This is a genomic window from Streptomyces sp. NPDC093591 (assembly GCF_044764885.1).
In the GTDB taxonomy this organism is placed as follows: domain Bacteria; phylum Actinomycetota; class Actinomycetes; order Streptomycetales; family Streptomycetaceae; genus Streptomyces.
The window spans coordinates 115344-172539 of the sequence record NZ_JBIWIY010000002.1 but is presented as its reverse complement, the minus strand read 5'-3'; the positions used below and the strand labels follow the sequence as shown (position 1 = coordinate 172539).

At 70.5% G+C, this 57196-nt stretch carries 48 protein-coding genes and 1 tRNA gene (2 of these 49 only partly in view); 26 read left to right on the top strand and 23 right to left on the bottom strand.

Going from position 1 to position 57196, the window contains the following annotated elements:
• From trpC to lgt, 6 genes are all read left to right on the top strand, one after another.
• Positions 1-632, top strand: partial view of an indole-3-glycerol phosphate synthase TrpC gene (trpC, locus tag ACIREI_RS04175; RefSeq protein WP_403327162.1) — the 3' portion only. The gene continues 178 nt to the left of window position 1, outside the view; 632 of the gene's 810 nt are visible here — the last part of the coding sequence; its start codon lies beyond the left edge, outside the window; it ends in the stop codon at positions 630-632.
• A gap of 22 nt (positions 633-654) precedes the next feature.
• Complete coding sequence (gene trpM, locus ACIREI_RS04170) at positions 655-903, top strand: tryptophan biosynthesis modulator TrpM (RefSeq protein WP_403327160.1); 249 nt, start codon at positions 655-657, stop codon at positions 901-903.
• Positions 904-962: 59 nt separating this feature from the next.
• Entirely contained in the window at positions 963-2246 is a 1284-nt protein-coding gene (trpB, locus tag ACIREI_RS04165; RefSeq protein WP_403327158.1) for a tryptophan synthase subunit beta, read from the top strand.
• On the top strand, positions 2243-3061 hold the full coding sequence (trpA, locus tag ACIREI_RS04160; protein WP_403327156.1) for a tryptophan synthase subunit alpha: 819 nt from the start codon (positions 2243-2245) through the stop codon (positions 3059-3061). Before trpB ends, trpA begins: the two co-directional genes overlap by 4 nt.
• 120 nt (positions 3062-3181) lie before the next feature.
• Entirely contained in the window at positions 3182-3958 is a 777-nt protein-coding gene (locus ACIREI_RS04155; protein WP_403327154.1) for a DsbA family protein, read from the top strand.
• Between the two features lie 75 nt (positions 3959-4033).
• Positions 4034-5017 carry a prolipoprotein diacylglyceryl transferase gene (gene lgt, locus ACIREI_RS04150; RefSeq protein ID WP_403327152.1) on the top strand — a complete coding sequence of 328 codons (984 nt, stop codon included), beginning with the start codon at positions 4034-4036 and terminating at the stop codon, positions 5015-5017.
• Between the two features lie 65 nt (positions 5018-5082).
• On the opposite strand, the gene ACIREI_RS04145 is transcribed toward lgt, so the two are convergent.
• Genes ACIREI_RS04145 through ACIREI_RS04115 form a run of 7 tightly spaced genes read right to left on the bottom strand, consistent with a single transcriptional unit; the run spans position 5083 to position 12993 of the window.
• Positions 5083-5901 (bottom strand): HpcH/HpaI aldolase/citrate lyase family protein, encoded by an 819-nt coding sequence (locus ACIREI_RS04145; protein ID WP_403327150.1) that lies wholly within the window; start codon positions 5899-5901, stop codon positions 5083-5085.
• A complete protein-coding gene (locus ACIREI_RS04140) occupies positions 5898-7139 on the bottom strand; it encodes a CaiB/BaiF CoA transferase family protein (protein WP_403327148.1) in 1242 nt (413 codons plus the stop codon). The genes ACIREI_RS04145 and ACIREI_RS04140 overlap by 4 nt, the downstream gene beginning before the upstream one ends.
• Positions 7136-8029 (bottom strand): ribokinase, encoded by an 894-nt coding sequence (gene rbsK, locus ACIREI_RS04135; RefSeq protein ID WP_403327146.1) that lies wholly within the window; start codon positions 8027-8029, stop codon positions 7136-7138. Before rbsK ends, ACIREI_RS04140 begins: the two co-directional genes overlap by 4 nt.
• Positions 8026-9408 carry an ADP-ribosylglycohydrolase family protein gene (locus ACIREI_RS04130; RefSeq protein WP_403327144.1) on the bottom strand — a complete coding sequence of 461 codons (1383 nt, stop codon included), beginning with the start codon at positions 9406-9408 and terminating at the stop codon, positions 8026-8028. Before ACIREI_RS04130 ends, rbsK begins: the two co-directional genes overlap by 4 nt.
• On the bottom strand, positions 9396-10571 hold the full coding sequence (locus ACIREI_RS04125) for an ADP-ribosylglycohydrolase family protein (RefSeq protein WP_403327142.1): 1176 nt from the start codon (positions 10569-10571) through the stop codon (positions 9396-9398). The genes ACIREI_RS04130 and ACIREI_RS04125 overlap by 13 nt, the downstream gene beginning before the upstream one ends.
• Positions 10572-10579: 8 nt before the next feature.
• Positions 10580-11929 (bottom strand): ADP-ribosylglycohydrolase family protein, encoded by a 1350-nt coding sequence (locus tag ACIREI_RS04120; RefSeq protein WP_403327140.1) that lies wholly within the window; start codon positions 11927-11929, stop codon positions 10580-10582.
• Positions 11926-12993 carry an ADP-ribosylglycohydrolase family protein gene (locus tag ACIREI_RS04115; RefSeq protein WP_403327138.1) on the bottom strand — a complete coding sequence of 356 codons (1068 nt, stop codon included), beginning with the start codon at positions 12991-12993 and terminating at the stop codon, positions 11926-11928. The genes ACIREI_RS04120 and ACIREI_RS04115 overlap by 4 nt, the downstream gene beginning before the upstream one ends.
• Positions 12994-13264: 271 nt before the next feature.
• Here ACIREI_RS04115 and ACIREI_RS04110 point away from each other — a divergent pair, with 271 nt between their 5' ends.
• The 3 genes from ACIREI_RS04110 (at position 13265) to ACIREI_RS04100 (ending at position 20504) form a co-directional block, all read left to right on the top strand.
• Positions 13265-13996: a VIT1/CCC1 transporter family protein gene (locus ACIREI_RS04110; RefSeq protein ID WP_403327136.1), complete on the top strand. Its 732-nt coding sequence runs from the start codon at positions 13265-13267 to the stop codon at positions 13994-13996.
• 372 nt (positions 13997-14368) lie between these two features.
• The gene (gene gltB / locus ACIREI_RS04105) at positions 14369-19048 is read left to right on the top strand and encodes a glutamate synthase large subunit (protein WP_403328033.1); all 4680 of its coding nucleotides are present in this window, start codon (positions 14369-14371) and stop codon (positions 19046-19048) included.
• Positions 19041-20504, top strand: a complete 1464-nt coding sequence (locus ACIREI_RS04100; RefSeq protein WP_403327134.1) for a glutamate synthase subunit beta — start codon at positions 19041-19043, stop codon at positions 20502-20504. Before gltB ends, ACIREI_RS04100 begins: the two co-directional genes overlap by 8 nt.
• A 121-nt stretch (positions 20505-20625) precedes the next feature.
• On the opposite strand, the gene ACIREI_RS04095 is transcribed toward ACIREI_RS04100, so the two are convergent.
• Both ACIREI_RS04095 and ACIREI_RS04090 read right to left on the bottom strand, forming a co-directional pair.
• Positions 20626-21534 (bottom strand): chitosanase, encoded by a 909-nt coding sequence (locus tag ACIREI_RS04095; RefSeq protein ID WP_403327132.1) that lies wholly within the window; start codon positions 21532-21534, stop codon positions 20626-20628.
• Positions 21531-22496 (bottom strand): rhomboid family intramembrane serine protease, encoded by a 966-nt coding sequence (locus tag ACIREI_RS04090; RefSeq protein WP_403327130.1) that lies wholly within the window; start codon positions 22494-22496, stop codon positions 21531-21533. Before ACIREI_RS04090 ends, ACIREI_RS04095 begins: the two co-directional genes overlap by 4 nt.
• 146 nt (positions 22497-22642) lie before the next feature.
• Here ACIREI_RS04090 and ACIREI_RS04085 point away from each other — a divergent pair, with 146 nt between their 5' ends.
• Positions 22643-23368 (top strand): vWA domain-containing protein, encoded by a 726-nt coding sequence (locus ACIREI_RS04085; protein ID WP_403327128.1) that lies wholly within the window; start codon positions 22643-22645, stop codon positions 23366-23368.
• Between the two features lie 82 nt (positions 23369-23450).
• Positions 23451-25097: a cytochrome bc complex cytochrome b subunit gene (locus ACIREI_RS04080; RefSeq protein ID WP_403327127.1), complete on the top strand. Its 1647-nt coding sequence runs from the start codon at positions 23451-23453 to the stop codon at positions 25095-25097.
• Here ACIREI_RS04080 and ACIREI_RS04075 read toward each other — a convergent pair.
• Both ACIREI_RS04075 and ACIREI_RS04070 read right to left on the bottom strand, forming a co-directional pair.
• Positions 25075-26055, bottom strand: a complete 981-nt coding sequence (locus ACIREI_RS04075) for an acyl-CoA dehydrogenase family protein (RefSeq protein ID WP_403327125.1) — start codon at positions 26053-26055, stop codon at positions 25075-25077. The genes ACIREI_RS04080 and ACIREI_RS04075 overlap by 23 nt on opposite strands.
• Before the next feature lie 142 nt (positions 26056-26197).
• Complete coding sequence (locus ACIREI_RS04070) at positions 26198-27337, bottom strand: acyl-CoA dehydrogenase family protein (RefSeq protein ID WP_403327123.1); 1140 nt, start codon at positions 27335-27337, stop codon at positions 26198-26200.
• Positions 27338-27398: 61 nt separating this feature from the next.
• Here ACIREI_RS04070 and ACIREI_RS04065 point away from each other — a divergent pair, with 61 nt between their 5' ends.
• The 3 genes from ACIREI_RS04065 to ACIREI_RS04055 are packed head-to-tail and all read left to right on the top strand — an operon-like array spanning position 27399 to position 29998.
• A complete protein-coding gene (locus ACIREI_RS04065; RefSeq protein ID WP_403327121.1) occupies positions 27399-28187 on the top strand; it encodes an SDR family oxidoreductase in 789 nt (262 codons plus the stop codon).
• Between the two features lie 15 nt (positions 28188-28202).
• Complete coding sequence (locus tag ACIREI_RS04060; protein WP_403327119.1) at positions 28203-28814, top strand: TetR/AcrR family transcriptional regulator; 612 nt, start codon at positions 28203-28205, stop codon at positions 28812-28814.
• 26 nt (positions 28815-28840) lie between these two features.
• A complete protein-coding gene (locus tag ACIREI_RS04055; RefSeq protein WP_403327117.1) occupies positions 28841-29998 on the top strand; it encodes an acetyl-CoA C-acetyltransferase in 1158 nt (385 codons plus the stop codon).
• Positions 29999-30001: 3 nt separating this feature from the next.
• Here the strand turns inward: ACIREI_RS04055 and ACIREI_RS04050 are convergent, their stop codons facing one another.
• Genes ACIREI_RS04050 through ACIREI_RS04035 form a run of 4 tightly spaced genes read right to left on the bottom strand, consistent with a single transcriptional unit; the run spans position 30002 to position 33392 of the window.
• Entirely contained in the window at positions 30002-31045 is a 1044-nt protein-coding gene (locus ACIREI_RS04050) for an NAD(P)H-dependent flavin oxidoreductase (RefSeq protein ID WP_403327115.1), read from the bottom strand.
• Positions 31045-31794: a CoA-transferase subunit beta gene (locus ACIREI_RS04045; RefSeq protein WP_403327113.1), complete on the bottom strand. Its 750-nt coding sequence runs from the start codon at positions 31792-31794 to the stop codon at positions 31045-31047. Before ACIREI_RS04045 ends, ACIREI_RS04050 begins: the two co-directional genes overlap by 1 nt.
• On the bottom strand, positions 31791-32627 hold the full coding sequence (locus ACIREI_RS04040) for a CoA transferase subunit A (protein WP_403327112.1): 837 nt from the start codon (positions 32625-32627) through the stop codon (positions 31791-31793). Before ACIREI_RS04040 ends, ACIREI_RS04045 begins: the two co-directional genes overlap by 4 nt.
• Positions 32628-33392: an enoyl-CoA hydratase family protein gene (locus ACIREI_RS04035; RefSeq protein WP_403327110.1), complete on the bottom strand. Its 765-nt coding sequence runs from the start codon at positions 33390-33392 to the stop codon at positions 32628-32630.
• A 54-nt stretch (positions 33393-33446) separates the two neighbouring features.
• Between ACIREI_RS04035 and ACIREI_RS04030 the strand changes: the two genes are divergently transcribed.
• Both ACIREI_RS04030 and ACIREI_RS04025 read left to right on the top strand, forming a co-directional pair.
• Positions 33447-34187, top strand: a complete 741-nt coding sequence (locus ACIREI_RS04030; RefSeq protein WP_403327108.1) for an SDR family oxidoreductase — start codon at positions 33447-33449, stop codon at positions 34185-34187.
• Between the two features lie 445 nt (positions 34188-34632).
• Positions 34633-35490 (top strand): SDR family oxidoreductase, encoded by an 858-nt coding sequence (locus ACIREI_RS04025; protein WP_403327106.1) that lies wholly within the window; start codon positions 34633-34635, stop codon positions 35488-35490.
• 538 nt (positions 35491-36028) lie between these two features.
• On the opposite strand, the gene ACIREI_RS04020 is transcribed toward ACIREI_RS04025, so the two are convergent.
• Positions 36029-36925, bottom strand: coding sequence for a hypothetical protein (locus ACIREI_RS04020; RefSeq protein ID WP_403327104.1), 897 nt, complete (start codon positions 36923-36925; stop codon positions 36029-36031).
• Between the two features lie 148 nt (positions 36926-37073).
• Here ACIREI_RS04020 and ACIREI_RS04015 point away from each other — a divergent pair, with 148 nt between their 5' ends.
• Positions 37074-37883 (top strand): S1 family peptidase, encoded by an 810-nt coding sequence (locus ACIREI_RS04015; RefSeq protein WP_403327102.1) that lies wholly within the window; start codon positions 37074-37076, stop codon positions 37881-37883.
• A gap of 33 nt (positions 37884-37916) precedes the next feature.
• Here ACIREI_RS04015 and ACIREI_RS04010 read toward each other — a convergent pair whose 3' ends face one another.
• A complete protein-coding gene (locus tag ACIREI_RS04010) occupies positions 37917-39692 on the bottom strand; it encodes a beta-galactosidase family protein (protein ID WP_403327100.1) in 1776 nt (591 codons plus the stop codon).
• A gap of 95 nt (positions 39693-39787) precedes the next feature.
• On the opposite strand from ACIREI_RS04010, the gene ACIREI_RS04005 reads away from it, so the two are divergent.
• The 6 genes from ACIREI_RS04005 to ACIREI_RS03980 all read left to right on the top strand — a co-directional run bounded on the left by ACIREI_RS04005 (position 39788) and on the right by ACIREI_RS03980 (position 47678).
• Positions 39788-40675, top strand: a complete 888-nt coding sequence (locus tag ACIREI_RS04005) for a helix-turn-helix domain-containing protein (RefSeq protein ID WP_403327098.1) — start codon at positions 39788-39790, stop codon at positions 40673-40675.
• A 23-nt stretch (positions 40676-40698) separates the two neighbouring features.
• The gene (locus ACIREI_RS04000) at positions 40699-41055 is read left to right on the top strand and encodes a chorismate mutase (protein WP_403327096.1); all 357 of its coding nucleotides are present in this window, start codon (positions 40699-40701) and stop codon (positions 41053-41055) included.
• A gap of 200 nt (positions 41056-41255) precedes the next feature.
• On the top strand, positions 41256-41801 hold the full coding sequence (locus tag ACIREI_RS03995) for a two-component system response regulator (RefSeq protein WP_403327094.1): 546 nt from the start codon (positions 41256-41258) through the stop codon (positions 41799-41801).
• 163 nt (positions 41802-41964) lie between these two features.
• Positions 41965-44472: an aminopeptidase N gene (gene pepN, locus ACIREI_RS03990; RefSeq protein WP_403327092.1), complete on the top strand. Its 2508-nt coding sequence runs from the start codon at positions 41965-41967 to the stop codon at positions 44470-44472.
• A 243-nt stretch (positions 44473-44715) separates the two neighbouring features.
• Positions 44716-46098, top strand: coding sequence for a pyridoxal phosphate-dependent decarboxylase family protein (locus ACIREI_RS03985; protein ID WP_403327091.1), 1383 nt, complete (start codon positions 44716-44718; stop codon positions 46096-46098).
• Entirely contained in the window at positions 46095-47678 is a 1584-nt protein-coding gene (locus tag ACIREI_RS03980; RefSeq protein ID WP_403327089.1) for a lysine N(6)-hydroxylase/L-ornithine N(5)-oxygenase family protein, read from the top strand. Before ACIREI_RS03985 ends, ACIREI_RS03980 begins: the two co-directional genes overlap by 4 nt.
• A 79-nt stretch (positions 47679-47757) precedes the next feature.
• Here the strand turns inward: ACIREI_RS03980 and ACIREI_RS03975 are convergent, their stop codons facing one another.
• Positions 47758-49563: a bifunctional metallophosphatase/5'-nucleotidase gene (locus ACIREI_RS03975; protein ID WP_403327087.1), complete on the bottom strand. Its 1806-nt coding sequence runs from the start codon at positions 49561-49563 to the stop codon at positions 47758-47760.
• 151 nt (positions 49564-49714) lie between these two features.
• Between ACIREI_RS03975 and ACIREI_RS03970 the strand changes: the two genes are divergently transcribed.
• Positions 49715-50434 (top strand): SIMPL domain-containing protein, encoded by a 720-nt coding sequence (locus ACIREI_RS03970; protein ID WP_403327085.1) that lies wholly within the window; start codon positions 49715-49717, stop codon positions 50432-50434.
• A 189-nt stretch (positions 50435-50623) separates the two neighbouring features.
• On the top strand, positions 50624-52060 hold the full coding sequence (pyk, locus tag ACIREI_RS03965; RefSeq protein WP_403327083.1) for a pyruvate kinase: 1437 nt from the start codon (positions 50624-50626) through the stop codon (positions 52058-52060).
• Positions 52061-52113: 53 nt separating this feature from the next.
• On the opposite strand, the gene ACIREI_RS03960 is transcribed toward pyk, so the two are convergent.
• Together ACIREI_RS03960 and ACIREI_RS03955 are read right to left on the bottom strand one after the other, a co-directional pair.
• Positions 52114-52860 (bottom strand): helix-turn-helix domain-containing protein, encoded by a 747-nt coding sequence (locus ACIREI_RS03960; RefSeq protein ID WP_403327081.1) that lies wholly within the window; start codon positions 52858-52860, stop codon positions 52114-52116.
• A 106-nt stretch (positions 52861-52966) separates the two neighbouring features.
• Positions 52967-53041: transfer RNA gene (locus tag ACIREI_RS03955), tRNA-Leu, on the bottom strand.
• A gap of 101 nt (positions 53042-53142) precedes the next feature.
• On the opposite strand from ACIREI_RS03955, the gene ACIREI_RS03950 reads away from it, so the two are divergent.
• Positions 53143-53799, top strand: coding sequence for an ANTAR domain-containing response regulator (locus ACIREI_RS03950; protein WP_302001460.1), 657 nt, complete (start codon positions 53143-53145; stop codon positions 53797-53799).
• 73 nt (positions 53800-53872) lie between these two features.
• On the opposite strand, the gene ACIREI_RS03945 is transcribed toward ACIREI_RS03950, so the two are convergent.
• The 3 genes in view from ACIREI_RS03945 to ACIREI_RS03935 are tightly spaced (at most 5 nt apart) and all read right to left on the bottom strand, a layout consistent with a single transcriptional unit that may run on beyond the window.
• Complete coding sequence (locus tag ACIREI_RS03945; RefSeq protein WP_403327079.1) at positions 53873-54589, bottom strand: ABC transporter ATP-binding protein; 717 nt, start codon at positions 54587-54589, stop codon at positions 53873-53875.
• Positions 54586-55464, bottom strand: coding sequence for an ABC transporter ATP-binding protein (locus ACIREI_RS03940; RefSeq protein ID WP_403327077.1), 879 nt, complete (start codon positions 55462-55464; stop codon positions 54586-54588). Before ACIREI_RS03940 ends, ACIREI_RS03945 begins: the two co-directional genes overlap by 4 nt.
• A gap of 5 nt (positions 55465-55469) precedes the next feature.
• On the bottom strand, positions 55470-57196 hold the 3' portion of the coding sequence (locus ACIREI_RS03935; protein ID WP_403328032.1) for a branched-chain amino acid ABC transporter permease. The gene runs 85 nt beyond the window's last position; 1727 of the gene's 1812 nt are visible here — the last part of the coding sequence; its start codon lies beyond the right edge, outside the window; it ends in the stop codon at positions 55470-55472.

Below are 57196 nucleotides of genomic sequence, written 5' to 3'. Positions count from 1 at the left end.
CCTCAAAGGGCGCGCTGGCCGCGATCGCCGACCCGGCCGGACTCGCCGCGGACTACGAGGCGGGCGGCGCGGCCGTCATCTCCGTCCTGACGGAGCAGCGGCGCTTCGGCGGCTCGCTGGCCGACCTGGAGGCGGTCCGCGCGCGCGTGGACATCCCGGTCCTGCGCAAGGACTTCATCGTCACGTCGTACCAGCTGTGGGAGGCCCGGGCATACGGCGCCGACCTCGCCCTGCTGATCGTCGCGGCCCTCGACCAGTCGGCGCTGGAGTCGCTGATCGAGCGTGCCGTGTCCATCGGCCTGACCCCGCTGGTCGAGGTGCACGACGAGGACGAGGTCGAGCGTGCCGTGGACGCGGGCGCGAAGATCATCGGTGTCAACGCGCGGAACCTGAAGACCCTGGAGGTCGACCGCGGGACGTTCGAGCGCGTCGCGCCCGAGATCCCGTCCGGCCTCGTCAAGGTGGCCGAGTCCGGCGTCCGGGGCCCGCACGACCTCATCGCGTACGCCAACGCCGGCGCCGACGCGGTCCTGGTCGGCGAGTCCCTGGTCACGGGCAAGGACCCGAAGACGGCGGTCGCCGACCTGGTGGCGGCGGGCGAACATCCCGCATTGCGGCACGGTCGCGGCTGATCACCCGCTAGGCTTGCCTCCGATGACTCTCCTGACCACCCTGACGTCCCGGGACCCGTACGCCCGCCTCGCGCGCGGCTGCCGGCCCCGAGGCTGCCGTGCACCGGCACGCCGCGTGCACGGCCGCAGGGTCAGGTACGTCATCGGTGACGAACCTGGGCAGGTAAACGGCCGTCGATGGCAGCGCCCCTTCAGGGGCGCGGGGCTCTGTTTGATTTGCGGCTACCGCCGCGCGGGCGCGACCAGCCACACCTGGCCCGCAGTCAACTGACAACCCCCCCGCCCCACGGCGATTAGTGTCCTTTCACACACTCACCGTGAGGTTTCCGCATGCCCAGCGACTTCTTCATCCCCGACCCGGAGGGGCAAGTCCCCAGCGCCGAAGGCTACTTCGGCGCGTTCGGCGGCAAGTTCATCCCGGAGGCCCTCGTCGCCGCCGTGGACGAGGTGGCCGTCGAGTACGACAAGGCCAAGCACGACCCCGAGTTCGCCCGCGAGCTCGACGACCTGCTGGTCAACTACACCGGCCGCCCCAGCTCCCTCACCGAGGTCCCCCGCTTCGCCGAACACGCCGGTGGCGCGCGCGTGTTCCTCAAGCGCGAGGACCTCAACCACACCGGCTCCCACAAGATCAACAACGTGCTCGGCCAGGCCCTGCTCACGAAGCGCATGGGCAAGACCCGGGTCATCGCCGAGACCGGTGCCGGTCAGCACGGCGTCGCGACCGCGACGGCCTGCGCGCTGTTCGGCCTCGACTGCACGATCTACATGGGCGAGATCGACACCCAGCGCCAGGCCCTCAACGTGGCCCGGATGCGCATGCTCGGCGCCGAGGTCATCGCCGTGAAGTCCGGCAGCCGCACGCTCAAGGACGCCATCAACGAGGCGTTCCGCGACTGGGTGGCGAACGTCGACCACACGCACTACCTCTTCGGTACGGTCGCCGGCCCGCACCCCTTCCCCGCCATGGTCCGCGACTTCCACCGCGTGATCGGCGTCGAGGCGCGCCGTCAGCTCCTGGAGCGCGCCGGCCGCCTCCCCGACGCCGCCGTCGCCTGCGTCGGCGGCGGCTCCAACGCCATCGGTCTCTTCCACGCCTTCATCCCCGACACGGACGTACGCCTCATCGGCTGCGAGCCCGCCGGGCACGGCGTCGAGACCGGTGAGCACGCGGCCACGCTGACCGCGGGCGAGCCCGGCATCCTGCACGGCTCCCGCTCCTACGTCCTGCAGGACGAGGAGGGCCAGATCACCGAGCCCTACTCGATCTCGGCCGGTCTGGACTACCCGGGCATCGGCCCCGAGCACTCCTACCTCAAGGACAGTGGACGCGGCGAGTACCGCGCGATCACCGACGACGCGGCCATGCAGGCCCTGCGCCTGCTGTCGCGCACCGAGGGCATCATCCCGGCCATCGAGAGCGCACACGCGCTGGCCGGCGCCCTGGAGGTCGGCCGCGAGCTGGGCAAGGACGGGCTGATCGTGGTCAACCTGTCCGGGCGTGGCGACAAGGACATGGACACCGCCGCGCGCTACTTCGGCCTGTACGACACCGATGCCGAAGTCGCCGCCAACGCAGCCGATGTCGCGGAGATCGAGGGGGACGCCAAGTGAGCGGCAACATCCAGCTGTTGACGGACACCCTCGCCGGTGCCAAGGCCGAGGGCCGCTCCGCCCTCATCGCCTACCTCCCGGCCGGGTTCCCCACCGTGGACGGCGGCATCGAGGCGATCAAGGCCGCCCTCGACGGCGGCGCGGACGTCGTGGAGGTCGGGCTGCCGCACAGCGACCCCGTCCTCGACGGCCCCGTCATCCAGACCGCCGACGACATCGCCCTGCGCGGCGGCGTCAAGATCGCGGACGTCATGCGCACGGTCAAGGAGGCCCACGAGGCCACCGGGAAGCCGATCCTCGTCATGACGTACTGGAACCCCATCGACCGCTACGGCGTCGAGCGCTTCACCGCCGAGCTGGCCGAGGCGGGCGGCGCGGGCTGCATCCTGCCCGACCTGCCCGTGCAGGAGTCGGAGCTGTGGAGGGAGCACGCCGAGAAGCACGGGCTCGCGACGGTCTTCGTCGTGGCGCCCAGCAGCAAGGACGAGCGGCTCGCACGGATCACGGCGGCGGGCAGCGGGTTCGTCTACGCCGCCTCGCTGATGGGCGTCACCGGCACCCGCGAGTCCGTGGGCGCGCAGGCGCAGGACCTGGTCGAGCGCACCCGGGCCACCGGCACCGACCTGCCCGTCTGCGTCGGGCTCGGCGTCTCCAACGCCGACCAGGCTGCCGAGGTCGCCGGCTTCGCCGACGGTGTGATCGTCGGCTCGGCCTTCGTCAAGCGGATGCTGGACGCGCCGGACGACGCGGCCGGCGTCGAGGCCGTGCGCGCGCTCGCCGGCGAGCTGGCGAAGGGCGTGCGCGGGCAGGCGTAGGAAGCGTCCCGCGGCCGTAGGGGACATCTTCAGAAGAAGGTCATTCCGTACGAGTCGCTCGAACGGGTGGACCTGAGGCCGGGGAGGCGCGCTGCGCCTCCCCGGTTCGTTCCTGCGGGTGTGAGCGAAAAGAATCGTGAGGGAAAGCGGACCGCCCGGGAGCGGCTGGCGGTCGAGCGGGAGAAGCAGAAGGCCGCCGACAAGCGGCGCCGTACGCTGATCGTCGGCGCGAGCGTCGTCTGCGTCCTGGGACTCGCGGCGGTGGTCGGGGTCGTCGCGGCGAACGCGGGCAAGGACGACGGCAGTGACTCGGCGGGGCCGGTGGTCGGGCCCTCGGGCGCACAGGGCAAGGACGGGCTCGCGATCCCGGTGGGGGAGACGAGCGCCAAGTCGACGCTCACCGTCTGGGAGGACTTCCGCTGCCCGGCCTGCAAGTCCTTCGAGGACGCGTACAGATCGACGATCCACGAGCTGACGGAGTCCGGCAAGCTCAAGGTCGACTACCACCTGGCGACGATCATCGACGGCAACATGGGCGGCACCGGCTCGCGCAACGCGGCCAATGCCGCGGCCTGCGCCCAGGACGTCGGGAAGTTCACGCCGTACCACGACGTGCTCTACCAGAACCAGCCTCCCGAGGTCGACGACGCCTTCGCCAAGAACAGCAAGCTCCTGGAGCTCGCGGCCAAGGTCAAGGGCCTGGACACGCCCGCCTTCCGCAAGTGCGTCGAGGACGGCACGCACAACAGCTGGGTCAACAAGTCCAACGAGGCGTTCCAGAAGGGCGGCTTCAGTGGCACGCCGACGGTGCTGCTGAACGGCAAGAACATCTACCAGGACCAGACGATGACGCCGGCGAAGCTGAAGCAGATGGTGGAGGAGGCCGCCAAGGGGTGACGCGCCGCCTGTTATGGACCCGTAGCCGGGCTGCCTGCCATCGCTGCCGCCCGGCAGGGTAGCGTCGACCTTGCCATGGAACTTGCCTACATTCCCAGCCCGTCGCGCGGGGTGCTGTACCTCGGCCCCATCCCGCTGCGCGGCTACGCGTTCTGCATCATCATCGGTGTCTTCGTAGCCGTCTGGCTCGGCAACAAACGCTGGGTCGCCCGCGGCGGGCGGGCCGGCACGGTGGCCGACATCGCGGTCTGGGCCGTGCCCTTCGGCCTGGTCGGCGGGCGCCTCTACCACGTGATCACGGACTACGAGCTGTACTTCAGCGAGGGCCGCGACTGGGTGGACGCCTTCAAGATCTGGGAGGGCGGCCTCGGCATCTGGGGCGCGATCGCGCTCGGCGCGCTGGGCGCGTGGATCGGCTGCCGCCGCCGCGGCATCCCGCTGCCCGCGTACGCCGACGCCGTCGCCCCCGGCATCGCCTTCGCGCAGGCGCTCGGACGCTGGGGCAACTGGTTCAACCAGGAGCTGTACGGCCGGGAGACCGACCTTCCCTGGGCGCTGAAGATCACGTCCTCGACGGACGGGCGGGTGCCGGGCTTGTACCACCCGACGTTCCTGTACGAGTCCCTGTGGTGCATCGGCGTCGCGCTGCTGGTGATCTGGGCCGACCGCCGCTTCAAGCTGGGGCACGGGCGGGCGTTCGCCCTGTACGTCGCCGCGTACTGCTCGGGCCGCGCGTGGATCGAGTACATGCGGGTCGACGACGCCCACCACATCCTGGGTGTGCGGCTGAACGTCTGGACCGCGCTGATCGTGTTCCTGCTCGCGGTGACGTACCTCGTGGTGTCGGCGAACAAGCGGCCGGGCAGGGAAGCCGTGGTCGAGCCTGGTGCCGCTGCCTCCGGCGGCGAGGCCGACGGTGAGGGCGAGGGCGGTACCGAGGCCGACGCCGGGAAGGCCGACGAGACGGCCGAGGGCGAGAAGGCCGAGGCGGACGCGTCGGACGCGGAGGACGAGAAGGAACCCGGCGACAAGGCCGAGTCGGCGACGAAGAAGACGTGACGCTTGGCTCTACGTGATGAGGGCGCTCGGGACTGTCCGGGCGCCCTCGTCGTGTGTCGGCCCGGTCAGCGCCTGCGGGCCAGTGACAGGGTCCGCTGGGCCGCTGCCACCACCGCCGCGTCGATGAAGGTTCCGTCCCGCAGTGCCTGGGCGCCGTGTTCCGTCGCCGCTGCCTTGAGGATCGTCTCCGCCTGTTCCAGTTCCGCCTCCGTGGGAAGGTAGGCCCGTTCGATCACCGGGAGTTGGCGGGGGTGGATGGCCGCCCGGCCCAGGAAGCCCAGGGTGCGGCCGTGGGCGCAGGACGCCGCCAGGCCCTCCAGGTCGCGGATGTCCGGGTGGACGGACTGGGGTGGAGGCGGCAGGCCGGCCGCTCTGGCCGCCACGATGACGCGCGAGCGGGACCAGTCGAGGCCCTCGTCCTCGCGTACGCCCAGGTCGGCCCGTAGATCCGCCTCGCCCAGGGAGATACCGCGCAGGGAAGGGTGGGCGGAGGCGATCGCGTAGGCGTGTTCGATGCCGACGGCTGTTTCGAGGAGGGCGTACAGCGGGGGTGTCCTGCCGAGGGTTTCCACGATGCAGGTGATCTGCTCGGCCGACGTCACCTTCGGCAGGCGGAGGCCGGAGACGCCCGGCAGGTGTGCCACCGCCCACAGGTCCGCCGGTGCCAGCGGACCGGCCAGGGCGTTCACCCGGACATGGACGGGTACCGGTTGCGGCTGGGAGAGAAGTTCGGCCGTGGCCTCGCGGGCGTACTCCTTGCGGTCGGGGGCGACCGCGTCCTCCAGGTCGATCACGACGACGTCCGCTCCGGAGACGAGCGCCTTCGCCACCACCCGGGGCCGGTCGCCCGGCGCGTACAGCCAGGTGAGGGGGCAGGCCGTCACAGGGCACCCTCCTCGCGCAGGGCCTCCAGTTCGGTGGGCGTCAGGCCCAGGCCGGTGAGGATCTCGTCCGTGTCCGCGCCATGCGGGCGGCCCGGCCAGCGGATCGTGCCGGGGGTGGCGGAGAGGCGGAAGAGGACGTTCTGCATGCGCAGGGAGCCGAGTTCGGGGTCGTCGACGGTGGTGATCGTGCCGAGGGCCGCGTACTGCGGGTCGGTCATCACATCGCGGACGTCCTGGATCGGGGCCACCGCCGCCTCCGCCTTCTCGAAGGCCGCGAGGACGTCGGCGCGGGTGTGGCGGGCGATCCAGTCGCCGACCGCCTTGTCGAGGACGTCGGCGTGGCGGGCACGGTCCGCGCCCGTCGCGAACCACGGTTCGTCGATCAGGTCCGGGCGCCCCACCAGGTGCATCACGCGCTCGGCGATCGACTGGGCGGAGGTGGAGACGGCGACCCAGGTGCCGTCCGCGGTGCGGTAGGTGTTGCGCGGGGCGTTGTTGGCGGAGCGGTTGCCGGTGCGCTCCTGGACGTAGCCGAGCTGGTCGTACCAGGTCGGCTGGGGGCCGAGGGCCAGCAGCATCGGCTCGATGAGGGCCATGTCGACGACCTGGCCCTCGCCGGTGCGGTCGCGGGCGGCCAGTGCCGTCAGCACCGCGTACGCGGTCGCGAGGCCGGCGATCGAGTCGGCCAGGCCGAAGGGCGGCAGGGTCGGGGGCGCGTCCGGTTCGCCGGTGAGCGCGGCGAAGCCGCTCATCGCCTCGGCGAGGGTGCCGAAGCCGGGGCGGTGGGCGTAGGGGCCGAACTGGCCGAAGCCGGTGACGCGGGTGAGGATCAGGCGGGGGTTGGCGGCGGAGAGCTCCGGCCAGCCGAGGTCCCATTTCTCCAGGGTGCCCGGGCGGAAGTTCTCGATGACGACGTCCGCGGTGGCGGCCAGGCGCAGGAGGGTGGCGCGGCCGCCGGGCTTGGAGAGGTTCAGGGTGATCGTGCGCTTGTTGCGGCCCAGGACCTTCCACCACAGGCCGACGCCGTCCTTCGACGGGCCGTGGCCGCGGGAGGGGTCCGGCTTCGCGGGGTGCTCGACCTTGATGACCTCCGCGCCGAAGTCGCCGAGCATCGTGGCGGCGAGAGGGCCGGCGAAGAGGGTGGCGAGGTCGAGGACGCGCAGGCCGGTCAGGGGAGGGGGAGAAGCGGTACGCGGCGGGGCAGGGGCGGTAGAGGACTCGGGGCCGGGCGCGTTCATGAGGCGTACCGCGCGTCGATCTCGGGGCGGTACGGCATCGACACCGAGGCGCCCTCCCGCTGTACCGACAGCGCCGCGGCCTCTGCCGCCCACGCCAGCGCCTCGGGCATCGGCCGTCCCTCGCCGAGTGCCACCGCGAGGGCGCCTACGAAGGTGTCACCGGCGCCGGTGGAGTCGACCGCGGTGACCTTGGGCGCCGGGACGGCCACGGGGTCGGCGCCGCGGGTGGCGTACAGGCTGCCTGCCGCGCCCAGCGTGACGACCACCTCGGGCACCAGGTCGAGCAGCCCGATGGCCGCCTCACGCGGGTCGGTGCGGCCGGTGAGGGTGGTGGCCTCGTGCTCGTTGGGGACCAACAGGTCGACGGCGGTGAGGAGTTCGTCCGGGAGCGGCTTCGCGGGGGACGGGGTGAGGACCGTACGGACGCCGTGGCGGTGGGCCGCCTGGGCGCCGGCGATGACCGCGGGCAGCGGGATCTCCAACTGGAGCAGCAGGATGTCGGCGGAGGCGATGACGCCCTCGTCGCCGGGGCTCAGGTGGTCCAGCGTGCCGTTCGCGCCGGGGATCACGACGATCGCGTTGCCGCCCTCGTCGTCCACGACGATGTGCGCGGTGCCGGACGGGCCCTCCGCCGTGCGGAGGTCGTCGGTGTCGACGCCGGAGTGTTCGAGATTGGAGCGCAGGCGGGTGCCGAAGGCGTCGTTGCCGACGGCGCCGATCATCGTGACGGTGCCGCCGGCGCGGGCCGCCGCGATCGCCTGGTTGGCGCCCATGCCGCCGGGGATCGTACGGAACTCCCGGCCCGTCACGGTCTCCCCGCGTTGCGGGGCCTTCTCGACGTAGGTGACGAGGTCCATGTTCGTGCTGCCGAGCACGACGATGTCGGTCATGGGCGAGTGGCCTCCAAGGGGGTGAGTTCGTGGGTGAGTTGGGCCAAGGCGTCGAAGCCGGTGCCGTTGAAGTCGGCGACGGAGGTGGCGAGGCGGTTCTTGAGGGGGGCCGTCCAGCGGTCGGGGAGGGCGGCGGGGGTGCCGGTGAGGAGGGCGGCGATGCCGCCGGCCGTCGCGCCGTTGGAGTCCGTGTCCCAACCTCCTGATACGGCACGGCAGATGGAGCCGGTGAAGTCACCGTCGGCGTGGGTGAGGGCGGCGGTGATCAGGGCGGTGTTGGGGATGGCGTGGACCCAGTGGTGGGTGGGGGAGTAGGTGGCGTGGAGTGCGTCGACGATCGTGTCGAAGTCCTCGTGGGTTTGCGCCAGTCGGATGGCGTGGCGGATGGCCTGGGAGAGGCGGGAGTTCGCGGGGATCACCGTGAGGCCGGTGCTCAGGCAGTCGTGGATGGCGTGGGAGCCGGTCGCTGTCGCTGCCTGTGCGATGGCCGCCGCCGTGAACATCGCCGCGTAGACGCCGTTCGCGGTGTGGGTGAGGGTGGCGTCCCGGTGCGCCTGTTCGGCTGCGGCGGCGGGGTCGCCCGGGTTGGTCCAGCCGTGGACGTCCGCGCGGATGAGGGCACCGATCCACTCGCGGAAGGGGTTGCGGTGGCGGGCCGTGTGCGGGGGTTCGATGCCGAGGAGGAGGTTGCGGTGGGCGATGCGTTCGGCCGTGAAGGTACGGCCGGGTGGGAGTTCGTCGAGCCAGAGGCGGGCTACGTCGGTGGTGGTGAAGGCTTTGCCGTGGCGCTGGATGAGGAGGAGGTTGAGGAGGGGGTAGTTGAGGTCGTCGTCCTCGGGCATGCCGTCGATGTTTTCGGCGAGGGAGGTTTTCGCTGAGCGGCGGTTCCAGGGGTATTCCGCGGCCAGTTCCCCGGGGACTCCCTTGGCGGTGAAGTACGTGGTCAGGGGCCAGTTGCCGGTTGCTTCGGCCAGTTGGCGGATGGCTTCGAGGGGGAGTTTCTCGACGGGTTTGCCCAGGAGGCAGCCGACCGCCCTGCCCAGCCAGGCGGCTTCGTAGGGGGCGGCCCCGGCCGCACGACCGCCCTCGGCCTGTGACGGCCAGTTCGGGCAGAGGGACTTGATCTTCTCCAGGTCCGTCGGCTCGTCGTCCTGCAAGCTGCTGGGCAGGTCCGCCAGTTCATCCAGCAAGTCCTTGGCCAGCGTCCGAAGATATTGCGACGCCGGCTCCGGTGACGCACCCGCGCGCAACGGTGCCTCCCCGCCGCCCGCCGCCCTCCACCGCGCCGCGATTGCCGACGGCTCGCGGCCGTCCAGGGCCGCCTGTCGCAGCTCATGGCCGATCAGGTCCTCCGGTTGGACCCACGTCAGTCGGAGCATCCTGAGCCTCCCAGCTCCCTGAACGCCGCTTCGTGCGCGCGGCGTCGGCGTACGTCCCGTTCGTGGATCTCCCTCGTCACCTCGGTCAGCGCGCGCGGCGGTTCCCAGAGGTCCAGGCGGCTGGCTTCCGCGACCGTCTTCGACCAGTTCTCGGGGACCGGTGAGCCGAGGGCGCCGGCCAGGGCGCCGGCCATCGTGGCGATCGAGTCGCAGTCCCGGCCGTAGTTCACCGCGCCCAGCACCGATGCGCGGTAGTCGCCGTTCGCCACGACCAGCATCCCCAGCGCGACGGGGAGTTCCTCGATCGCGTGCAGGCGGGAGGGGCGGCGGGCGCCGAGGGAAGGCTGTCGGTAGTCGGGGCCCACCGTGTCGTACGGGGTCACCGCCTCCCGGATCGGGGCCAGGGCCGACTCGAAGTCCGTGTAGTGGCTCGCCGCTTCGCAGACCCTCTCGATCGCCGCCCTCGTGCCGTCCTTCGCCAGGGACAGGCAGGCCGTGACGATCGAGTCCGGTGTCGCCCCGGGGGCGCATGCCGCCGCCACCGCGGCCGCGAAGACACCCGCCGCCTCGCGGCCGTACGACGACTGGTGGGCGCCCGCGATGTCCAGCGCCTCGGCGTACGCGGCCCTCGGGTCGGCGGCGTTGACCAGGCCGACCGGGGCCATGTACATCGCCGCACCGCAGTTGACGATGTTGCCGACGCCCGCCTCGCGGGGGTCCACGTGGCCGTAGTGGAGGCGGGCCACCAGCCATTTCTCCGCCAGGAAGATCCGCTGGAGGAGGAGGGCCTCCGACTCCAGTTCCGGGATCCAGCGCGGGGCCGTCATCAGGTCCGGGACCAGGTGGTCGGCGATGGCGTACGCGTCGAGGTGGTCGCGGACCGTGGCGTAGACGCGGACCAGTGCGTGCGTCATCAAGGTGTCGTCGGTGACGTGGCCGTCGCCCTTGTGGTACGGCGCGATGGGGCGGGCCGTGCGCCAGGCGTCGCCGTTCCAGGGGCCGACGATGCCGTGGACGCGGCCGCCGTGGCGCTGAATGATCTGGTCGGGGGAGTAGCCCTCCACCGGGCCTCCGAGGGCGTCGCCGACCGCCGCGCCGACCAGGGCGCCGGTGATCCGCTCGTCCAGACGCGGACCACTGCTTTCTTCTGCTTTGGGCGTCATGCCCCGAATCATCCTCCTGGTCGGGCCGGTTGCGTGGCTTCCAGGAGTTCGGCGAGTTCCACCAGGTCGGTGCCGGTGAGCCGGGGGAGTACGCAGCCGGAGAGGGTGCGGCAGGTGTCGCGCCAGGACGCGGGGATCGACGTACCGCCGCCGAGTGCGCCTGTCAGCGCGCCCGCCAGGGCCGGTGCCGAGTCCGCCACCCGGGAGAGGCACGCGGCTGCGGGCACCGCTTCGGCGATACGGCCCTCTGCGGCGACCGCGAGGGCCAGGGCGACCGGGACCGTCTCCGCTGCCGCGATGCCGTAGCTGTAGACGTGGTCGACGATTTGGTGTTCGAGGAGGGGGATCAGGGCGAAGGCGCTGTCGGCGGCCTCGGCGAGCTTCAGGGCGTGGCGGGCGTTGCGGCCGATCTCCGTTTCCTCGGGGAGTTCGGTCAGTGCCGCTGCCACACAGGCCGCGGTGTCCGCGCCGGTCAGGGCGAGGGCGAGGGCCGCCGCCATCGCCCTGGCGCCGTGTACGCCGTCGCCGTCCTGGGTGTAGCGGGCGTCGAACTCGGCCAGGTCGGCGGCGGCGCGGGGGTCGCCGGGGTGGGCCACGGCGAGGACGCACGCCCTTACGCAGGCCGCGTCGTCGAAGTAGTGCGGGTTGTCGTGGCCGGTGGCGGGTGGGCGCAGGCCGGTCGCGAGGTTGCCGAGGCCGGCGCGGACGGAGATGCGGGCGCGCAGGGGGAGGATGGCCGACTCGACCTCGGGGGCGCGGTCCGCCGCGGCGGCGACTTCGTCGGCCACGGCGGTCCAGGTCAGGTCGATCGCGGTTCGGGTGCGGCGTTCTCGGCTCAGGTCGCCCAGGGCGGTGTCGTCGCCGGCTCGTAGAACTGCTTCGGCTGCGAAGGCCGCCCATTCGGCGTCGTCGGAGGGGCCCAGGCGGAGGGGTTCGGGGGGTTGGTTGAGGGCGATGGGGACGGGGAGGGTGGTGGTCGCGTTCTGCTCGGCGAAGGTGTCGAGTTCGCGGGTGAGGCGGCGGGTCCAGTCGGGCATGCGGGCGGCTCTGTGGCGGGCGGCGGGCCAGCCGGCGGCGTCGCCTGCGGCCAGGCCCAGGAGGAGGCCGAGGATGCGTTGACCGGCCTCGGCTTCGCCTTCGGCCGGTTGTTTCCCGCCCGCACCATCCGTGCGACTTTCGTCTTCGGGTGCGGGTGGCCCCAGTGGGGCGTGCTCGCCGTCGGCGGCCGCGGGTTCGTGGGGTTGTGTGAGAGTCGTGCCGTCCACAGCCGTGTGTTCGGGTGGCTGTGTGAGCAGCGTGGGCTCGGCTTCGGGGGTGGTCGTCGGGGTGCCCTCGTCCCATGGGGTGGGCGGGGTCATCGTCGGGCTCCGGTGCGTGGCGTCGGCGCCTCAGCCGTCGTCAGTCCCCCTGTCACCCATTTCCTGTCCTCCCCCGGCACCAGCAACTCCGCCACGTCCAGCACGTGATGCCCGGCCATCGACGGCAGACAGCTCCCCCGCGCCGCCCCGATCGCCGCCGCCCACTCCGTCGGGATCGCCGACGCCCCCTGCGTCGCACCCGCCAACGCCCCGGCCACCGCGGCCGTCGTGTCCGCGTCCCGGCCCATGTTCACGGCCGTGAGGACCGCCTGGACGAAGTCGCCGTCCGCCGCCGCGTACGCCCCGAAGGCCAGTGCGACCGCCTCGGGGGCCAGGTCGGTCCAGGGGTAGCCACCGATCACGATCGCGGAGCGGACCGCGCGCTCGCCGCGGTGGGCCACCGCCACGGCGCGGCGCAGGGAACGGGCCGTCCAGGAGTCGTCCGGGATGACGGCCAGGGCTGAGGCCACCACCGCGATCGTCGGCGCCCCGGCCATCGCCGCCGCCACGCCCGCCGCCACCGCCTGGCCGCCGTAGATGCCCTCGCCGTCGTGGCTCACCGAGCCGTCGATGGCCACCAGGCGGGCCGCCTCGGCCGGGCGGCCCGCCGCGAAGACGCCGAAGGGGGCCGCTCGCATGGCGAGGCCGTCGCTCCAGGCGTGGCGGTGCTGGGCCGAGATGGGGGCCGCGAGGCCTCGGCGGAGGTTCTCCAGCGTCCCGCGTTCACTGAAACCGGCGCCCCGGAAGGGGCCTTCCGAACGGTCCGCGATCCACTCGTGCCAGGCCGTCTCCACATGGGCCGGGGTGAGGGCCGAACCGTGGCGGGCGAGGAGGAGACCCGAGAAGATCGCGTACTCGGTGTCGTCCGTGCCGGCCGGGTTGTCGGTGACGAATCCCGTGATGCGGCCCCAGCGGGCGCGGATCTCGGAGGGCTTCATGTTCTCCGCCGGGGCGCCCAGCGCGTCACCGACCGCCAGGCCCAGCATCGCGCCGCGTGCCCGGTCGCGGAGTTCGGCGGCGTCCCCGGGCTCCGGGACCGAGGGAATGCAGGCGATGGATGGCATGCGCGGCCTCTCCTCCGGGGGCTCCGCCCAGGGCGCGGAGCCCTTTGCGGATGTGTCCCACCGTCGGCGGTTGACCTGAGCCTCGGAGGCCTCAGTGTCACCCGGTCGACATTTGTGCAGGGAACGCTACGAATGAGCGTTCTAGGAAAAACCGCAGGTTAGCCCAGCCTTTCCTTGCTGGCGGGGTGGACTTTCCGGGCGTAGATTTGGGGTTGTCCAAGAGTAGAACTTGTCTAAAGACAGCCTTACCTGAGCTTTCTGGGGGATCCTGATGGCGATCATCGAGACCGAGGCCGCGCTGCACGAGGCGCACCGTGACAACCACACGCACCGGGATGTGAACGGCGGCTGGCTGCGCCCCGCGGTCTTCGGTGCGATGGACGGTCTGGTCTCCAACCTCGCCCTGATGACCGGTGTCGCGGGTGGGGCCGTGGGTCACCAGACCATCGTGCTGAGCGGGCTCGCGGGGCTCGCGGCCGGCGCCTTCTCCATGGCCGCCGGTGAGTACACCTCCGTCGCCTCGCAGCGCGAGCTCGTCGAGGCCGAGCTGGATGTCGAGCGGCGGGAGCTGAGAAAGCACCCGAAGGACGAGGAGGCCGAGCTCGCGGCGCTCTATGAGGCGCGGGGCGTCGAGCCGAAGCTCGCGCGGGCCGTCGCCGAGCAGCTCTCCCGTGATCCCGAGGTGGCTCTGGAGATCCATGCCCGCGAGGAACTCGGTATCGACCCCGGCGATCTGCCCTCACCGCTGGTCGCGGCGGTGTCGTCGTTCGGATCGTTCGCGCTGGGTGCCCTGCTGCCCGTACTGCCGTATCTGCTCGGCGCGACCGCGCTGTGGCCGGCCGTGCTGCTCGCGCTCGTCGGGCTTTTCCTGTGTGGGGCGGTGGTGGCCAAGGTGACCGCGCGGACCTGGTGGTTCAGTGGGCTGCGGCAGCTCGCGCTCGGTGGTGCCGCGGCCGGTGTGACGTACGCCCTGGGCAGCCTGTTCGGAACGGCCGTAGGATAGTTCGGCTGGAACTTATGCGTGGGGCCGCATAAGTAGCCGTTACTCGCTGGTTTCGAATGCTTAACCACCGGGCATGAGCCGTAAGCGCTGTGGGCAATGACGCCCGCGGCGCACTCGCGGGGTGGCGACGCCGCCTCCTCCGCCCCCTTGGACCGACGGGCATAGACCTGTCACGCTCGGTCCCCACATACTTCAAGCCATGTGCGCGGAACCCCCGCTGCAAGCGCGTGGCGTCCGCATGTTGGAACGGATTATCCCGGTTCCCGAGAACCGTTCCATCATGTAACCTGCACGAAATTTTGCGATCACGCAGAGGGCCAACGTCGTCCCTCGGCACCTTGCATATGCCACATGACGACGACGGGAGAGCCGATGCGTACGCCGCGCCAGCCGTCCCAGCACTCCGGGAATGGCCAGAACTGGTCGTTCATGGATGCTCGCCCTGCTGCGCAGGGTATGTACGACCCCCGCAACGAGCGCGACGCCTGTGGCGTCGGCTTCGTGGCCACCCTCACCGGCGAGGCGAGCCATGCGCTGGTCGAGCAGGCGCTGACCGTTCTGCGCAACCTCGAACACCGCGGTGCCACCGGCTCCGAGCCCGACTCGGGTGACGGCGCCGGCATCCTCTCCCAGGTGCCCGACACCTTCTTCCGGGAGGTGGCCGGATTCGAGCTGCCCGAGGCCGGTGCGTATGCCGTCGGTATCGCCTTCCTGCCGGAGGACGGGACCCAGGACGCCGTCTCGCAGATCGAGACGATCGCGTCCGAGGAGGGGCTGACCGTCCTCGGCTGGCGCGAGGTTCCCGTCGCCCCCGAGCTGCTGGGCGCCACCGCCCGGTCGACGATGCCCGTCTTCCGCCAGGTCTTCGTGGCGGACGGTTCCGCGGCGCCCGCCACGGACATCGCCCTCGACCGCAAGGCCTTCGTACTGCGCAAGCGCGCCGAGCGCGAGGTCGGTGTCTACTTCCCGTCGCTGTCGGCCCGCACGATCGTGTACAAGGGCATGCTGACCACGGGTCAGCTGGAGCCGTTCTTCCCGGACCTGTCCGACCGCCGCTTCGGCTCCGCGATCGCGCTCGTGCACTCCCGGTTCTCCACGAACACCTTCCCGTCGTGGCCGCTCGCGCACCCGTACCGCTTCGTCGCGCACAACGGTGAGATCAACACCGTCAAGGGCAACCGCAACTGGATGGTCGCCCGCGAGTCGCAGCTCGTCTCCGACTTGTTCGGCTCTGCCGACCATGGGCACAGCGGCTCTGCCGACCATGGGCACAGCGGCTCTGCCGACCATGGACACAGCGGATCCGACGACAAGGCCCTCGAGCGCATCTTCCCGGTGTGCACGCCGGACGCCTCCGACTCCGCGTCCTTCGACGAGGTCCTGGAGCTGCTCCACCTCGGCGGCCGCTCGCTGCCGCACTCCGTGCTGATGATGATCCCGGAGGCGTGGGAGAACCACGACTCCATGGACCCGGCCCGGCGCGCCTTCTACCAGTACCACTCCACGATGATGGAGCCCTGGGACGGCCCGGCCTGTGTCACCTTCACCGACGGCACCCAGGTCGGCGCCGTGCTCGACCGCAACGGTCTGCGCCCCGGCCGCTACTGGGTCACCGACGACGGCCTCGTCGTCCTCGGCTCCGAGGTCGGCGTCCTCGACATCGACCCCGCCAAGGTCGTCCGCAAGGGCCGCCTGCAGCCCGGCAAGATGTTCCTCGTCGACACCGCCGAGCACCGCATCATCGAGGACGACGAGATCAAGGCGCAGCTCGCCGCCGAGGCCCCCTACGCGGAGTGGCTGGAGGCCGGCGAGATCGAGCTGTCCGACCTTCCCGAGCGTGAGCACATCGTGCACACCCACGCCTCGGTCACCCGTCGCCAGCAGACCTTCGGTTACACCGAGGAGGAGCTGCGCGTCATCCTCGCCCCGATGGCCAAGGCCGGTGCCGAGCCGATCGGTTCGATGGGCACCGACTCGCCGATCGCCGCGCTGAGCGACCGTCCGCGTCTGCTCTTCGACTACTTCACCCAGCTGTTCGCGCAGGTCACCAACCCGCCGCTGGACGCCATCCGCGAGGAGCTCGTCACCTCGCTGCGTTCGTCCCTCGGTCCGCAGGGCAACCTGCTGGAGCCGACGGCCGCGTCCTGCCGTAGCGTCACGCTGCCGTTCCCGGTGATCGACAACGACGAGCTGGCCAAGCTCATCCACATCAACGCCGACGGCGACATGCCCGGCTTCAAGGCCGCGACCCTGTCCGGTCTGTACCGGGTGCACGGTGGCGGTGACGCCCTCGCCGCGCGCATCGAGGAGATCTGCGCCGAGGCCGACGCCGCCATCGACAACGGCGCCCGCCTGATCGTCCTGTCGGACCGTCACTCGGACGCCGAGCACGCGCCGATCCCGTCGCTGCTGCTCACCGCGGCCGTCCACCACCACCTCATCCGCACCAAGCAGCGCACCCACGTGGGCCTGCTGGTCGAGGCCGGCGACGTCCGCGAGGTCCACCACGTCGCCCTGCTCATCGGCTACGGCGCCGCCGCCGTCAACCCGTACCTGGCGATGGAGTCCGTCGAGGACCTGGTCCGCGCCGGCACCTTCCTGTCGGACATCGAGGCCGAGCAGGCCATCCGCAACCTGATCTACGCCCTCGGCAAGGGCGTCCTGAAGGTCATGTCCAAGATGGGCATCTCGACGGTCGCCTCCTACCGCGGCGCCCAGGTCTTCGAGGCGGTCGGTCTGGACGACGCCTTCGTCGAGAAGTACTTCAACGGCACGGCCACCAAGATCGGCGGCGTCGGCATCGACGTCATCGCCAAGGAGGTCGCCGCCCGCCACGCCAAGGCGTACCCGGCCTCCGGCATCGCGCCCGCGCACCGCGCGCTGGAGATAGGCGGCGAGTACCAGTGGCGCCGCGAGGGCGAGCCGCACCTGTTCGACCCGGAGACGGTCTTCCGCCTCCAGCACTCCACGCGCACCGGTCGCTACGACATCTTCAAGAAGTACACGGACCGCGTGAACGAGCAGTCCGAGCGCCTGATGACGCTCCGCGGGCTCTTCGGCTTCAAGTCCGACCGGCAGCCGATCCCCATCGACGAGGTCGAGCCGGCCAGCGAGATCGTCAAGCGCTTCTCCACCGGCGCCATGTCGTACGGCTCCATCTCCAAGGAGGCGCACGAGACCCTCGCCATCGCCATGAACCAGCTGGGCGGCAAGTCCAACACCGGTGAGGGCGGCGAGGACCCGGAGCGTCTGTACGACCCGGCGCGGCGGTCGAGCATCAAGCAGGTCGCGTCCGGCCGCTTCGGTGTGACGTCCGAGTACCTGGTCAACGCCGACGACATCCAGATCAAGATGGCCCAGGGCGCCAAGCCCGGTGAGGGCGGTCAGCTGCCCGGCCACAAGGTCTACCCGTGGGTCGCCAAGACGCGTCACTCGACGCCGGGCGTGGGCCTGATCTCCCCGCCGCCGCACCACGACATCTACTCCATCGAGGACCTGGCCCAGCTGATCCACGACCTGAAGAACGCGAACCCGCAGGCGCGGATTCACGTCAAGCTGGTCTCCGAGGTCGGCGTGGGCACGGTCGCCGCGGGTGTGTCGAAGGCGCACGCGGACGTCGTGCTGATCTCCGGTCACGACGGCGGTACGGGTGCCTCCCCGCTCACCTCGCTGAAGCACGCCGGTGGCCCCTGGGAGCTCGGCCTCGCCGAGACCCAGCAGACGCTGCTGCTCAACGGCCTGCGCGACCGCATCGTCGTACAGACCGACGGCCAGCTGAAGACCGGCCGGGACGTCGTCATCGCCGCGCTGCTCGGCGCCGAGGAGTTCGGTTTCGCGACCGCGCCGCTCGTCGTCTCCGGCTGCGTCATGATGCGCGTCTGCCACCTGGACACCTGCCCGGTCGGCATAGCCACCCAGAACCCGACGCTGCGCGACCGGTTCTCCGGCAAGGCCGAGTACGTCGTGAACTTCTTCCAGTTCATCGCCGAAGAGGTCCGTGAGATCCTCGCCGAGCTGGGCTTCCGCACCATCGAGGAGGCCGTCGGCCACGCCGAGGCGCTCGACGTGACCCGCGCGGTCGACCACTGGAAGGCGCAGGGCCTGGACCTGGCCCCGCTGTTCCACGTGCCGGCGCTGCCCGAGGGCGCGGTGCGCCACCAGCTCATCGAGCAGGACCACGGCCTGGAGAAGGCGCTCGACAACGAGCTGATCAAGCTCGCCGCCGACGCGCTCGCCGCGGACTCCGCGACCGACGCCCAGCCGGTGCGCGCCCAGGTCGCCATCCGCAACATCAACCGCACGGTCGGCACCATGCTCGGCCACGAGGTGACCAAGAAGTTCGGTGGCGCGGGCCTGCCCGACGACACCATCGACATCACCTTCACCGGCTCCGCGGGCCAGTCCTTCGGTGCCTTCCTCCCGCGCGGTGTCACGCTGCGCCTGGAGGGCGACGCGAACGACTACGTCGGCAAGGGCCTCTCCGGCGGCCGGGTGATCGTCCGTCCCGACCGGGGCGCCGACCACCTCGCCGAGTACTCGACGATCGCGGGCAACACCATCGCGTACGGCGCGACCGGCGGAGAGCTGTTCCTGCGCGGTCGTACGGGCGAGCGGTTCTGCGTCCGAAACTCCGGTGCGCTGGTCGTCTCCGAGGGCGTGGGCGACCACGGCTGCGAGTACATGACCGGCGGCCACGCGGTGGTCCTGGGCGAGACGGGCCGCAACTTCGCGGCCGGCATGTCCGGCGGTATCGCCTACGTCATCGACCTCGACCGCGACAACGTCAACGTCGGCAACATCGGTGCCGTGGAGGCTCTCGACGAGGCCGACAAGCAGTGGCTGCACGACGTGGTGCGCCGCCACCAGGAGGAGACCGGCTCGACGGTCGCCGAGAAGCTGCTCGCCGAGTGGGACACCGCCGTGGACCGCTTCAGCAAGATCATCCCCAGCACGTACAAGGCAGTGCTCGCCGCCAAGGACGCCGCCGAGCGAGCCGGTCTCTCCGAGACCGAGATCACCGAGAAGATGATGGAGGCGGCGACCAATGGCTGATCCCAAGGGCTTTCTCAACCACGGCCGCGAGGTCGCCAAGTCCCGTCCCGTCGACGTGCGTCTGAAGGACTGGAACGAGGTCTACGTCCCCGGCTCCCTGCTGCCGATCATCAGCAAGCAGGCCAGCCGCTGCATGGACTGCGGCATCCCCTTCTGCCACAACGGCTGTCCGCTGGGGAACCTGATCCCCGAGTGGAACGACTACGCCTACCGCGAGGACTGGTCGGCCGCGTCGGAGCGCCTGCACGCGACGAACAACTTCCCGGAGTTCACCGGGCGGCTGTGCCCGGCTCCCTGTGAGTCGGCGTGCGTGCTCGGCATCAACCAGCCGGCCGTCACCATCAAGAACGTCGAGGTCTCGATCATCGACAAGGCGTGGGACGAGGGCACCGTCGCCCCGCAGATCCCCGAGCGCCTGTCCGGCAAGACCGTCGCCGTCATCGGTTCGGGCCCGGCGGGCCTGGCCGCCGCCCAGCAGCTGACCCGGGCCGGCCACACCGTCGCCGTCTACGAGCGCGCGGACCGCATCGGAGGCCTTCTCCGGTACGGCATCCCCGAGTTCAAGATGGAGAAGCGGCACATCAACCGCCGTATCGAGCAGATGCGCGCGGAGGGCACCCGCTTCCGTACCGGCATCGAGATCGGCCGCGACCTCAAGGCGACCGACCTGAAGAAGCGGTACGACGCCATCGTCATCGCCGCCGGTGCGACGACCGCCCGTGACCTGCCGGTCCCCGGCCGCGAGCTCAAGGGCATTTACCAGGCCATGGAGTACCTGCCGCTGGCCAACAAGGTCCAGGAGGGCGACTTCGTGACGCCCCCGATCTCGGCCGAGGGCAAGCACGTCGTGGTCATCGGCGGTGGCGACACCGGTGCCGACTGCGTGGGCACCGCCCACCGCCAGGGCGCGGCCTCGGTCACGCAGCTGGAGATCATGCCCCGCCCGAACGACGAGCGGAACCCGGTCGCCCAGCCGTGGCCGACCTTCCCGATGCTCTACAAGGTCACCTCCGCGCACGAGGAGGGCGGCGAGCGGGTCTACTCCGTCTCCACCACCCACTTCGAGGGCGACGAGGACGGCAACGTCCAGTGGCTGCACCTCACCGAGGTCGAGTTCATCGACGGCAAGCTGACCCCGAAGCCGGGCACGGAGCGCAAGATCCCCGCCCAGCTGGTCACCCTCGCCATGGGCTTCACGGGCACCGACCGCGAGAACGGCCTGGTCGAGCAGTTCGGCCTGGAGCTCGACGAGCGCGGCAACATCGCCCGCGACGCCGACTTCCAGACCAACGTGCCGGGCGTCTTCGTCGCCGGTGACGCGGGCCGCGGTCAGTCCCTGATCGTGTGGGCGATCGCGGAGGGCCGCTCGGCCGCCCGCGGCACCGACCGCTTCCTGACCGGCGCCAGCGAACTGCCGGCCCCGATCAAGCCGACGGACCGCGCGCTGATGGTCTGACGGCCGCACGACAGGTGACCTGACGGTCACTCACATACGTCCCGTACAACGGCGTACGGAACACTGACGGCGCCTGCCCCAGTCCCCGACCGGACTACAGGGCAGGCGCTGTCGCATGTCCTCAGGGCACCCGGTACGTCTCCCCGTACACCCGCCACTCCAGCGGCGTGCTCAGCCCGAGGTTGCCCTCGTCGAGGAAGCGGCGCTGGGCCGTGTCGAGGCGGGTGGTGTCGGTGTTCGGGTTCTTCTCCCGCATGGCCGTGCGGCGGACGTCGAGGAAGGCCTTCAGGTACGCCTTCTCGGAGCCGCCCGCGGACGGGGAGTCCGCCTTGTTCAGGGCACGTTCGCGCAGGACGTAGAAGCCGTCGCCGTCGACGGCGGCGCCATGGAAGACCATCGCGTCGTAGTAGACGAACTGGCCCAGCGTGCCGAGGCCGTCCAGCTTGGCGAGGCGGACCGCCGGGTTGAAGTAGGCGCGGTCGCGTTCGGCGTCCTGCGCCTCGCGGAAGGCCGCCACCTCGGCCTCCGCCTTCCAGGCCGCCGTGAAACCGGGGTCGAGGCCCTCGTGGGAGTCGGTGCCGTCGACCTCGCGCAGGGCGGGCAGGTACCGGGCGAGCCCGTTGTCCGGGTGGGCCTCGGTGTAGTTCTCGACCAGGGCGAGCAGGTCGTGGGTGCCGGTGCAGAAGCCGATGATGCCGGCGGTGTAGCCCTGGCCGTCGTCGAGGTCCTCGATGGAGCCGTAGGTGTGGCGCCAGTCGAGGGTCGAGCTCTCGGCGCTGGACACCAACTGCTGGGCCAGCTCCTTCTTCGCGCGGCCGGCCAGGCCCGGTGGCAGGCTCTCGATCAGCTTGTCGTCCGCCGCCCGCTCCTGCTCGGCCCTGCTCTTGGCCTCCTCGCGGGCCGCCTGCCGGGCGGTGGCGACGGTGGAGTCGGCCGGGCTCTCGGCGGGGTCCGAGGGGACCAGGAAGTAGACGACCGCGGCGATGGCGACGGGGACGGCCGCGAAGAGCAGGATGCCGATACGTCTCACTGGGCCGGCCCTCCGCCCGTCAGCTCCGCCTTCGCGACCGCGACCACCGCCAGCAGCACCAGTACGCCCACGCAGGCGGCCGCCTGGATCGGCGCCTGGCGCGGCCCGCGCGGGGCGTAGGCGTAGGCGAGGGTCACCGCGGCTCCCGTCAGCAGTCCGCCGAGGTGGCCCTGCCAGGAGGTGAGGCCCGCGGAGAGCAGCAGCCACAGCAGCAGGAACGCCATGAAGCGATTGACGCCGCGCATGTCCGCGCCGATCCGGCGGGCGAGGACGTAGTACGCGGCGCCGAGGCCGAAGATCGCGCCCGACGCACCGACCGACTCCACGTGCGCGTCGGTGAGCAGCAGCTCGAACACCGAACCGCCCAGCGTCGCCAGCAGGTAGAGCGCGACGTACCGGAGCCGGCCCAGCATGGGTTCCACGACCCGGCCGAGCTGCCACAGCGAGAGCATGTTCATCACGATGTGGAGCAGCCCGAAGGTGCCCTCCGTCGGCGGTGTGTGGAGGAATCCGCTGGTCAGCAGCCGGTCCCACTGCCCGGCGACCACGCCCTCGGCGTGGAAGTCCGACGGGTGGCCGGCCTCGTAGACGTAGTAGCCGCCGTCCGGCCCGACCAGCCGGGCGCCGAGCATCGCGAACCGGTCCAGGATCTCCGGGCGCACCACCTCGGCCAGATAGGCGAGGACGTTGAGCGCGATGAGCACGGAGGTCACGAGGGGCGTCGCGGCGATCCGTCCGCCCACGAGCGTGCGGGCCTGCCGCACCGACCGCGCGGCCTCCCGCACGCACTCCACGCACTGGTGTCCGACGGCCGCCTCCCGCATGCAGTCCGGGCAGATGTACCGGTCGCAGCGGGTACAGCGGACGTGGGACTCCACCTTCGGGTGGCGATAGCAGGTCGTGACAGTGGGCCGGCCGGACTCGGACGGGGTGGACTGCGACGGGGTGGACTCGGGCTCCACAGCCGGCTCCTCGATGGGGACGGGACGAACGGTGAGCCGGTGGGGACGGCGGCGAACAAAATAGCGAACACCTGTGGACGGAGGGAGAGGCGGGGCCAATGGTGCCGTAGCCTCGGCAGCCGCACGATGCACGAGGGGGAGAGCATATGGCCGCGATCAGTCTCAGCAAGGTCGAGGAGACGGCGCCCGCGCTGGTCAGCCTGTACAAGAGCGCCGGGGTGTCGCTGCACAAGCACCGGCTGGACGGGGTGCGGGCCGCGGTCTATCTGGTCGTGGACTACTCCGGGTCGATGAAGCCGTACTACAAGGACGGCAGTGTGCAGGCGCTGGCCGACCGGGTGCTCGGGCTGTCGGCGCACTTCGACGACGACGGGACCGTGCCGGTGGTGTTCTTCTCCACCGACGTCGACGCCGAGACCGAGATCGCCCTGGCGGACCATCAGGGTCGGATCGAGCGGATCGTGGCCGGCCTCGGGCACATGGGCAAGACCAGCTACCACCTTGCCATGGACGCCGTCATCGACCACTACCTGGACAGCGGGTCGAAGGATCCCGCCCTGGTCGTCTTCCAGACGGACGGCGGGCCCATCAACAAGCCGGCCGCGGAACGGTACCTGTGCAAAGCGGCCCCGCTGCCGCTGTTCTGGCAGTTCATCGGCTTCGGTGACCCCACCAGCCGGCAGTTCGACTTCCTGCGCAAGCTCGACGAGCTGGCGGTGCCGGACAAGCGGGTGGTCGACAACGCCGGTTTCTTCCACGCCGGCTCGGATCCGCGGACCGTCGCCGACGCCGAGTTGTACGACCGCCTGGTCGGGGAGTTCCCGAAGTGGCTGGCGGCGGCGCGGGCGCGGGGGATCGTCGGGCCGTCCTGACCGACGGCCGGGGATGTTCGCCCCGTTGGCGGGGCCCGTACGCCCGTGTAACCCTGTGGTTGATCCGACGGGGAGGCGACGTATGGACGGCGCACGATCGGGGCACGAAGGAACGGGCGCTCAGCGGTCCGCGCCGCCCGGCAAGGGCGAGAGGGTCGCCGACTGGGCGGACGGGCGGCTCGGGCTGTACGCGCTGGCCAAGGCCAACATGCGCAAGGTCTTCCCGGACCACTGGTCCTTCATGCTGGGCGAGGTCTGCCTCTACAGCTTCCTCGTGCTGATCCTCACCGGCGTCTACCTCACCCTGTTCTTCGACCCGAGCACCAACGAGGTCGTCTACAACGGCACCTACGAGCCCCTGAACGGCGTCCTGATGACCAGGGCGTACGAGTCCACCCTCGACATCAGCTTCGACGTGCGCGGCGGGCTGCTCATCCGGCAGATCCACCACTGGGCGGCGCTGGTCTTCGTCACCGGCATGCTCGTGCACATGATGCGGGTGTTCTTCACCGGGGCCTTCCGCAAGCCCCGCGAGCTCAACTGGGTGTTCGGCTGGACCCTGCTGATGCTCGGCATCATCACCGGCCTGACCGGCTACTCCCTCCCCGACGACCTGCTGTCCGGCACCGGCCTCAGGTTCGCCCACGGCGCGATCCTGTCCATCCCGATCGTGGGGACGTATGTGGCGTTCTTCCTCTTCGGCGGGGAGTTCCCGGGGGAGGACTTCATCGCCCGGCTGTACCCGATCCACATCCTGCTGCTGCCCGGGATCATGCTCGGCCTGGTGGTCGCCCATCTGATCCTGGTCTTCTACCACAAGCACACCCAGTTCCCGGGCCCCGGCCGCGACCAGAAGACGGTCGTCGGCATGCCCTTCCTGCCGGTGTACATGGCCAAGGCGGGCGGCTTCTTCTTCCTCGTCTTCGGCGTGCTGGCGCTCATGGGCGGCATCGCCAGCATCAACCCGGTGTGGGCGTTCGGGCCCTACCGCCCGGACCTGGTGACCACGGGCGCCCAGCCCGACTGGTACCTGGGCTTCTCCGAGGGACTGATCCGGGTGATGCCGGGATGGGAGCTCAACGCCTGGGGCCACACCCTGGAACTGGGCGTCTTCATCCCCTTCTCGCTCTTCCCGCTGATCCTGCTCGCGATCGGCCTGTATCCCTTCCTGGAAGCGTGGATCACCGGCGACAAACGCGAGCACCACATCCTCGACCGGCCGCGCAACATGCCCGTACGCACCGGCCTCGGCGCGGCATGGCTGAGCCTGTACGCGGTGCTGCTGATCGGTGGCGGCAACGACATCGTGGCCACGCATCTGCATCTGTCCATCAACGCGATCACGTGGTTCGTGCGGGTCTCGGTCTTCGTCGTGCCGGTCGTCACCTTCTTCCTGACCAAGCGCATCTGTCTCGGGCTGCAGCGCCGGGACCGGGCCAAGGTGCTGCACGGCAGGGAGACGGGCACCATCAAACGGCTCCCGAACGGCGAGTACATCGAGATCCACGAACCCCTCTCGCAGGCGCAGCTGTTCACCCTCACCCAACACGAGGAACACCAGCCGTACGAGGTCGGCCCGCTCGTCGACGCGAACGGCGTGCGGCGCCGGGTCAGCCCGACGCAGCGGGTACGGGCCAGGCTGGCGCGGGCGATGTTCGGGCCGCAGACGCGGATCGCCAAGCCGACGGTGGCGGAGTACCGCGAGCTCACCAGCGGCGATCACCACTGACGTCGCGGGCACCGAGCACGTCGGCCCTGCATATGTCCGGGTCGCCCCAGACGCCGCGCAGGGCGCGGGCCTTGGTCAGCCACAGCGACAGGTCGTACTCCGCCGTGTAGCCGATCGCGCCGTGCAACTGCAGCGCGGTACGGGCGGTGGCGTACGCCGCCTCGCAGGCGGTGACCTTGGCGGCGGCGACGTCGGCGGGCGCCATGGTGAGCGCGGCGCCGAACAGGAGCGGTCGGGCGAACTCCAGGGCGATCTTCGCGTCGGCGAGACGATGCTTGACCGCCTGGAACGAGCCTATGGGGGCGCCGAACTGGGTGCGCCGCTTGACGTGGGCGACCGTCTTGTCGAGAAGCGCGAGCCCGACGCCGAGGGCCTGGGCGGCGGTGGTGAGGCGGGCATGGGCGAGGGCGTGGGCGGTGGCCGGGGCGGGACTGAGGAGTTCGCCGCCGGGTTCGAGGGGAGCGAGGCGGCGGGCCGGGTCCAGGGAGTGGCGTACGGGTCCATGGCCGGGGGAGACGTACAGCCCTTGGGGGGTGAGGGCCAGGTGGGTGGTGGCCACGTCGCCGTCCAGGGCGTACGGCGTCCGCCACGCCAGCGTCGCCATGGCCTCGCCGGACGCCCACGCGGGCAGGCGCCGCTTGGCCGGGCCGGGGTCCGGCAGGTCGGCGAGCAGGATCGCTGCCGTGACCGTCTCCACCAGCGGTCCGGGTACGGCATGCCGGCCCAACTCGATGAAGGCGACGGCGAGTTCGAGGGGACGTGGGCCCAGCCCTTCGTACGCCTCGGGAACCGCCAGCGCGAACACCCCCGCCTCGGCGATACGGGACCACAGCGCGCGGCCCCGGGCATGCTCGCCGCGGCTCCAGTCCCGTACGGCCGAGGGCGTGTCCGAGGCGGCCAGCATGGCGTTCAGCGAGTCGGCGAACGCCCGCTGCTCGGCGTCGAGGAGGAACCGCATCAGCGAGGTCCCTTCGGCAGCGGCGGCGTCCCCGCCGGTGTCCCCGTCCCCGTCGGCGCGGGCATCGGCCCAGGCCGACCGCGTCCGGCCCGCACCCCGGCGCCCGTGGCGTTCCCCTTGGCTTCGGCGGAGCCCCCTCGCATCAGCGTCGCCCCTTCGGCAGGCCGAGCAACCGCTCGGCGATGATGTCGCGCTGGATCTCGTTCGTCCCGGCGTAGATCGGGCCGGCGAGGGAGAAGACGTACCGCTCGGACCAGTCGGTGTCGGCCAACTCGCCCTCGGGGCCCAGCAGATCGAGCGCCGTCTCGTGCAGCGCGATGTCGTACTCCGACCAGAAGACCTTGTTCAGGCTGGACTCCGGGCCGATCGACTCGCCGTCGAGGAAGCGGGAGGCGGCGGCGAAGGTGAAGAGCTGGTAGGCACGGGCGCCGATCAGGGCGTCGGCCACGCCGTTCCTGCTGCTCTCCGGGCTGCCCTGTGCCTGCCAGAGCCGGTGGAGCCGGTCGGCGCTCGCGAGGAAACGGCCGGGGGAGCGGAGCATTAGACCGCGCTCGTTGCCCGCCGTCGACATCGCGATGCGCCAGCCCTGGCCCGGCTCGCCGATCACGTCCTCGTCCGGCACGAACACCTCGTCCAGGAACAGTTCGGCGAAGGCGGGCTTGCCGTCGAGGCGGGCGATGGGGCGGACCGTGACACCGGGGGCACGCAGGTCGAACATCAGGTACGTCAGGCCCTGGTGGGGCTTCGGGGTGTCCGGGTCGGTGCGGAACAGGCCGAACGCGCGGTCGGCGAAGGCGGCGCGGGACGACCAGGTCTTCTGGCCGGACAGCAGCCAGCCGCCCTCCGCGCGTGTGGCCCGGGACCTCAGGGACGCCAGGTCGGAACCGGCCTCCGGCTCCGACCACGCCTGCGCCCAGATCACCTCGCCGGTGGCCAGGGGAGGGAGCACACGGGTGCGCTGCTCCTCGGTGCCGTGGTCGATGAGGGTCGGGGCGAGGAGGCTGATGCCGTTCTGGTTGACGCGGCCGGGGCCGCCCGCCGCGTAGTACTCCTCCTCGAACAGCAGCCACTGCACGAGCGTGGCGTCCCGGCCGCCGTACGCCGTCGGCCAGTTCACCACCGACCAGCGGTCCGCCGCCAGTTCGGCCTCCCACGCCCGGTGCGCCGCGAAGCCCTCCCGGGTCTCCAGGGACGGGAGCGGATCGGGCGGCACATGCGCGCGCAGCCAGGCGCGGGCCTCGGCGCGGAACGCCTCGTCGGCGGCGGTGTGGGTGAGGTCCACGGTCGCCCTCCCTCCTCACGAGTTCTTCCCTAACAAGTGTTTGGTAGGTTAGCGTGCTGCTATGACAAACGTCGAGGCGCCGGCGTACGTTCCCGGGCACGGACTGCTGCGCGGGCGCACCGCCGTGATCACCGCGGCGGCGGGCGCGGGCATCGGCGGGGCGACCGCGCGCCGCTTCCTCGAAGAAGGCGCGCGCGTGCTGATCAGCGACGCGCACGCGCGGCGACTGAAGGAGCACGAGGCACAGCTGGCCCAGGAGTTCGAGGGCGCGGTGGCGTCCGCGGTGTGCGATGTCACCGACGAGACGCAGGTGCGGGCACTGTTCGACACCGCCCTACAGGAGCACGGCCGGCTCGACGTGGTCGTCAACAACGCGGGCCTCGGCGGGACTTCACCGCTCGTCGACATGACCGACGAGCAGTGGGCGAGGGTGCTGGACGTGACGTTGAACGGCACATTCCGGTGCGTGCGGGCGGCGCTGAGGCTGTTTCGCGCTCACGGGCACGGCGGCGTGATCGTCAACAACGCCTCCGTCGTCGGCTGGCGCGCCCAGGCCGGGCAGGCGCACTACGCGGCCGCGAAGGCCGGCGTCATGGCGCTGACCAGGTGCGCCGCCGTCGAGGCGGCCGAGTACGGGGTGCGGGTCAACGCGGTGTCGCCGAGCCTCGCCATGCACCCGCACCTGGCGAAGGTGACGACCCCCGAGCTGCTGGAGGAACTGACCGCGCGCGAGGCCTTCGGGCGGTACGCCGAGCCCTGGGAGGTGGCCAACGTGATCGTCTTCCTGGCCTCCGGCTACTCCTCGTACATGACGGGAGAGATCGTCTCCGTCAGCAGCCAGCACGCCTAGGACGACAATGGACCCGTGCCGACCAAGAAGAAGCCCCAGGTGACCGCCGCAGCCGCCAGGCGCCGCGAACTCCTCGACACCGCCGCCGAGGTCTTCGCCGAGCAGGGCTACAACGCCACCACCGTACGCAAGATCGCCGACCACGCGGGCATGCTCGCGGGCAGCCTCTACTACCACTTCGACTCCAAGGAGTCGATGCTGGAGGAGATCCTGCGGTCCTTCCTCGACGAGCTGTGGAGTGGCTACGACGCCGTCCTGGCGGCCGAGCTGGACCCGCGAGAGACGCTTCGGGCGCTGGTCACCGAGTCGTTCCGGGAGATCGACCGGCACCGTGCCGCCGTCGCGATCTACCAGAAGGAGAACAGACAGCTGGTGGCGCAGGAGCGGTTCGCGTTCCTCGCCGAGTCGCAGCGCAAGTTCGAGAAGGCGTGGCTGTCCACGCTGGAGCGCGGGGTCGCGGCCGAGGTGTTCCGGTCCGACCTCGACGTCCGGCTCACCTACCGGTTCGTGCGGGACACGGTGTGGGTCGCCGCGTCCTGGTACCGGCCCGGCGGACAGCACAGCCCGGAGGAGATCGCCCGGCAGTACCTGTCGATGGTGCTGGACGGGATCGCCGTACGCACATAACCCATCGGGGAGTCTGGGGAGTCGCCATGGCCGAGGCCTACATCGTCGAAGCGGTCCGTACGCCCGTCGGGCGGCGTGGAGGAGGGCTCAGCGGGGTCCATCCGGCCGACCTGGGCGCGCATGTGCTGAAGGAACTCGTCTCGCGCGCGGGCATGGACCCGGCCGCCGTCGAGGACGTCGTCTTCGGCTGCCTGGACGCCGTGGGACCGCAGGCCGGCGACATCGCGCGGACCTGCTGGCTGGCGGCCGGGCTGCCGGAGGAGGTGCCGGGGGTGACCGTGGACCGCCAGTGCGGGTCCTCGCAGCAGGCCGTGCACTTCGCGGCGCAGGGCGTGCTGTCCGGCACCCAGGACCTGGTGGTCGCGGGCGGCGTGCAGAACATGTCCATGATCCCCATCGCCTTCGCCACCCGGCAGGCCGCCGAGCCGCTGGGGCTGACGGCGGGGCCCTTCGCGGGCAGCGAGGGCTGGCGGGCGCGGTACGGGGAGAAGCCCGTCAACCAGTTCGTGGGCGCCGAGATGATCGCCGCGAAGTGGGGAATCAGCCGCCAGGACCAGGAGGAGTTCGCACTGCGCTCGCACCGGCGGGCCCTGCGGGCGATCGACGAGGGCCGCTTCGAGCGGGAGGTCGTGCCCTACGGCCGGGTCGCCGTCGACGAGGGGCCGCGCCGCGACACCTCCCTGGAGAAGATGGCCGGACTCAAGCCCGTCATCGACGGCGGCACCATCACGGCCGCCTGTTCCTCGCAGGTCTCCGACGGCGCGGCGGCGATGCTGCTGGCCTCGGAGCGGGCGGTGCGCGAGCATGGGCTCACGCCCCGGGCCCGGGTGCACCACCTCTCGGTGCGCGGTGAGGATCCCATCCGCATGCTCACCGCCCCCATCCCCGCCACCGCCCACGCCCTGAAGAAGACCGGCCTGACCATCGACGACATCGACCTCGTGGAGATCAACGAGGCCTTCGCCCCGGTCGTCCTGGCGTGGCTGAAGGAGACCGGCGCGGATCCGGACAAGGTCAATGTCAACGGCGGGGCGATCGCTCTGGGGCATCCGCTGGGCGCCACGGGCGTGAAGCTCATGACGACGCTGCTGCACGAACTGGAGCGCACGGGCGGCCGGTTCGGGCTGCAGACGATGTGCGAGGGCGGGGGACAGGCGAACGTGACGATCATCGAGAGGCTGTAGTCGTCACCGCGGGAGGCGGTCCCGGACCTCCTCCGCCTCCTTCATGATCCGTTCCACCAGTTCCGCGCACGAAGGCAGGTCGTCGATCACCCCGGCGACCTGCCCGCAGGCCATGACTCCGAGATCCGTACGGCCGTCGACCATCGCCGATCTGAGCAGCATCGGGGTGTTGGCGGCGAGCAGGACCTGGCTCCAGGTGAGGTCCTTGCCGTGCCGCATCGCCAGGCCGTCGTGGATCAGTTGCCGCCAGGTCAGCCCCGACAGTTGCCGGAAGCCGGCCGCCCGACGGACCGCGTGCACCAGTGCCTTCGTACGGCCGGAGTTCTCCAGCGCGGCCACCAGTTCCGTACGTAGCATGCGGTGCGGCAGGCCGTCGACCGCTCGGGTCACGGTCACGTCCTTGACCGTCGCCGCCAGATACCGCGCCTTCACCGCGTCCGGCACCGTCGAGTCCGACGTCAGCAGGAACCGCGTGCCCATCGCCACCCCCGCCGCCCCGTAGGCCAGCGCCGCGACCAGGCCGCGTCCGTCGAAGAAGCCGCCCGCCGCCACGACCGGTATGTCCACGGCGTCGACCACCTGGGGCAGCAGCACCGTCGTCGAGACCTCGCCGGTGTGTCCGCCACCCTCCCCGCCCTGCACGATGACCGCGTCCGCGCCCCAGGCCACGACCTTCTCGGCATGCCGCCGGGCGCCGATCGAGGGGATGACGACCACGCCCGCGTCCTTGAGCTCGGCGATCAGCTCGGGGGACGGCGCCAGAGCGAAGGAGGCGACGCGCACACCCTCGTCGATCATGATGCGGACCCGGTCGCCGGCGTCCGAGGCGTCCGCGCGCAGATTCACCCCGAACGGCGCGTCCGTACGGGACCTGACCTCGCGTATCGCCGCACGCAGCCGGTCGACGGTCATCGTCGCGGAGGCCAGGATGCCGAGCGCACCCGCGTTCGCCGTCGCCGAGACCAGCCGCGGGCCCGCCACCCAGCCCATCCCCGTCTGCAGGATCGGGTGACGGACCCCGACCAGCCGGGTCAGCGGCGTCTCCATCACTCCCCGACCTCCCTGACGCGCGTGTTCGCCGGGTCGATGACCTCGCGGATGAGCCGCAGTTCGCCGGCGGTGGGTTCGCGGGTCGGCGGCACCTCGTCCGGGACGACCAGGTGGAACGCGGTCGCCTCCCTGACCTGCTCCAGCGTGACCCCCGGATGGAGCGAAGCCAGACGCATCGTGTGGTCGGGCGTGGCGAAGTCGAAGACGCCGAGGTCGGAGACGACACGAGGAATGCGGTGGTACGGGGCGCCGCCCGCGTGGTCGTAGCCCACCCCGCACACCATGTCGACCTTCTCGACGAACACCCGCCGCGAATGCCTCGGGATCCAGTAACTCGTCGGATGGTTCAGCGTGTTGACCGGCGCCCCACGCACCCCGAGCAGCTGCCGCTTCGGCCGCTCCCAGTCGCCGATGCACGAGATGTTCTGGTTGCCGAAGCGGTCGATCTGGCTCGCGCCCATCATCACGTGCCGTCGGCCACCGGTGACCAGGGCCAGGTGCTGTCGGTACGGCAGCCACCCCTCAGCGGTTCCGTCCGGGCGGACCAGCATCGCCTCGCCGTCGGTCAGCAGCAGGTCCGGCGAGAACGTGAGCCGGGCCAGCCGGGCCCCCACCGACGGGATCAGTCCCATCGGGCTCGCCAGGATCTCACCCGCCTCGCGCCAGGCCTCGGCGCAGGCGATCACGCAGTACTCGGCGCGGGTGGGCGGCAGAAGAGATGCGCGGGTGGCCTCCGTGGCCGTCATGAGTCCTCCCCGGCCGCCGACTGGTACGCCTGCTCGTCCCCGTCGAGGAACCGCGCCGCGAACTGCGGCCAGGGCGTGGTCGCGTACGTCTTCTGGAAGGCCTCGTCCCGGCCGTAGTCGGGCGCGCAGGACGTGAAGTGCGCCCCGTTCGGGGCCTCGACGACACCGGTCACCGTGTGCCGCTTGATCAGCAGCGACTGCGGGGCCGCGTCCTTCGTCAACTCGGCCGTGTCGACGACCCGTTCACAGGAGACGTACGCCGCGTCGGCCGCCTCGCAGAACAGGTCGTCGAAGTACGGGTCGGGCCCCAGACACTGCCCGTTGCCCAGCCGGTCGGCGCGGTTGACGTGGACCAGGGCCGCGTCGAGCCGCAGCGCGGGCATGGCGACGAACGTCTCCCCGTCGCCGTACGGCGAAGTCACCGTCCGCAGACCCGGGTTGACCCGCATCACATCCGAACCGATCCCGGCCCGCACCGGCAGGAAGGGCAGCCGGTTCGCGGCCGCGTGCAGCCCCCACATGAACATCGCCTCGTCGACCTCCATCAGCTCGAAGGCGCCGCGCTCCCGGGCCGCGCGGAAGTGCGGTTCCAGGGGGATGGAGTCGAGGGTGGCGAAGGGGGCGACCAGCTTGCGGATCCGCCCGGCGGCGGCGAGCATGCCGACGTCCGGGCCGCCGTACGAGACGACGGTGAGGTCGGTGACGTCGGACCGGAGCACCGCCCTGACCAGGGCCATCGGCTTACGGCGCGAGCCCCAGCCGCCGATGCCGAGGGTCATGCCGCTGTGCAGCCGGGCGACGACCTGGTCGGCGCTCATTGTCTTGTCGCTCATCTACGCCCCCTCCTCCGCCTTGCCGAAGGTGTCACGGACCCGGTCGGCGACCCCGCTGAGGCCGGCCTCGAAGGTGAAGCCCTGCTCGAAGCGGTAGCCGCGGCGCACGTCGACCGGATCGATGCCGTTGATGGCGGCCTTGGCCAGGCGCAGTAGCCGCCCGTCCTTGGCGGCGATCTCGCGGGCCAACTCCAGGGCCGAGGCACGCAGTTGCGCACGCGGCACGACCCGCCACACCGAGCCGTGCGCGTGCAACTCGCCCGCGGTCGCCGTGCGTGAGGTGTAGTACAGGGCGCGCATCAGATGCTGGGGGACCAGCCGGGCCAGATGAGTGGCCGCGCCCAGCGCTCCCCGGTCCAGCTCGGGCAGCCCGAAGGTGGCGTCCTCGCTCGCCACGATCGCGTCCGCGTTGCCCACCAGGCCGATACCCCCGCCCAGGCAGAAGCCGTGCACGGCCGCGACGACGGGCACCTCGCAGTCGTACACCGCGCCGAAGGCCTCCGCGCAGGCGTGGTTGACGCCGATCAGCGCGCTGTGCCCGTCCCTCTGCAACTCCTTGATGTCCACGCCCGCGTTGAACCCGCGCCCCTCGGCCGTGAGGACGACACACCGGACCTCCGGGTCGCGTCCCGCCGCCCGCACGGCGTCGGCCAGGGCGAACCAGCCTTTCACCGGCAGGGCGTTCACCGGTGGGAAGTCGACCGTGACGACGGCGATCCCGTCTTTTCCGGGTCCCTTTTCCGGGGACGAGGTGGAGACACCCATGGCCGCATCAGCTACCTTTCCACCAAACGTTTGTTAGGTGAAGGGTAGCCGGGAATGGGGCTGGACGGGAAGGTCGTGGTCGTCACGGGCGGTACCCGGGGCGTCGGTGCCGGCATGGCGAAGGCCTTCGCGGAGGCTGGAGCGGACGTCGTCGTCTGCGCGCGCAGACCGCCCGAAGTCCCTTTGCCCGGGGCCGAGTTCAGGTCGCTGGACCTCCGCGACCCGGCAGCCGTACGGGCCTTCTTCGCGGCCCTGCCCCGCCTCGACGTCCTCGTCAACAACGCGGGTGGCACACCGTACCGACGGTTGACGGACGCGGACGCCGAGCGGCACGCGCGCGTGGTCGAGCTGAACCTTCTCGCCCCGCTGACGGCATCCCTGGCCGCCTATGAGCACCTGAAACGGGTGCGGGGCTCGGTGGTGATGATCGGCAGCGTCAGCGGTGGCCGTCCGTCGCCCGGGTCGGCGGCGTACGGGGCGGCCAAGGCCGGGCTGGAGAGCCTGGCCCGCTCGATGGCGGTGGAGTGGGCGCCGGAGGTCCGGGTCAACACGCTGGTCGTCGGCATGGTCCGCACGGAGCAGTCGTATCTCCACTACGGAGGCGAGGACGGCATCGCGGGCGTCTCCCGCACCGTCCCGCTCGGCCGCCTCGCCGAACCGTCCGACGTGGGCGCGGCCGCCGTCTTCCTCGCCTCCGACGCCGCCGCCTACATCAGTGGGGCGAGCCTTCTCGTGCACGGCGGGGGCGAACGACCCGCGTTCCTGGACGCCGCAACGGTCAACAAGGAGGCATGACATGAGCCGGATGTGTGAGGGGCGGGTCGTGGTCGTCACCGGCGGGGGGCGGGGGCTCGGGCGCGCGCATGCGCTTGCGTTCGCGGCGGCGGGGGCGAAGGTTGTCGTCAATGACCTTGGAGTGGGGCTTGACGGGATGCCGGCTGCCGGGGGTCCTGCGGGGGTTGTCGGCGGTCCTGTGCGGGAGGGGGCGGTTGAGGGCTCTGTGCGGGAGGCGGGAGTCGGCAGGCCCGGGGCGCGAGGGGTCGCCGGGGGCTCTGCGCGCGAGGGGGCGGTCAAGGGCTCTGTGCGGGAGGCGGCCGTCGACAAGCCCGGGGCGCGGGGGGCCGACGAGAGCACTGCGCGCCGCGGGGCTGGCGAGGGCTCCGCGCGGCAGGGGGCTGTCGGCGGTCCTGCACCGGCGGTGGTCGCCGGCCCTGCGCGGCAGGGGGCGGTCGAAAGCTCTGTGCGGCAGGGGACTGTCGACGGTTCTGCGCCGTGGGTGGCCACCGACGGTCCTGCGCGGCAGGTGACGGTCGAGGGCCCCGCCCTACAGGTGGCCGTGGACAACCCGGCCCGGCAGGTGGCCGACGAGATCCGCGCGGCGGGCGGTGAGGCGATCGCGCACGGCGGCGACATCGCGACGAGCGCCGGGGCGGCGTCCCTGGTGGCGGCCGCCCTGGAGACGTACGGCCGTCTCGACACCCTCGTCAACAACGCGGGCTTCCTGCGCGACCGGATGCTGGTCAACCTCGACGAGGACGACTGGGACGCCGTCGTACGGGTCCACCTCAAGGGCCACTTCCTCCCCCTGAAGCACGCGGCCGCGTACTGGCGGGCGGAGGCGAAGGCGGGCCGCACGCCGGTCGCCCGGGTCGTCAACACGAGCAGTGGGGCGGGGTTGCTGGGCTCGCTGGGCCAGGCCAACTACAGCGCGGCGAAGGCCGGGATCGTCGCCCTGACCCTGGTCGCGGCGGCCGAACTGGGCCGGTACGGCGTCCAGGTCAACGCGATCGCCCCGGCGGCGCGTACCCGGATGACGGAACGCACCTTCGCGGAGTCGATGGCGGCTCCTGAGGCCGGCTTCGACGCCATGGCCCCGGCGAACGTCTCCCCGTTGGCCGTGTGGCTGGGCTCGGCGGCGAGCGAGGGTGTGACGGGGCGGGTGTTTGAGGCGGAGGGTGGCCGGATCACGGTCATGGAGGGGTGGCGGGCGGGGCCGAGCGCGGACAAGGGGGCGCGGTGGACGCCGGAGGAGGCGGGGGAGGCGGCGCTGAAGCTGTTGGGGGAGGCGGGGGTGCCGGGGCCGGTGTACGGCGCGTGAGGGTTTTCGCCCCCGCCGCCCCTACCCGTCCCATCCCCAGGGGCGCTGCCCCTTCGACCCCGTCACCCTGGGGGCCTGCGGCCCCCAGACCCCCGCTTCGGCCCTGAACGGGCGTCGTCCTCAAACGCCGGACGGGCTGAAATACCTGGTCCGGCGTTGCGAGGTGAAGCCCCCGGCGGGTGGGTGGGGGTTCGGGATGGCGTGGTCTTGTCCTCAAACGCCGGACGGGCTGAGATGCCTGGGCCGGTGTTGAGGGGTGTAGCCCCCTGTGGGTGGGTGGGGGTTCGGGATGGTGTGGTCTTGTCCTCAAACGCCGGACGGGCTGGGGTGTCTGGGCCGGTGTTGAGGGGTGTAGCCCCCTGTGGGTGGTGGGGGCTAGGGATGGCGTGGCCCCGCTTCTCGAACGGCGGATGCGTCAAATCCAGCCCCTCCGGCGTTTGAGGAGCGGGGGTCCAGGGGGCGGAGCCCCCTGGGAGCGGGGTCGTAGGGGCGGGGCCCCTTGAGGATGGGACGGGTAGGGGCGGCGGGGGCGAAAACCCTACGTGTCGCACTCCAACACCGTCCGGCACAACCCACACCGCGCCCGAACCCGCCCCTGCACCGGCACCCGAATCCGCTGCTGACACGTCGGACACGGAAACGACACCCGCAACGGCCCCCGGCCATCCGGCGTGAACGCATACGGCACCCCCGGCTGCACCCCCACCCCGTCCCGCTCCTGGGCATGCCGCCGATCACGCGCGTACCGCCGCCGCCCCGCCCACCCCGCCGCCGTCAGCGGCGGCTGCTGCTCGTCCCGCCGCGCCTCGGCGAGGCCCTTCACATACGCCGTGTACGCCTGCGGACTGGTGAACCACACCGACGGATCCTCGGCGAAGACCAGCGCCCGCTTGGCGAGGACGTACCCGAACTCCTCCGGCGTCAGATACCCCAGCTTCTGCGAGGACGCCGCGTCCTCCCGGTACGCGTCGAGGAGCAGCCAGCCCGCGCCGAGATACGTCGTCGCCGTGTCGGTGAGGATCTCGTTGTCCCGGGTGCCGGGGAAGGACAGGCCGAGGCGGTGCAGGTACACATGCATCACCTCGTGGGCGAGCGCCGCCCCGATGTCCCGCCGGTGCGTGCGGAAGCGGTCGTTCAGCTCGACGAAGTACTCCGGCCCGGCGGCGAGTTCGACGTTCGCCGCGTGGGTCATCTCCCGGAAGCCGACGACCAGCCGGGCGTCCGGCAGGCGGTAGTGCCGCACCAGTTCGCGGGCCACCCGCTGGGCCCCCAGATACAGATCGTCCGTGTCGCAGAACGCCACATCGGCCGGCAGCACACTCGTCGCGAACGTCTGGACGGTGTCGTACGACAGCCGCTTGTAGAGCGCGGTGATCGAGGCCCGCACCGTCCGAAGGTGTGGGAAGCCGTGCTGGACCGGTCCGCCGTTCGCCACGGCCGTACCCCCAAGACGCCTTGAACCCGATTCCACTCTACGGGGATGTGAGGGGTTTTTCCCCGGCGAGGTTCCATGCCCGGGGCGTGAGATCCGTCCTTGTCAAGCATGCCACCTGATCTTCATACTGCGGGCCGCTCAACACGCCATGAAAGGACGTACGTTGACCCTCAGCTCGCCGAAGAGAAGCGGCATAACCCTGGCCAAAAGAGCCGCGGCGGTCGGTGCCGTGGCCCTCGCGGTCGCCTCCCTTCAGCCCCTCAGCGCGAACGCCGCGTCCACCCGCGTCGTCGGTGGAACGCCCGCCGCGCAGAACGAGTTCCCGTTCATGGTCCATCTCTCGATGGGCTGCGGCGGGGCGCTCTACAAGAAGGACGTCGTGCTGACCGCCGCCCACTGCATGGACGGCTCCGGCAACAACACCAGCATCACCGTCACCGCTGGTGTCAACGACCTCGACTCCTCCGCCGCGATCAAGGTCAAGTCGAAGAAGGTCAAGGTGGCCCCGGGCTACGACGGCAGCGGCAAGGACTGGGCGCTGATCAAGCTCGCCCGGCCCATCGACAAGCCGACGCTGAAGATCGCCACCACGGACCGCTACAACCGCGGCATGTTCACGATCGCCGGATGGGGCGACACCCGGGAGGGCGGTGGCACGGGCACGACCAAGCTCCAGAAGGCCACCGTTCCCTTCGTCGCCGACCGCGTGTGCAAGCGCCACTACGGAAACCGGCTGGTGTCGAAGGAGGAACTGTGCGCCGGCTGGCAGAGCGGCGGCATCGACACCTGCCAGGGCGACTCCGGCGGCCCCATGTTCCGTAAGGACGACGCGGGCAAGTGGATCCAGGTCGGCATCGTCAGCTGGGGCGACGGCTGCGCCCGCACGGGCGTGCCCGGCGTCTACACCGAGGTCAGCACCTTCGCGAAGGACATCGCCCGCGCGGCGGACGCCCTGTAGGCAGCCGCCGTACCAGGGACCTTCACGAGCGCCTCAGACGGCCCGGAGGACCGGGGCACCCGCCTCGCCGGACCCCGGCCGGGCCGTCTCCGCCAGCTCCAGCACCCACACCTCGTTGGCTCCCTCCCGCAGCACGGGCCCCGGGACGTACAGCGAGTGCTGCGGACCCGTGGACCAGTAACGGCCGAGACCGAAGCCGTTGATCCACACGAACCCGCGGGTGAAGCCCGGCAGCTCCAGGCGGGCGTCACCGGCGCCCCGCACCGTGACGGTGCCCCGGTACAGCCCGGGGGCACCGTCCTCGGGCAGCTCCCGCGACGGCACCGCCCGGACCCGCTCGACATCGTCCAGCGCCTCCAGCCGCAGCCCACGCGCGCGTACGTCGTGCAGATACTGCCGCTCGTGCAGCACGCCCTGGGTGATCCCCTTGGGCTCGCCCAGCCGCGGCCCGTAGTTGACCCTCCCCAGTGACTCCACCCACAGCTCCACGCGCGCGTAACCGGCGACGGGCTCCTTCAGGCAGGCGTCGTCCTCGGTGAGCACCCCGGCCCGCTTCCCGTCGACGTACACCACGGCCAGGTCCCGCAGCCCGCGCACCGTCAGCGGATACGGCTGCCGCGGCCCCGGCACGCTCACCTCGTACCGCACCAGGCCCCGCTCGACGCCCAGTTCCTCGAAGGTGGGCGGGACGGGACCGGACACCTCCGGGCCGCCCAGCGTCCGAAGCACGTCGCCCAGGGGCGTCCACCCGGTCAGGACCGCCTCGGCCGTCGCCCCCAACGGGGCGGGCGCGGGCGGGACTTCGGGCAGGGGGCCGGCCGCGTACTCGGCGAGGACCTCGCGGAAGGCCCAGAACTTCGCTGTGGGGCGGCCGTACTCGTCGATCGGGGCGTCGTAGTCGTACGACGTGACGTCGGGCTCCAGGGGGCCGTCGTGCAGCGCGCCGCCGCCGCGGTTGGCGCCCGCCCAGCCCGCGAAGTTCGTGCCGCCGTGCGCCATGTACAGGTTGACCGACGCCCCGCACTCCAGGATCTCCCGCAGGACCGCCGCCGCGTCCCCGGGATCCCGTACGACGTGCTCGCCGCCCCAGTGGTCGAACCAGCCGCACCAGAACTCCATGCACATCAGCGGCCCCTCGGGGCGGTGCCGGCGCAGCGTCTCGAAGGCCACGCGCGCGTGGGAGCCGAAGTTCACCGTCGCCAGGACCCCGGGGACCGAGCCGCCGGAGAGCATGTGGTCCTCGGGGCCGTCCGAGGTGAACAGCGGGACCGTGACGCCGTACTCCCGCAGCAGGCCGGCCAGGCGGCGCAGATACTCCGCGTCCGAGCCGTAGCTGCCGTACTCGTTCTCGACCTGCACCATGATCACCGGCCCGCCGCGGTCGATCTGCCGGGGCACGATCTCGTGCCGCAGCCGTCGCAGCCAGCTCGCCACGTATCCCAGGTAGCGCTCGTCACGCGTACGCGCGCGTGCCCCCACCTCGGCCGTCAGCCAGGAGGGCAGCCCGCCGTTCTCCCACTCGGCGCAGATGTACGGCCCCGGCCGCACGATCGCCCACAGCCCCGCCTCCCGCGCCGCGTCCAGGAAACGGCCCAGCGCCCGCACGTCCCGGCTGTGCCCCGGCCTCGGCTCGTGCAGGTTCCACGGCACATACGTCTCCACGCAGTTGAGGCCCATCGCCCGCAGCATCGCCAGCCGGTGCCCCCACTGCGCCTCGTGCACCCGGAAGTAGTGCAACGCGCCCGACAGCAGCCGCACCGGCCGCCCGTCCAGCAGGAAATCCGTTTCCCCCACCGTGAACTCGCTCATGCGCCCCACCCTCACCTCTGGCGGTGATCAGGTCCATGGACAAAGATCGGCGCTGCTTGGACCGAAACGACGCAGCCGCACAGAGAGGACCGCGGATGTATCACACCTGGATGCGGTTCTTCACGCCCGGCCCCGCCCACCACCGCCTCGGCCTCGTCTGCCTCGGCGTCGGCCTGCAGTACGGCGCCCTGCCCACCGTCGGACCCAGGGTCCTGGACCACCATGTCGCCGTCGTGATCAGTACCGGCGGCGGCTGGTACGCCGACCCCCACGGCCGCCGTACGACCGTCACCGCGCCCGCGCTGCTGTGGCTGACCCCCGGCGTGCCGCACCACTACGCCCCCGACTCCGGCACCGGCTGGGACGAGGGCTTCGTCGACTTCGCCGGGCCCGCCACCGCGACGTACACCGAACTCGGCTACATCGAACCGGACCGCCCCGTGGTGCCCTTGTCGGACGCCTCGGGCCCACGTGCCGTCATCGGACGCATGGCGCGCGCCGCCCGCCGCGACAACCCCCTTCTGGAGGTCGAGACCGGCGCCGCCGTCCACGAGCTCCTCGTCGCCCTGCGCCGCGCCCGCGCCGACCTCGCCCCCGACGGGGAGGCGGTCCTCAAGGCACTGGCACGCGACGCGTGCCTGCCGCTCACGGTCGCCGAACACGCCGCCCGGCACGGCATGACCCTCGCCGAACTGCGCACCGCCGTGCGACGCGGCGCCGGCTGCAGCCCCAAGGACTATCTGCTCGGCATCCGCCTGGGCCGCGCCAAGGAACTCCTCGCCGCCACCGAGCTGCCCGTCGCCGCCGTCGCCCGCCGCGTCGGCTACGACGACCCCGCCTACTTCTCCCGCCTGTTCACCCGCCGCGTCGGCATGGCCCCCGTCCGCTTCCGCGCCCAGCAGGGCCGCACCGTCCCCGGCGGCTGGAGCAACCAGGTCCCCGACCCCGACGATCCACCCGTGATCGAACGAACGCCCCTGTGAGCGGCCCCGTAGGCTGGGCCCTCATGACCACCAGCAACACGTCCCCCGGCGAAGTCGACCCCGCGGTGCGCGAGGAGCTCGCCCGGCTGCGCGACAGCATCGACAACATCGACGCGGCCGTCGTCCACATGCTCGCCGAACGCTTCAAGTGCACCCAGCAGGTCGGCCACCTCAAAGCCCAGCACCAGCTCCCGCCCGCCGACCCCGCACGGGAGGCCAGCCAGATCGCCCGCCTGCGCACCCTCGCCGAAAACGCCAAGCTCGACCCGGCTTTCGCCGAAAAGTTCCTCAACTTCATCATCGCCGAAGTGATCAGGCACCACGAGAGCATCGCCGAGGACACGATCAACGGCACCGCACCCACGGCGAACCGGCCGTAGCCTCGCTCGCCGCATTCCCGCCCGCCCTGCCGGCGGACGACGCGAATATGCCGACAGGACCTGGACGGACCCTCCCGAGGGAGTGACACGGCGGCCCGTGCGGGGCATGCTGCGCTGTGCACTCCATGCCAGCTGACACGTACTCCCCGTCAGCGCCCCCGGACATACCCTGGATGTCCACGCGGGAGGGACGTCGGGCCATGCCGTCGGATGCCAAGATCCTCATCGTCGACGACCACGAGGACACGCTGTACGCGCTGGAGAGCGCCCTGGCGCCGCTGGGATACCGCCTCGCCCGTGCCACCAGCGGCGACGAGGCGCTCAAGCAGGTGCTCCGCGGGCAGGTCGGCCTGCTGCTCCTGGACGTCCGCATGCCCGGCGTCAGCGGCCTGGAGGTGGTGCGCTACCTGCGGCGCCTGGAGCAGACCCAGCACATACCGGTCATCCTGCTCACCGGTTTCGGCGCGGACCACGAACTGACCGCGACCGCCTTCGGACTCGGCGTCGCCGACCTGGTCATGAAGCCCATCGAACCCTGGGCGCTGCGCACCAAGGTCCGCTACCTGTACGACTCCTACCAGCGCCAGCGCACCCTGGAGCGGGAGATCCACGAGTTACGCGCCCTCATCAAGGACGACCCCGGCGGCCGGGCACCCGGCCCACGCCCCGCCCTGCCCCACCCCGACGCCCGCGTCCCGCTCCAGCGGGACAGCCCGGCGGCGACATCGGCCAAGGACCGGCCCTGAGGCAGCCGGCCGAAGCCCGGTCCTGGGACAGCCGGCCGAAGCCCAGTCCCGGGGCAGCCGACCGAAGCCCGGCCGCTGCACGGCCCCGGACCAAAGGCCGGACATAACGCACTTATTGATCAGCCCCTGTGCCTTGTCAGCGCCATCAGGCAGCATGTCCTGCATGTCCGTACTGACGCGCGACGAAGCGCAGACCCGTGCCCAGCTCCTCGACGTCCACCGCTACACCATCGAACTCGATCTGACCACCGGGGACGAGACCTTCGACTCCCGCACCGTCATCCGGTTCACCACGCGCGCGGACCAGACGGACACGGACACCTTCGTCGAGATCAAGCCGGCCGAACTGCGCTCCGTCACCCTGGACGGACAACCCCTCGACCCGCAGACCCTGGACGGAAACCGGCTGCCCCTGAAGAACCTCACCGCCGGCGAGCACGAACTGCGCGTCGACGCCGCCATGCGCTACTCCCGCACCGGCGAGGGCATGCACCGCTTCACCGACCCCGTCGACGGCGAGACGTACCTGTACACCCAGGCGTGCATGGACGACGCCCAGCGCATGTTCGCCGCCTTCGACCAGCCGGACCTCAAGGCCGTCTTCGAGCTGTCCGTCAAGGCTCCCGAGGGCTGGACCGTCCTCGCCAACGGCATCACCGAACACCTCGGCGACGGCCGCTGGCAGGCCGCCCCCACCCCGCTGATCTCCACCTACCTCGTCGCCGTCGCCGCCGGCCCCTGGCACTCCGTACGCACCGAACACCGCGGCCTGCCCTTCGGCCTGCACTGCCGCCGCTCACTCGCCCCCCACCTCGACACCGACACCGACGAACTCTTCGAGGTCACGCGCGCGTGCTTCGACCGCTACCACGAGAAGTTCGACGAGCCCTACCCCTTCGACTCCTACGACCAGGCGTTCGTCCCCGAGTTCAACGCAGGCGCCATGGAGAACCCCGGACTGGTCACCTTCCGCGACGAGTTCGTCTACCGCTCCGCCGTCACCGACACCGAGCGCCAGACTCGCGCCATGGTCATCGCCCACGAAATGGCCCACATGTGGTTCGGCGACCTCGTCACCCTGCGCTGGTGGGACGACATCTGGCTGAACGAGTCCTTCGCCGAGTACATGGGCTACCAGACCTGCGCCGAGGCCACCCGCTTCACCGACACCTGGACCGACTTCGGCGTCGCCCGCAAGCCCTGGGGCTACGACGCCGACCAGCGCCCCTCCACCCACCCCGTCGCCCCCGAAGGCGTCAACGACACCGCCACCGCCCAGCTCAACTTCGACGGCATCTCCTACGCCAAGGGCGCCTCCGCACTGCGCCAACTCGTGGCCTGGCTCGGCGAGAAGGACTTCCTCACCGGCATCAACACCCACTTCGCCCGCCACAAGTTCGCCAACGCCACCCTCGCCGACTTCGTCGACTCCCTCGCCGCCGCCACCGAACGCGACGTCCACGCCTGGGCCGACAGCTGGCTGCGCACCACCGGCGTCGACACCCTCACCCCGGCCGTCACCCCCGGCGAGAACGGCACCTACAGCCTCACCGTCGACCACGCCGGCAGCCGCCCCCACCGCATCGCCGTCGGCCTGTACGACCTGGACCTCGGCGACAACGACGGCCACCTCGTCCTGCGCGAACGCCTCGACATCGACATCCCGCACACCGCCCCGCAGCCCATCGGCAAGCGGCCCGCACTGCTCCTCCTCAACGACGGCGACCTCACCTACGCCAAGATCCGCTTCGAACCCGAATCCTTCGAGACCATCCGCACGAGCCTCGCCGGGCTGCCCGACCCGCTCACCCGCGCCCTCGTCTGGAACGCCCTGCGCGACGCCGTCCGCGACGGCGAACTGGCCGCCGGCGCCTACCTGGAGGCCGCCCGCACCCACCTCCCGCACGAGACCGACCTCGCCATCGTCCAGGGCGTCCTCGCCTTCGCCACCGCCCAGGTCGCCGACCGCTACCTCACCCCCGAGGAACGACCGGCAGCCCTGACCACCCTCTCCTCCCTCTGCCGCGACCTCATCCGCCGCACCGAGGACGGCGACAACCCCGGCCTGCGCCTGATCGCCGTACGCCACTTCATCGACGTCGCCGCCCACCCCGACACCATCGCCGCCTGGCTCGCCGACGGCACCGTGCCCGGCGGCCCCGAACTCGACCCCGAGCTGCGCTGGCGCGTCCTCGCCCGCCTCGCCGTCCTCGGCGCCGTCGACGAGACCGCCATCGCCGACGAACTCTCACGCGACCCCAGCGCCACCGGCCAGGAGGGCGCCGCCCGCTGCCGGGCCGCCCTGCCCGACGCCGAGGCCAAGGCAACGGCCTGGGACGCCATGTTCCCCACCGACGACGGAACCGACCTCTCCAACTACCTCTTCATCGCCACCGCCCAGGGCTTCTGGCAGCCCGAACAGGCCGACCTCGTACGGCAGTACGTGCCCCGCTACTACGACGACGCGGTCGCCGTCGCCGCCCGCCGCGGCCCCGCCATCGCCGACGCCGCCGGCCGCTACGCCTTCCCCGTCTACGCCGTCGACGCCGACAGCCTGCGACTGGGCGAGCAATGCCTGCGCGACGGCGAGCCGATCCCGGCGCTGCGACGCAGGCTCGCCGACCAACTCGACGACCTGGCACGGGCGCTGCGCGTGCGCGAGGGGGAGTGAGACCGGTGCCGGTGACGTAGGCGCCGCCCACGGCACCCAGAAGCGATGCGGTGGGCTGATCCTCCTGCCCTCACTCCTGGGTGCCGCCGCCCCTTACTCCGCCACCCTCCGCAAACCACCCCCGACACGCATTCCGCGCGCGTAACTACCCCTTTCGGGTTCCTGTCGTTGGGCTTTTCGGGCGCGATCACGCATCCGGGTACAAGCTGGAAGTCCCTCTTGCCCTGTGCCCGGGAGGACACCATGAGCGCGTCACCGTCGCTCGCTTCAGGCCCTGAAGGTCCCCACGCCCTGCGGCCGTTGCTCGACACCGTGCTCGAAGCACTGAGCGAAGGCGCCCGAACGCGCGGAGGACCACTGCCCGCCGGCGGCCCCGACGCGGTCGCGTCGCGCATGCGCGACGCGGTCGGAGACGTACTCCCGCACAAGGGCGACCCGGACGCCCTCCGCACCCTCGTCCGAGCCCTCGCAGCAGGCGCCACCGATCCCTCGGACCCCCTCTGCGCCGCCCACCTCCACTGCCCGCCCCTCGCCCTCGCCACCGCCGCCGACCTCGCCGCCTCCGCCCTCAACCCCTCGCTGGACTCCTGGGACCAGGCGCCCGGGGCATCGGAGCTGGAGACACTGGTGACGGAGGCCCTCGCGACAGAAGTGTTCGGCGACGCCGCAGAGGACAGGGGCAGCACCACCCTCCTCACCACCGGCGGCACCGAATCCAACCAACTGGCCCTCCTCCTCGCCCGAGAAGCCCAAGGCCCCGGCATCCGCCTGATCCACGGAACCAACGCCCACCACTCCCTGCCCCGCGCCGCCTGGCTGCTCGGCCTACCCGAACCCGTCGCCGTACCCGCCCCCGCCGGCACCCTCGACCCCGCCGCCCTCGACGAGGCCCTCACCCAACTCCCCGGCCCCCACCTGGTCGCCGCCACCGCAGGCACCACCGACGCCGGACTCATCGACCCACTCCCCGAGATCGCCGCCCTGTGCGCCGCCCACGGCACCCGACTCCACATCGACGCCGCCTACGGCGCAGGCCTCCTCTTCAGCGACCGGTACCGCGACCGGCTCACCGGCCTCGACGCCGCCGACACCGTCACCCTCGACCTGCACAAGCTCGGCTGGCAGCCCGTCGCCGCCGGCCTCCTCGCCGTCAGCGACCCGGACGACCTCACCGCGCTCCACCACCACGCCGACTACCTCAACGCCCACGACGACACCGAAGCGGGCCTGCCGGATCTGCTCGGGCGCTCCCTGCGCACCAGCCGCCGACCCGACGTCCTCAAAATCGCCGTCACCCTCAAGGCCCTCGGCCGCAGCGGCCTCGGCCGACTCGTCGAACAAGTCTGCGACCACGCCCGCGAGTTCGCCGCCCTCGTCCACGACCACCCCGGCTTCGAACTCTACGACCCGCCCACCATCAGCACGGTCCTGTTCCGGCCCGCACACACCACCGACGCCGCCGTCGCAGCCGTACGCCGAAGGCTCCTCACCGACGGCCGCGCCGTCCTCGGACGGGCCCGGATAGACGGGCGCCTGTGGCTCAAAGCCACACTCCTCAACCCCCACACACGCCCGGACGACCTGGCCGCTCTCCTGAAACTGGTGGAAGGAAACACCCCCGGATGATCCCCCAGCCGAACCCCCACACCGGCCCCCAGCCCACCCCCCACACGCGCCCCCAGACAAGCGCCTTCACCCGCCCCCAGACAAACCCCGGCACCGGCCCCCACGCCGTCCCCGACACCGGCCCCCAGCCCACCCTCAGGGCAACCCCACGCCGCGACCCCGACACCCCCGACGACCCCGACACCCCCCGCGACCTCGTCGGCATCGGCATCGGCCCCTTCAACCTCTCCCTCGCCGCCCTCGCCCACCCCCTCACCGCACTCGACGCCGTCTTCTACGAACAACGCCCCGCCTTCACCTGGCACCCCGGCCTCCTCATCGAAGGCGCCCGCATCCAAGTCCCCTTCCTCGCCGACCTGGTGACCCTCGCCGACCCCGCCAACCCCTGGTCCTTCCTCAACTACCTCAAAACCCGCGACCGGCTCTTCCCCTTCTACTTCGCCGAGCGCTTCCACATCCAACGCGCCGAATACGACGCCTACTGCCGCTGGGTCAGCGAAAACCTCCCAGCACTGAACTTCGGCCACCAGGTCGACGCCGTCCGCTTCAACCCCGAACGCGACGTCTTCGAGGTCGACTTCACCAAGCTCGGTCCCGACGGAGAGGCCGAAGCCCTCGGCCGCACCCACGCCAAGAACATCGTCCTCGGCATCGGCACCGAGCCCGACGTCCCCGACCCCCTCAAACCCCTCGTCGAAGCACCCGGCGTCCCCGTCATCCACGCCGCCGACTACCTCGACCACCGCGAAACGCTCCTCGCCGCCGACCACATCACCGTCATCGGGTCAGGACAGTCCGGCGCCGAAGTCTTCCTCGACCTGCTCCGCCGCCGCCCCCTCGGACGCGAGGGACTGCACTGGCTCGGCCGCACCGACGCCTTCGCCCCCATGGAGTACTCCAAACTCGGCCTGGAACACTTCACACCCGACTACACCCGCTACTTCCACGCCCTCGCCGAACCCGTCCGCGACCAACTCGTCACCTCCCAGTGGCAGCTCCACAAGGGCATCGACGCCGGCACCCTCTCCGCCATCCACGACGAGCTCTACCGCCGCTCCCTGCACGGCGGCTGGCCCGACACCGTCCTCACCCCCGGCGTCCGCGTCCGCACCGCCGGCCGCATCGCCACCACCAAGGTGGAACTCCACCTCGAACACCTCCACCAGAACACCCGCTCACGCCTCACCACCGACGCAGTCGTCCTGGCCACCGGCTACCGCGAACGCCCCCTCAGCCGCCTCCTCGCCGGCCTCGACCCCTACATGCGCCTCGACAGCAAAGAACGCCCCCGCATCGACGACCAGTACCGCCTCGTCATGGACCCCTCCGTCACCGGCGCCGGCTGCAACATCTACGTCCAGAACGCCGAACGCCACACCCACGGCATCGGCACCCCCGACCTCGGCCTCGCCGCCTGGCGCAGCGCCGCCATCCTCAACTCCGTCACCGGCAAAGAGGCCTACCCCCTGCCCACCCGGACGGCCTTCACCACCTTCGGCCTCGACCCGGCCCCACCCCGCCACGTCCGCTCCCGCCAGATCGGCGCCCAGCGCGCGACGGTCGTCCCACTCAAGGGCTGACAGGGAGTGCCAGGAAACAAGAAAGACGCCTGAACTCCCCACCCAGCCAAGGGAGTTCAGGCGCCTCACGCACCACCGCTCAGAACACCGGCGTACCGTTCCGCGTCAACTTCCAGCCCACCGACGCGAAGTCCTTCGGATCCAGCACACCCTTCGCGGTCACCCACTCCGCGATCCGCGTACGGATCTCCGTCGACTCCGACCACAACTCCTGAGCCGACGCCACATGCGGGAACGCACCGCCACCATTGGCCCGGTAGTTGTTCACCGCGAACACGAACCGCTGGGCATCGTCCAGCGCGGCACCGTTGTACGACAGATTCCTGATCCGCGAACCAGCCGCCTGAGCGATGTCGATCTCGTACGACAGCCCCGACACATAGTCGTAGTTGTAGTCCGGGCGCCCACCCGCGTTCGTCAGCTTCTCCACATCGACCGCCACGTCCGGCGCCGTCTGCACGAAGTACTCCGCCGAATACTCCAGATACGCCTTGATCTGCGCACCCGTCATCAGCTTCGCGACCAGCGTGTTGTCGTACACATACAGACTCGACAGATCCCGGATCGTCACCTCACCGGCCGGGATCTCCGAAGTGCGGGAGAACGGCGACCCCTGGGATATGACCGGCAGCGAGGCATACTCCGTGCCCGCCAACGCCGCCTTCGCCACATCCTCCTGAACCTTCGTGATCAGGTCGATGATCGGAGCGTCCTTGTAACGGGCCTCCACCGTCGTCAGCTTCTCGGTCGCCGTGCCCACGACCTGGTTGACGTACTCCACCACGATGTCGTGGTCGTCCTTCAGCAACTTGGTGATCTTCGGGTCGTCGGCGACCGTCTTCGAGTCACGCACCGTCGCCTTCACCGACTCCACCGTCCAGCGGCCCTTGGCGAAGACCAGCTCGAAGTCGAACAGGGTCAGCCGCTGCGCGTAGCACAGCGGCTCCGACAGCACGACCGTCTTACCCGTCTTCTCGTTCGTGACCAGCAGCTCCGCGATCTCCGTGTGCGCGTGCCCGACCAGAATCGCGTCGATCCCCGGCACCTGCTGAGCCACCAGCGCAGCCGAGTTCTCGATGTACGGCAACTGGTCACCGTACGACGACGTGCCGGACGAACCGGAGTGCGCCGACACGACGACGACGTCCGCGCCCATCGACCGCAGCTTCGGCACCCACTTCGCGGCCTGCTCCTCAAGGCCCGGGAACACCATCTTGCCCTCGACGTACGCCTTGTCCCAGATCGCGATACCCGGGTTGGTCAGACCGAGCACCGCGACCTTGACCGGCGGCAGGCCCGGCGGGCAGAACTTCTTGATGAAGTAGGGCGGAAAGGCCGGCTTGAGAGTCTTCGCGTCCAGCGCGTTCGCGCCCAGCAGCGGAAAATCGCACTGGTCCTCGAACTTACGCAGCGTCTCGATGCCGTAGTTGAACTCGTGGTTGCCGAGCGCCACCGCGTCATATCCGATCGCGTTCATCGCCGCCGCCATCGGGTGCACCGGACCACCCGGCGCGGTGATCGGATCCACCTTCGCGTAGTAGTACGTCAGCGGCGTGCCCTGGATCGTGTCACCCGCGTCGATGAGCAGCGTGTTCCGGCGGCCCTTCTCCTCACGAACCTGGCTCACCAACGTCGAGACACGCGCCAGACCCTTCGCATTGCCCTTCGCGTCCGAATACTCCGCGTCCTTGAAGTAGTCCCAGTTGAAGATGTTCCCGTGCAGATCGGTCGTGCCCATCACGGTCAGCGAGTACCGCTTCGCCGGGCGAGAGCCCTTCACCGTCTCGGCGGCCTGCGCGGCGGGGGCGGCCGCCGCACCGGCGATCGCCACACCCGCTCCGGTCACGGCGGACTTCTTCAGGAACTTCCGGCGGTTCAACGGCATGAGCACTTCTCCTGGGGCGAATGGTCAACAACGCGCGTAGATTCTGACCTGGGCATGGCGAGCTGCAACAGACCCCGCAGGTTTCGATCTGATGACCGAAGCTGTGAACTCCCGCACCCCTAACCCGCCAAGGGGTGACAGAGTGGGACGTATGACCAGCCCCACACCGGACGACCCACAGCCCGCCGTCCCCTACGGAACCCCCGACGCCCCCCGCATCGCCGTCCGCGGCGAAGCCCACCTCGAAGTCGACCCCGAAATCGCCCGCATCGGCATCACCGTCGCCTCCCGCGGCAAAGACCGCCGCGCCGCCCTCGACGACCTCACCCGCCGCAACACCACCGTCCTCGACCTCGTCAAAACCTACGGCGACGCAGTCGAACGACTCGAAACCGGCGCCCTCTCCATCAGCCCCGAACTCAAGGACAAAGGCCGCGGCGAACGCGTCCACGCCTACCACGGCCGCGTCCACATCACCGCCGAACTCACCGACTTCACCGCCCTCGGCGAACTCACCACACGCCTCGCCGACCTCGACCTCACCCGCGTGGACGGCCCCTACTGGGCCCTGCGCCCCGACTCACCGGCCCACCGCGAAGCACGGCAACAAGCGGTACGGGAAGCGGTCCAGCGGGCACGGGAGTACGCCGAGGCGCTGGGAACCTCCCTGGCCGCACTCGTGGAACTCGCCGACATCGGCGCGGAGAACGCCCCACCGGCCTACCCGCAGGCCCCCGGCAGCCGAATGCGCTCACTGGCCTACGGCGCCGCAGAAGACACCACCGCCGCCCCCCTCGACCTCGAACCCCAACGCCAGCACGTCTACGCCCAGGTCAACGCCCGCTTCACAATGACGCCGCCGCAGCTGTGAATGCACGGAATTTCGAATTGGCTTGCGGTCACCGATGAACGGCCATGACCTTCACCGGGGGTGCTTCGAACGCTCATCGGAGCACCCCGCCGCACAATTCAACACTTGTCAATAGCCCTTCACGCAAAGGTTGTTGAGTAGTCATACGCGGCCAATTCACTACCCGCCGGTAAGTCATAGAGTCGAAACATGCGCCGAGCGAAAATCGTCTGCACCCTGGGCCCCGCCACCGACTCCTACGACCAGATAAAGGCACTGGTCGACGCCGGAATGGACGTCGCCCGATTCAACCTCAGCCACGGCAGCTACGCCGACCACGAAGAGCGCTACCAGCACGTACGAAAGGCCTCCGACGAAACCGGCCGCAGCGTCGGCATCCTCGCCGACCTTCAAGGCCCGAAGATCCGCCTCGGCCGCTTCACCGAAGGACCCGTACTCCTTGAACGCGGAGACACCTTCACCATCACCGTGGAGGAGGGCGCGGAAGGCGACCGCCAGCAGTGCGGCACCACCTACCCCGGCCTCGCCACCGACGTCACCCCCGGCGAACGCATCCTCGTCGACGACGGCAAGGTCTGCCTGGAGGTCACGTCGGTCGACGGACCGCGCGTCAACACCGCCGTCGTCGAAGGCGGCATGGTCTCCGACAACAAAGGCCTGAACCTCCCCGGCGTCGCCGTCTCAGTCCCCGCCCTCTCGGACAAGGACGAGGCCGACCTCCGCTGGGCGCTGCGCACCGGCTTCGACGTCATCGCGCTGTCCTTCGTGCGCAGCGGCCGCGACATCGAGGACGTCCACAGGATCATGGACGAGGAAGGCCGCCGCCTCCCCGTCATCGCCAAAGTGGAAAAGCCCCAGGCGGTCGACGCGATCGAGGACATCGTCGCCGCCTTCGACGGCATCATGGTCGCGCGCGGGGACCTGGGCGTGGAGATGCCGCTGGAACAGGTGCCCCTCGTGCAGAAGCGGGCCATCAAGCTGGCCAAGCGCAATGCCAAGCCGGTGATCGTGGCGACGCAGATGCTCGACTCGATGATCGACAACTCGCGTCCGACGAGGGCGGAGGCATCGGACGTGGCCAACGCCGTCATCGACGGCACGGACGCCGTGATGCTGTCCGGCGAGACCAGCATCGGCAAGTACCCGATCGAGACGGTCCGCACGATGGCCAAGATCGTCGAGGCGGCCGAGGAGGACATCCTCGCCAAGGGTCTCCCGCCCCTGACCGAACGCAACAAGCCCCGCACCCAGGCCGGCGCGGTCGCCCGCGCGGCAGCCGAGATCGGCGACTTCCTCGGCGCCCGCTTCCTGGTCGCCTTCACCCAGTCCGGCGACACCGTCCGCCGCCTGTCCCGCTACCGCTCACCGATCCCGCTCCTGGCGTTCACACCGGAGCCGGCCACGCGGTCGCAGCTGAATCTGACGTGGGGGGTGGAGACGTTCCTGGGCCCGCATGTGGAGTCGACGGACGCGATGGTCGACCAGGTGGACGAACTGCTGCTGAAGTACGGCCGCTGCAAGAAGGGCGACACGGTGGTCATCACGGCCGGTTCGCCTCCGGGGGTCTCGGGCTCGACGAACATGGTGCGGGTGCATCACATCGGGGAGGACGACAGTCCCAAGTAGCAGGCGGAGGGCCCCCCTTCAGTGCTTGAGGAGGGGCCCTTTGCTGTGTGGGGTCAGTGTTTGGGGCCTACGTGGGCGTCCATGAGGGCTACAGAGGCTTTGCGGGCGATGGAGATGTTCCTCGGGTTCGCCTGACGCCATTCGACACCTACGTGGTCCAGTGCCGCGGTGAAGAGGCGGATGATGTCGCTCGACAGGTTGGTGAAGAAGTACCGGGGATATTCGTAGCGTTTGCGCTCACCCGCGACAAGTCTGGTCGTCCAGTTGGTGATGCGGCAGCCGTCGGAGTGGATGAGGCCGCGGATGAATTCCCAGGGGTGAGCATCGACGATCTCCTGCTGCCAGGGTTCGAGGGCGATGGTGCGCTCGTGCTTCTTGCCGGGGCCATGCTGAGGGAAGAGTGTCGGCCAATGTGGGGAGTAGCTGGTCACGGCAACACAGCCTTGCTTCTGGAGCGTGTAGACGCCGATGCCGGGGCGGACCTTCGTGATGGCTTCGCGGCATTCGTTGAGGAGGCCAGGCCACGCATCGGCGCACACGATTCGGAGGTAGTAGCCGGTGCCGCGCGGGTGCGCGCTGATGCAGCCGTCGCCGAGGTAGAGGCCCAGTAAGTAGGCATATGCGCACTCGTCAGCGGGGGGTCCGGGGTCTGGGGGAGCCATCCGGGGCAGGGGCTCAAGGCGGTGCTGCCAGGAGCGGATGGCGGCCCGAGAGACTCCGGTCTCCTTGCTCACGGAGTTCAGGCTGCGCCCCTGGGCTACCAGCGCCAATGCTCGTTTCCGTGTGCTGACGTCGTACATGCGGACACTCTGTGAGAGTGGTCGTGGCGACATGCAGCAAAAAGCGGATGTTCACGAGAACGTGGACATCCGCTTCTGGGTGGTGACCTTCGAATCGAAGGAAAAGTGCCCCGGGTCGGACTCGAACCGACACTGTATGGGTTTTGAATCCATTGCCTGCTGCCAATTGGGCTACCGGGGCCCGGTGAATCGAAGGTTTACCTCGACCCGCTGCCCGTCCACCTTACCGCAGCTAGGTAGGCTCTTGTCAGCAGCACCCCTGCCCCTGAACGAGGAGCCCCCGTGACCGCCCCCGAGTCGCCCCAGCCCGTAGACGCGCCCGACGACGACAAGTCGCACGTGCCTCCGCTGACGACCCGTGTCGTCATTGCCGAGGACGAGGCGCTGATCCGGCTCGATCTGAAAGAGATGCTCGAAGAAGAGGGGTACACCGTCGTCGGTGAGGCCGGTGATGGTGAGCAGGCCGTCGAGTTGGCCCGCGAGCACAAGCCCGATCTCGTCATCCTCGATGTGAAGATGCCGAAGCTGGACGGGATCTCCGCGGCGGAGAAGATCGCCGAGGAGAGCATCGCGCCGGTGTTGATGCTGACGGCGTTCTCGCAGCGGGATCTGGTCGAGCGGGCGCGGGACGCCGGTGCGATGGCGTACTTGGTGAAGCCGTTCAGCAAGAGTGATGTCGTGCCGGCGATCGAGATGGCCGTGTCGCGGTTCACGGAGTTGAAGGAGCTGGAGAAGGAGGTCGCCGACCTCACTCTGCGCCTGGAGACGCGGAAGCTGGTGGATCGGGCGAAGTCGATCCTGCAGACGGAGTACGGGTTGACGGAGCCGGCCGCGTTCCGGTGGATTCAGAAGACGTCCATGGATCGGCGGATGTCGATGCAGCAGGTCGCGGAGGCTGTCATTCAGGACGCCGAGGAGAAGAAGGCGGCCAAGGGCTGACGCGCCCGAGGGTATGAGTGAGGCCCGCGCCCCCTGATCAGGGGGCGCGGGCCTCAGTCGTATGAGCAGGCGGTCAGTCCTCGCCGAGGTAGGCCTTCCGCACGGATTCGTCGTGCAGGAGGTCCTGCCCGGTGCCGGAGAGGACGATCTTGCCGACCTCCATGACGTGGCCGTGGTCGGCGAGGGAGAGCGCGGCCTGGGCGTTCTGCTCGATGAGCAGGATGGTGGTGCCCTGGGACTTGAGCTCTTGGATGGTTGCCATGATCTTCTGCATCATGATCGGGGAGAGGCCCATGGAGGGCTCGTCGAGCATGAGCAGTTTCGGTCGGGACATCAGTGCCCGTCCCATGGCGAGCATCTGCTGTTCGCCGCCGGAGAGGGTGCCTGCGGCCTGCTTGCGGCGTTCTCCGAGGATGGGGAAGAGGTCGTAGGCGCGTTGGATGTCCTTTTCGATGCCTTCCTTGTCGTTGCGGAGGAAGGCGCCGAGGCGGAGGTTGTCCTCGATCGTCATGCGGGGGAAGATGTGGCGCCCCTCGGGGGAGTGGGCGAGTCCCAGTGAGACGACCTTGTGGGCGGGGATCTTCTTCAGCGATTTGCCGTCGAACCTGATGTCGCCGGAGAGGGGCTGGAGGAGACCGGACATGGTGCGCAGGGTGGTGGTCTTGCCGGCGCCGTTGGTGCCGATGAGGGTGACGACCTCGCCCGCGTTCACCTTGAACGAGATGCCTTTGACGGCTTCGATCTTGCCGTAAGCGACCCTGAGGTCTTCGACCTCGAGCAGTGCGGTCACTTGTCGTCTCCTTCCGTGGTGCTCTGCGCCTCGGCGTCGGCCTCTGCGGCCTCGACTTCGGCGGCTTCCTCCTTGCCCGGTGCGCCCTCGAAGGGCTCGCCGAGGTAGGCGGCGATGACGCGTTCGTCGGCTTGGACGACTTCGGCGGGGCCTTCGACGATCTTCTCGCCTTGGACGAGCACGGCGACCCGGTCGCAGAGGTTCATGATGAACCGGATGTCGTGTTCGATGACGAGGACGGCGATGCCCTTGTCGCGGATGGCGAAGATGAGTTCTTCGGCGGCCCGGGTTTCCTGCGGGTTCATGCCGGCGGTCGGCTCGTCGAGGAGGAGCAGACCGGGTTCGCTCGCGAGTGCGCGGGCGATTTCCAGCTTGCGCTGTTCGCCGTAGGGCAGGTTGCGGGCGAGGTGGTCGGCCTTCGCGGCGAGACCACAGAACTCCAGGAGCTCCATGGCCCGGGCCCGCGACTCCTCCTCGGCCTTCTTGAAGCCGGGGAGGCGCAGGAGGGCCGACCATAGGCCTTCCTTGGTGCGGGTGTGCCGTCCGACGAGCACGTTCTCCAGAACGGTCATGTTGGCGAAGAGCCGGATGTTCTGGAAGGTGCGGGCGATGCCGGCCTGGGTGACCAGGTGGGGCTTGGGGGGCAGGACGGTGCCTTTGTAGGCGACCTTGCCTTCGGTCGGCACGTAGAGGCCGGTGAGGCAGTTGAAGAAGGTCGTCTTGCCGGCGCCGTTGGGGCCGATGAGTCCGACGATCTCGCCGGTGTTGACGGTGAGGTCCACGTCGCGTACGGCGGTGAGGCCGCCGAAGCGCATGGTGACACCGCTGGCGTCGAGCACTGTCGTGCTGGTGGGTGCGGTCGTGGTGGTGGTCATGGCGGTCACGCCCCTGCCTTGGCGACGCCGGTCGCGCCTTCGGGCAATGGCTTGTCCTCCGGTACGTCGAGCTGTCCGGTCTCGTGGAATTCGAGCTGCTTCCTGCGGTCGGCGACCAGGCCTTCGGGGCGGAAGCGCATCAGCAGCATCAGTGCGACGCCGAAGAGGAGCAGCTGGTATTCCGCCATGAACTGGAGCTTGGCCGGGATGAGGTAGAGCAGTGCGGCGCCGATGAGGGGGCCGCTGATGGTGCCCATGCCGCCGAGGATGACGGCGGCGAGCAGGAAGGCCGAGTTCGGGGGTACGGAGCCGGCGAACTGGTACTGCTCGGGGGTGACGCTGTAGGACACGTGGGCCTGGACGGTGCCGGCGAGGCCGGCGAGGGCGGCGCCGAGTGCGAAGGCGAGGAGCTTGAGGCGGAAGCCGTTGATGCCCATGGCGGTGGCGGCGGTTTCGTCTTCGCGGATGGCGACCCAGGCGCGGCCGATGCGGGATTCCGCGGAGCGGCGGAAGACCAGGACGACGATCGCCGTGCACAGCAGCATCAGCAGGTAGTAGTTGCCGGACCGGGTGAGCTCGGTGCCCAGGACGTTGTGCGGCAGCCCGAGGTTGAACCCGAAGATCTCCAGGTCCGGGATGTTGGGGATGCCGTTGGAGCCGTTGGTGACGTCCGGTCCGCTGTTGCCGTTCAGGTTGTTCATGGTGATGCGGAAGATCTCACCGAAGCCGAGCGTCACGATGGCGAGGTAGTCGCCGCGCAGTCGCAGGGTGGGGGCGCCGATGACCACGCCGAAGATCAGCGAGGCGGCGGCGCCGGTGAGGACTGCTGCCCAGAACGGGAATTCGACGCCGATGCTCGACTGGGGGGAGCCGGAGACCAGGGCGGCGGCGTAGGCGCCGACGCCGAGGAAGGCGACGTATCCGAGGTCGAGGAGGCCGGCGAGGCCGACGACGACGTTGAGGCCCAGGGCGACCGTGGCGAAGATCAGGATGTTCGCGCCGATGAGGGCGAACTGGTCGTTGCTCTGGGTGAAGGGGAAGCAGATCGCGGCGACGAAGGCTGCTGTCATGGCGACGTTGCGGTGTTTGGCGGTGAGTGCCGAGAGCCGCTTGAGGAGTCCTGCGCGGGTGACGGCGGTGAAGCCGAAGGCCGTGACGATGAGGAAGCCGATGAACAGTTCGGAGTACTCGGTGCCGATGCCGTACGCGAAGACGTAGAGGCCGATGCCGAAGCCGGCGGCGATGATGAGGATCTCCGCCCAGGAGGGCAGGTCCTTGGCGCGGCTGGGTTCGGGGGCGGTGAGTGAGTGGCGTATACGGCCCACGAGGTTGGGGGTCGGGTCGTCCGCGCTGTAGGGCTGGTCGAGGGGGAGGCCGAGGGCGCCGATGACTGCGATGAGGGCGCCGATGCCGGAGACCCAGGCGCCGGGTTCCAGGTTGACGAGGCCGCCGAGTTCCTGGCTGATGGCGCCCATGGCGTAGCCCGTGGTGCCGAACACGCCGAGGGCGGCGAGGAGGACGGGGCTGTTCTTGCCGCCGGGGGTGAGCCAGCCGAGGCCGCGGATGCCGTAGCCGGAGAGGGCGAACAGGAGGGTGAGCAGTGCTCCCACGAGCGTGAGCACCTGGAGGCCGCCGGGGTAGCCGGTGACGGTGAGGTTGCCGGGGAATTCCTTGGTCCAGGTCCAGGCGAGGAAGGTGCCGGTGAGGGCGAGGGCGGAGCCGGCGACGACCA

What these genes read in the sequence shown, in the direction of transcription:
- trpM (WP_403327160.1), top strand. Translation starts at nt 655, where the DNA reads ATGACTCTCCTGACCACCCTGACGTCCCGGGACCCGTACGCCCGCCTC.
- trpB (WP_403327158.1), top strand. Translation starts at nt 963, where the DNA reads ATGCCCAGCGACTTCTTCATCCCCGACCCGGAGGGGCAAGTCCCCAGC.
- lgt (WP_403327152.1), top strand. Translation starts at nt 4,034, where the DNA reads ATGGAACTTGCCTACATTCCCAGCCCGTCGCGCGGGGTGCTGTACCTC.
- ACIREI_RS04140 (WP_403327148.1), bottom strand. Translation starts at nt 7,139, where the DNA reads ATGAACGCGCCCGGCCCCGAGTCCTCTACCGCCCCTGCCCCGCCGCGT.
- rbsK (WP_403327146.1), bottom strand. Translation starts at nt 8,029, where the DNA reads ATGACCGACATCGTCGTGCTCGGCAGCACGAACATGGACCTCGTCACC.
- ACIREI_RS04130 (WP_403327144.1), bottom strand. Translation starts at nt 9,408, where the DNA reads ATGCTCCGACTGACGTGGGTCCAACCGGAGGACCTGATCGGCCATGAG.
- ACIREI_RS04125 (WP_403327142.1), bottom strand. Translation starts at nt 10,571, where the DNA reads ATGACGCCCAAAGCAGAAGAAAGCAGTGGTCCGCGTCTGGACGAGCGG.
- ACIREI_RS04120 (WP_403327140.1), bottom strand. Translation starts at nt 11,929, where the DNA reads ATGACCCCGCCCACCCCATGGGACGAGGGCACCCCGACGACCACCCCC.
- ACIREI_RS04115 (WP_403327138.1), bottom strand. Translation starts at nt 12,993, where the DNA reads ATGCCATCCATCGCCTGCATTCCCTCGGTCCCGGAGCCCGGGGACGCC.
- ACIREI_RS04110 (WP_403327136.1), top strand. Translation starts at nt 13,265, where the DNA reads ATGGCGATCATCGAGACCGAGGCCGCGCTGCACGAGGCGCACCGTGAC.
- gltB (WP_403328033.1), top strand. Translation starts at nt 14,369, where the DNA reads ATGCGTACGCCGCGCCAGCCGTCCCAGCACTCCGGGAATGGCCAGAAC.
- ACIREI_RS04100 (WP_403327134.1), top strand. Translation starts at nt 19,041, where the DNA reads ATGGCTGATCCCAAGGGCTTTCTCAACCACGGCCGCGAGGTCGCCAAG.
- ACIREI_RS04085 (WP_403327128.1), top strand. Translation starts at nt 22,643, where the DNA reads ATGGCCGCGATCAGTCTCAGCAAGGTCGAGGAGACGGCGCCCGCGCTG.
- ACIREI_RS04080 (WP_403327127.1), top strand. Translation starts at nt 23,451, where the DNA reads ATGGACGGCGCACGATCGGGGCACGAAGGAACGGGCGCTCAGCGGTCC.
- ACIREI_RS04075 (WP_403327125.1), bottom strand. Translation starts at nt 26,055, where the DNA reads ATGCGGTTCCTCCTCGACGCCGAGCAGCGGGCGTTCGCCGACTCGCTG.
- ACIREI_RS04065 (WP_403327121.1), top strand. Translation starts at nt 27,399, where the DNA reads ATGACAAACGTCGAGGCGCCGGCGTACGTTCCCGGGCACGGACTGCTG.
- ACIREI_RS04055 (WP_403327117.1), top strand. Translation starts at nt 28,841, where the DNA reads ATGGCCGAGGCCTACATCGTCGAAGCGGTCCGTACGCCCGTCGGGCGG.
- ACIREI_RS04050 (WP_403327115.1), bottom strand. Translation starts at nt 31,045, where the DNA reads ATGGAGACGCCGCTGACCCGGCTGGTCGGGGTCCGTCACCCGATCCTG.
- ACIREI_RS04045 (WP_403327113.1), bottom strand. Translation starts at nt 31,794, where the DNA reads ATGACGGCCACGGAGGCCACCCGCGCATCTCTTCTGCCGCCCACCCGC.
- ACIREI_RS04040 (WP_403327112.1), bottom strand. Translation starts at nt 32,627, where the DNA reads ATGAGCGACAAGACAATGAGCGCCGACCAGGTCGTCGCCCGGCTGCAC.
- ACIREI_RS04035 (WP_403327110.1), bottom strand. Translation starts at nt 33,392, where the DNA reads ATGGGTGTCTCCACCTCGTCCCCGGAAAAGGGACCCGGAAAAGACGGG.
- ACIREI_RS04030 (WP_403327108.1), top strand. Translation starts at nt 33,447, where the DNA reads ATGGGGCTGGACGGGAAGGTCGTGGTCGTCACGGGCGGTACCCGGGGC.
- ACIREI_RS04015 (WP_403327102.1), top strand. Translation starts at nt 37,074, where the DNA reads ATGAAAGGACGTACGTTGACCCTCAGCTCGCCGAAGAGAAGCGGCATA.
- ACIREI_RS04010 (WP_403327100.1), bottom strand. Translation starts at nt 39,692, where the DNA reads ATGAGCGAGTTCACGGTGGGGGAAACGGATTTCCTGCTGGACGGGCGG.
- ACIREI_RS04005 (WP_403327098.1), top strand. Translation starts at nt 39,788, where the DNA reads ATGTATCACACCTGGATGCGGTTCTTCACGCCCGGCCCCGCCCACCAC.
- ACIREI_RS04000 (WP_403327096.1), top strand. Translation starts at nt 40,699, where the DNA reads ATGACCACCAGCAACACGTCCCCCGGCGAAGTCGACCCCGCGGTGCGC.
- ACIREI_RS03995 (WP_403327094.1), top strand. Translation starts at nt 41,256, where the DNA reads ATGCCGTCGGATGCCAAGATCCTCATCGTCGACGACCACGAGGACACG.
- pepN (WP_403327092.1), top strand. Translation starts at nt 41,965, where the DNA reads ATGTCCGTACTGACGCGCGACGAAGCGCAGACCCGTGCCCAGCTCCTC.
- ACIREI_RS03985 (WP_403327091.1), top strand. Translation starts at nt 44,716, where the DNA reads ATGAGCGCGTCACCGTCGCTCGCTTCAGGCCCTGAAGGTCCCCACGCC.
- ACIREI_RS03980 (WP_403327089.1), top strand. Translation starts at nt 46,095, where the DNA reads ATGATCCCCCAGCCGAACCCCCACACCGGCCCCCAGCCCACCCCCCAC.
- ACIREI_RS03975 (WP_403327087.1), bottom strand. Translation starts at nt 49,563, where the DNA reads ATGCCGTTGAACCGCCGGAAGTTCCTGAAGAAGTCCGCCGTGACCGGA.
- ACIREI_RS03970 (WP_403327085.1), top strand. Translation starts at nt 49,715, where the DNA reads ATGACCAGCCCCACACCGGACGACCCACAGCCCGCCGTCCCCTACGGA.
- pyk (WP_403327083.1), top strand. Translation starts at nt 50,624, where the DNA reads ATGCGCCGAGCGAAAATCGTCTGCACCCTGGGCCCCGCCACCGACTCC.
- ACIREI_RS03960 (WP_403327081.1), bottom strand. Translation starts at nt 52,860, where the DNA reads ATGTACGACGTCAGCACACGGAAACGAGCATTGGCGCTGGTAGCCCAG.
- ACIREI_RS03940 (WP_403327077.1), bottom strand. Translation starts at nt 55,464, where the DNA reads ATGACCACCACCACGACCGCACCCACCAGCACGACAGTGCTCGACGCC.